Genomic DNA, 56883 nt, shown 5'->3' with positions numbered 1-56883 from the left:
CGGCCGGCGGGCAATATCGAGCCTACGCCGAAATTTCGCGCCTTCGAGATGTTCACCTACAGTGCCGCTGCGCTACGCAGCCCGTTCCAGCCGCCGATGAAGATCGATCTGGTCAATCGCCAGAAAGGTTCCCACGAGGTCAAGCCTGATCCGAATCGGACCAAGCAATTCCTCGAAGGCTTCAACATCGAGCAGTTCGAAATGGTCGGTACCCTCTCCAACGCCAGTGGCACCTTTGCCCTGGTGCGTGGGGCCGGCGGTGTCCATCGATTGAAAGTGGGCGACTACCTGGGCCGCAATGATGGCCGTATCGTGGCTATCACTGATTCCCAGGTCGAGGTGATCGAGATCGTTCCGGACGGCGAAGGCGCCTGGCTGGAACGACCGCGCTCCATCCCTTTGAAAGAGCACTCATAGTGGAATTCGATATGAACAGGATTATTTCATCCCTCGGCATTTCGCTATGGATAGCGCTGGTGTCGCCGATGGTGTTGGCGGCCAACCTGCAAAGCCTGGATGTGGCGGCGCTGCCCGGAGATCGGGTCGAGCTGAAGCTGGGCTTCGACAGCCCGCCCGCCGCGCCCCACGGCTACACCACCGACCAGCCGGCGCGTATCGCCCTGGACCTGACCGGTGTCACCAGCCAATTGGTCAAGAAGACCCGTGACCTGGGCGTGGGCAACGCGCGCAGCGTGACCGTGGTCGAGGCCAAGGATCGCACGCGGCTGATCATCAACCTGACCAAGCTGGCGCCTTACAGCACGCGTATCGAAGGCAGCAACCTGTTTGTGGTGGTAGGCCAGGGCGGCGGTTCGAGCGCTCCGGTCCAGGCCGGAGCGCCAAGGCCCGCCGCGGCGGTATCGGTTCCACCGCGAGCGGCGCCCAAGCCCTATGTAGCGGCAGGCCGGGCAATCCGCAATGTCGACTTCCAGCGCGGCGAGCAGGGTGAAGGCAATGTGGTCATCGAACTGTCCGATCCGACCATCAGCCCGGATATCCAGGAGCGTGGCGGCAAGATCAGCGTGGATTTCGCCAAGACCCAGTTGCCCGATCCCCTGCGGGTGCGCCTGGATGTGAAGGATTTCGCCACCCCGGTGCAGTTCGTCAACGCCAGCGTGGTCGCCGACAAGGCGAGCATTTCCATCGAGCCCAGCGGCGCCTTCGATTACTCGACCTACCAGACCGACAACAAGCTGACCATCAGCGTGCGCCCGCTCACCGTCGACGACCTGCAGCGGCGTAATGCCGAGCGTTTTGTCTACAGCGGCGAAAAGCTCTCGCTGAACTTCCAGGACATCGACGTGCGTTCGGTGCTGCAACTGATCGCCGATTTCACCAACCTCAACCTGGTGGCCAGTGACACAGTGCAGGGCGGTATCACCCTGCGCCTGCAGAATGTGCCCTGGGACCAGGCGCTGGACCTGGTGCTGAAAACCAAGGGACTGGACAAACGCAAGATCGGCAATGTGCTGCTGGTGGCTCCGGCGGACGAGATCGCCGCCCGCGAGCGCCAGGAGCTGGAGTCGCAGAAGCAGATCGCGGAACTGGCGCCCTTGCGCCGCGAGCTGTTGCAGGTCAACTACGCGAAAGCGGCGGATATCGCCAAATTGTTCCAGTCGGTGACCAGTGCCGAGTCCAAGGCCGACGAGCGCGGCTCGATCACCGTGGATGATCGCACCAACAACATCATCGCCTACCAGACCCAGGACCGCCTCGACGAACTGCGGCGCATCGTCGCCCAACTGGACATCCCGGTGCGCCAGGTGATGATCGAGGCACGGATCGTCGAAGCCAACGTCGGTTACGACAAACAGCTCGGCGCCCGTTGGGGTGGCAAGATCAGCGGCGGCAACTGGAACACCTCGGGCGGCTCGCCGACTCTTTCCAAGCTGACCGGCCAGAGCGCCAGCACCCCGTTCGTCGACCTTGGCGCCACCACCGCCACTTCCGGGATCGGCATCGGTTTCGTGACCAACAACACGACCCTGGACCTGGAACTCAGTGCCATGGAAAAAACCGGTAACGGCGAAGTGGTGTCCCAGCCCAAGGTGGTCACTTCCGACAAGGAAACCGCGAAGATCCTCAAGGGTACGGAGATTCCGTACCAGGAATCCAGCTCCAGCGGCGCGACCTCGGTGGCCTTCAAGGAGGCCTCGCTGTCCCTGGAAGTGACCCCGCAGATCACCCCGGACAACCGGATCATCATGGAAGTAAAGGTGACCAAGGATGAACCGGACTACCAGAACGTGCTGAACAACGTGCCGCCGATCAAGAAAAACCAGGTCAACGCCAAGGTCCTGGTCAATGACGGCGAGACCGTGGTGATCGGTGGCGTGTTCTCCAATACCCAGAGCAAAACCGAAGAGAAGGTGCCATTTCTCGGCGATGTGCCGTATGTTGGCCGCCTCTTCCGTCGAGACATCGTTTCGGAAGCAAAATCCGAGCTGCTGGTATTCCTGACTCCGCGTATCATGAATAACCAGGCGATTGCTGTGAGTCGTTGATTCTGTGCGAAATTTGATTCTTGTAGGGCCTATGGGGGCTGGAAAGAGCACCATAGGCCGATTGCTGGCCAAAGAGCTGCGCCTGCCTTTCAAAGATTCCGACAAGGAAATTGAACTGCGTACCGGTGCGAATATTCCGTGGATCTTCGACAAGGAAGGCGAACCCGGCTTTCGCGACCGCGAGCAGGCGATGATTGCCGAGCTGTGCGCGGCCGACGGCGTGGTCCTGGCCACCGGCGGCGGCGCGGTCATGCGCGGCGAAAACCGCCAGGCCTTGCACGCCGGCGGTCGGGTGGTCTACCTGCACGCTTCGGTGGAGCAGCAGGTCGGGCGCACGGCCCGTGACCGCAACCGGCCGTTGCTGCGCACCGCCGACCCGGCCAAGACCCTGCGCGACCTGTTGGCGATCCGTGATCCGCTGTACCGGGAAATCGCCGACCTGGTGGTGGAAACCGATGAGCGGCCGCCACGCATGGTGGTATTGGACATCCTTGAACGCTTGCAGCAGCTGCCTCCCCGTTAAAGCGCGGGAGGAAATGCGCTATCCTCGACCACCGACATGCTCGGTGTCGGTCATGGCTTGAAGCCATCGGGCCGCGTCGATACCAGACGCCGCCGACAATCGTTAATCCTGAGACTGGACGCACGCGTCCATCTTCACTGTGGGGACACATGCAGACACTTAAGGTCGATCTTGGCGAGCGTAGCTACCCGATTCACATTGGCGAAGGGCTGCTGGACCAGCCTGGGCTGCTGACGCCGCACATTGCCGGTCGGCAGGTTGCGATCATCTCCAATGAAACCGTCGCTCCGCTCTACCTCGAGCGTCTGACCCGCAGTCTGTCAGCCTATTCCGTGGTTTCGGTGGTGTTGCCCGATGGCGAGGCCTTCAAGACCTGGGAAACCCTGCAACTGATCTTCGACGGCCTGCTGACCGCCCGTCATGACCGCCGCACCACCGTGATCGCCCTCGGCGGCGGGGTGATCGGCGACATGGCCGGCTTTGCCGCGGCCTGCTACCAGCGCGGCGTGGATTTCATCCAGGTGCCGACCACCCTGTTGTCCCAGGTCGACTCGTCGGTGGGCGGCAAGACCGGGATCAACCATCCGCTGGGCAAGAACATGGTCGGTGCCTTCTATCAGCCCAATGTGGTGCTGATCGACACCACCACCCTCAACACCCTGCCGCCGCGCGAGCTGTCGGCGGGCCTGGCGGAAGTGATCAAGTACGGCCTGATCTGCGACGAGCCGTTCCTGACCTGGCTGGAAGAGCACGTCGACCAGTTGCGCGCCCTTGACCAGAGTGCCCTGACCGTCGCCATCGAGCGCTCCTGCGCGGCCAAGGCCGCGGTGGTCGGTGCCGATGAGCGCGAGTCCGGCGTACGCGCCACCCTCAATCTCGGGCACACCTTCGGCCATGCCATCGAAACCCACATGGGCTATGGTGTCTGGCTGCACGGTGAAGCCGTGGCGGCGGGTACCGTGATGGCGCTGGAAATGTCCATGCGGCTGGGCTGGATCAGTGCCCAGGAGCGTGATCGCGGTATTCGCCTGTTCCAGCGTGCCGGCTTGCCGGTGATTCCGCCGGAAGAAATGACCGAAGCCGATTTTCTCGAACACATGGCAATTGACAAGAAAGTGATCGACGGTCGCCTGCGCCTGGTGTTGTTGCGCCGAATGGGCGAAGCCGTGGTAACCGACGATTATCCGAAAGAAGTTCTACAGGCCACGCTGGGGGCGGACTACCGCACTCTGGCTCAGCTTAAAGGTTGATAGGATTCCGATGACCAGTTTGCATGCCGACGAGGCTTTCCTCGGCCATTACCAGTTAAGTCACGACCCTTTCGCTCCCCGGGTGCCTGGCTTCAAATTCTTCCCCGCCCAGCGCAAGCCGGTGCTCGGGCAATTGCACCACCTGGCCCGCTACAGCCAGTTGCTGCTGGTGGTCACCGGCCCCCAGGGCAGCGGCAAGACCCTGCTGCGCCAGGCGCTGGTGGCGAGTACCAACAAACAGTCGGTACAAAGCGTGGTGGTTTCCGCGCGCGGTGCCGGCGACGCAGGCGGTGTGCTGCGCCAGATCGCCCAGGCGCTGAGTGTCGCCCAGGCCGAGATCCAGGAGATCCTCAAGCAGGTGGTGCAACTGGCGCTGACCGGCCAGGAAGTCTACCTGCTGGTGGACGATGCCGAGTCGCTCGACGACTCCGCTGTCGAGGCCCTGCTGGCCCTGGCGGCCGGCGCGCCGGAAGGTCGCCCGCATGTCTTCCTGTTCGGTGAATCGTCGCTGATCGCGGCGCTGGAGCAGCACGGCGCGGAGGAAGAACGCTTCCACGTGATCGAATTGCAGCCCTACACCGAAGAAGAAACACGTGAATACCTGGCCCAGCGTCTTGATGGCGCGGGTCAGGGAATCGAACTTTTTTCCGCTGAGCAGATCACTGAGATTCACGAAAGCGCCGAAGGTTGGCCTGGCAACATCAACCAGGTCGCCCGTGACGCCATGATCGAAGCGATGATCGCCAGCCGCTCCGCGGTGAAGCGTCCAAGTATGGGGTTCAAGATGCCTAAGAAGCAGGTATTGGCGTTGTCCGCCGTGGTGGTGGTTGCCGTCGCGGCGGCCTGGATGATTCCGGGTCGCAACAAGGCGCCGGCCACCGCCGGCACAACCGCCAGCGAGCAGGCGCAGCTGCCATTGGGGCAGGCGCCGAAACCGAACGCCTCGGGTAATCCGACGGTGGAATTCGCCGGCAATTCGCAGCCGATGCCGCTACCGTTGGTCGGCCAGTCGCAGCCGGTGATGCGCGGTCCGCTGGCTGAAGCGGCGGGTGGCAGTATTGAAGGCGATGATGGCATCGCGCCTCCGGTTGACGGTGGTCCGGCCAAGCCGCCGACCGTCACCACCACCGCGCCGCCTGTCGGCGTGCCAGCAGGCCCGACACCGACTCCGGTAGCCAAACCGGTGCCGGCCCAGGCAGCGGCCGCCAAACCGGCCCAGACCCCGGTTCCGGTGCCCAAGCCGGTCGCCAAGGCGCCGGAGAAGGCCGTTGAGAAGCCAGCCGTGGTAGCCAAGGCCGCCGCGACCGGCCACAGCTGGTACACCGGCCAGGCGCCGGGCAACTATGTGGTGCAGATCCTCGGCACCAGTTCCGAGACCACCGCGCAGAATTTCGTCAAGGAACAGGGCGGCGAGTACCGTTATTTCAAGAAAGTGCTTAACGGCAAGCCGCTTTACGTGATCACCTACGGCAGCTTCGGCAGCCGCGATGCGGCCGTCAGCGCCATCAAGGCCTTGCCAGCGAAGGTTCAGGCTGGTAAACCTTGGCCTCGTACTGTCGCCAGCGTCCAACAGGACCTGGCCACAACTCGCTGAAGAATCGGCGGCCTTATCCAGGCCGCCTTCCCGGCACCTCAAAATTTCCGCAAGGGCATGCTGCTTCCAAAGCCGCGTGCCTTGTGGTGTCTGCGTCACAGTGGGTTTGAGTCGTCACGGTCAAAATTCAAAAATGTTTTGACTAGCACGAGATATCGCTTTAAACCTTTCATAAATGCGACATGAATTTTCGACATTTCGTCGCTAAATTTGTGAGCGTGAATGTCGGTGTGTACAATGACCTCCCTTTTGCCCCTGCAAAGCCGGCGTACGTTCGGCGTGGATGGTAAGCGGTTGAATTGAAAAGAAATTTGCCTCGATAAAGAGGCAGCCTGGTGAGAAAGTGTCTATGAAAGCAGGTCTGTACCAACCAGATGAATTCAAGGATAACTGTGGTTTCGGCCTGATTGCCCATATGCAGGGCGAACCCAGTCATCACCTGTTGCAGACGGCCATTGAGGCCCTGACCTGCATGACCCACCGCGGTGGGATCAACGCCGACGGCAAGACCGGTGACGGTTGCGGCCTTCTGATCCAGAAGCCGGACCAGTTCCTGCGCACTGTCGCCAAAGCGACATTCGGTAGCGATTTGCCCAAGCAATATGCGGTGGGCATGGTGTTCTTCAACCAGGACCCGGTCAAAGCCGAAGCCGCCCGCGAACACATGAATCGCGAAATCCTCGCGGCCGGCCTGCAACTGGTGGGCTGGCGCAAGGTGCCGATCGATACCAGCGTCCTCGGCCGCCTGGCCCTGGAGCGTCTGCCGCAGATCGAGCAGGTGTTCATCGGCGGCGAGGGCCTGAGTGACCAGGCCTTCGCCATCAAGCTGTTCAGTGCCCGTCGTCGCTCGTCGGTGGCCAATGCCGCCGACACCGATCACTACATCTGCAGCTTTTCCCACAAGACCATCATCTACAAAGGCCTGATGATGCCGGCGGACCTCACCGCCTTCTATCCGGACCTCAGCGACCCGAACCTGAAAACCGCGATCTGCGTGTTCCACCAGCGCTTTTCCACCAACACCCTGCCGAAATGGCCGTTGGCGCAACCGTTCCGCTTCCTGGCGCACAACGGCGAGATCAACACCATCACCGGCAACCGCAACTGGGCTCAGGCCCGGCGCACCAAGTTCGCCAACGACCTGATCCCCGATCTCGACGAGTTGGGCCCGCTGGTCAACCGTGTCGGTTCCGACTCCTCGAGCATGGACAACATGCTTGAGCTGATGGTGACCGGCGGTATCGACCTGTTCCGTGGCGTGCGGATGCTGATTCCGCCTGCGTGGCAGAACGTCGACACCATGGACGCCGACCTGCGCGCGTTCTATGAATTCAACTCCATGCACATGGAACCGTGGGACGGCCCGGCGGGCGTGGTGATGACCGAAGGTCGTCACGCGGTCTGCCTGCTCGACCGCAACGGCCTGCGTCCGGCCCGTTGGGTGACCACCAAGAACGGCTATATCACCCTGGCGTCGGAAATCGGCGTGTGGAACTACCAGCCGGAAGACGTGATTGCCAAGGGTCGTGTCGGTCCTGGGCAGATCTTTGCCGTGGACACCGAAACCGGCCAGATCCTCGATACCGATGCCATCGACAACCGCCTGAAGTCGCGCCACCCGTACAAGCAGTGGCTGCGTAAACACGCCCTGCGTATCCAGGCGACCATGGAAGACAACGACCATGGTTCGGCGTTCTACAACGTCGAGCAGCTCAAGCAGTACATGAAGATGTACCAGGTCACGTTCGAAGAGCGCGATCAGGTGCTGCGTCCGTTGGGCGAGCAGGGCTACGAGGCGGTCGGCTCCATGGGCGACGACACGCCGATGGCGGTGCTGTCCCAGCGCGTGCGCACGCCGTACGACTATTTCCGCCAGCAGTTCGCCCAGGTGACCAACCCGCCGATCGACCCGCTGCGTGAAGCCATCGTCATGTCGCTGGAGATCTGCCTCGGTGCCGAGCGCAACATCTTCGAAGAGTCGCCGGAACACGCCTCGCGGGTGATCCTCAGCTCGCCGGTGATCTCCCCGGCCAAGTGGCGCTCGCTGATGAACCTCGAGCGTCCGGGTTTCGCTCGCCAGGTCATCGACCTGAACTACGACGAGAGCGTCGGGCTGGAAGCGGCGGTGCGCAACATCGCCGACCAGGCTGAAGAAGCCGTGCGCGCCGGGCGGACCCAGATCGTCCTCAGCGACCGCCATATCGCCCCGGGCAAGTTGCCGGTGCACGCGTCCCTGGCGACCGGTGCCGTGCACCACCGCCTGACCGAGAAAGGCCTGCGCTGCGACAGCAACATCCTTGTGGAAACCGCCACCGCGCGCGACCCGCACCACTTTGCCGTGCTGATCGGCTTCGGTGCGTCGGCGGTCTATCCGTTCCTGGCCTATGAAGTGCTGGGCGACCTGATCCGTACCGGCGAAGTGCTGGGCGATCTCTACGAAGTGTTCAAGAACTACCGTAAGGGCATCACCAAGGGCCTGTTGAAGATCCTCTCGAAAATGGGGATTTCCACCATCGCGTCCTACCGTGGTGCGCAACTGTTCGAAGCCATCGGCCTGGCCGAGGAAGTGGTCAACCTGAGCTTCCGTGGTGTGCCGAGCCGGATCAAGGGCGCGCGTTTCGTCGACCTCGAAGCCGAACAGAAACTGCTGGCCGGCGAAGCCTGGAGCGCGCGCAAGCCGATCCAGCAAGGCGGCCTGCTGAAGTTCGTCTACGGTGGCGAATACCATGCCTACAACCCGGACGTGGTCAGCACCCTGCAAGCCGCCGTGCAGCAGGGCGACTATGCCAAGTTCAAGGAATACACCGCGTTGGTGGACAACCGTCCGGTGTCGATGATCCGCGACCTGTTCCAGGTGAAAACCCTGGAGACGCCGTTGGCGATCAGCGAAATCGAACCGCTGGAGTCGATCCTCAAGCGCTTCGACTCGGCGGGGATTTCCCTCGGCGCCCTGTCGCCGGAAGCCCACGAAGCCCTGGCCGAAGCCATGAACCGCCTCGGTGCGCGTTCCAACTCCGGCGAAGGGGGTGAAGACCCGGCACGTTACGGCACCATCAAGAGCTCGAAGATCAAGCAGGTGGCCACCGGCCGTTTCGGTGTGACCCCGGAATACCTGGTCAACGCCGAAGTGCTGCAGATCAAGGTGGCCCAGGGCGCCAAGCCCGGCGAAGGCGGGCAACTGCCCGGCGGCAAGGTCAACGGCCTGATCGCCAAGCTGCGTTATGCGGTACCCGGCGTGACCCTGATCTCGCCTCCGCCGCACCACGACATCTACTCCATCGAGGACTTGTCGCAGCTGATCTTCGACCTGAAACAGGTCAACCCGAAGGCGCTGGTCTCGGTGAAACTGGTGGCGGAAGCCGGCGTCGGCACCATCGCCGCCGGTGTGGCGAAAGCCTATGCCGACCTGATCACCATTTCCGGTTATGACGGCGGCACCGGTGCCTCACCGCTGACCTCGATCAAATACGCCGGTGCTCCGTGGGAACTCGGCCTGGCCGAAACCCACCAGACCCTGCGTGGCAACGACCTGCGCGGCAAGATCCGGGTGCAGACCGACGGCGGCCTGAAAACCGGCCTCGACGTGATCAAGGCGGCCATCCTTGGCGCCGAAAGCTTCGGCTTCGGCACCGCGCCGATGATCGCCCTGGGCTGCAAGTACCTGCGTATCTGCCACCTGAACAACTGCGCCACCGGCGTTGCGACCCAGAACGAGAAGCTGCGCAAGGACCACTACATCGGTACCGTCGACATGGTGGTGAACTTCTTCACCTACGTCGCCGAAGAAACCCGTGAGTGGCTGGCCAAGCTCGGCGTACGTACCCTTGAGGAACTGATCGGGCGTACCGATCTGCTGGAAATCCTCAAAGGCGAAACCGCCAAGCAGAACCACCTGGACCTGACGCCGCTGCTGGGCAGCGATCACATCCCGGCGGACAAGCCGCAGTTCTGCCAGGTCGAGCGCAACCCGCCCTTCGACAAGGGCCTGCTGGCCGAGAAGATGGTCGAGATGGCCCTGCCGGCGATCAACGACTTGAGCGGCGCGGACTTCTCCCTGGATATCTGCAACTGCGACCGTTCCATCGGCGCGCGGATTTCCGGTGAGGTCGCCCGTCGTCACGGCAACCAGGGCATGGCCAAGGCACCGATCACCTTCCGTTTCAAAGGGACGGCGGGTCAGAGCTTCGGCGTGTGGAACGCCGGTGGCCTGCACATGTACCTGGAAGGTGACGCCAACGACTACGTGGGCAAGGGCATGACCGGCGGCAAGCTGGTGATCGTTCCGCCTAAAGGCAGCATCTACAAGACTCAAGACAGTGCCATCATCGGCAACACCTGCCTGTACGGCGCAACCGGCGGCAAGCTGTTTGCGGCGGGTACGGCGGGTGAGCGTTTCGCGGTGCGTAACTCCGGTGCCCACACCGTGGTCGAAGGCACGGGCGACCACTGCTGCGAATACATGACCGGTGGCTTTGTCGCGGTTCTGGGCAAGACGGGCTACAACTTCGGTTCGGGCATGACCGGCGGTTTCGCCTACGTGCTCGACCAGGACAACACCTTCGTCGACAAGGTCAACCACGAGTTGGTCGAGATCCAGCGGATCAGCGGCGAAGCGATGGAATCCTATCGCAACCACTTGCAGCATGTGCTGGACGAATACGTCGAGGAAACCAACAGCGAATGGGGTCGCAACCTCGCTGAAAACCTTGATGATTACCTGCGTCGTTTCTGGCTGGTCAAGCCCAAGGCTGCCAACCTGAAATCGTTGCTTTCCAGCATCCGTGCGAACCCGCAGTGATATGCGCCTGAAGAGTTTGATGAGGTTTTTGTAATGGCTGAACGTCTGAGTAACGACTTCCAGTTCATCGATGTCGGGCGCAAGGATCCGAAGAAGAAACTGTTGCGTCAGCGCAAGAAAGAGTTCGTGGAGATCTACGAACCCTTCAAACCCCAGCAGTCGGCCGACCAGGCCCACCGCTGCCTGGGTTGCGGCAACCCGTATTGCGAATGGAAGTGCCCGGTGCACAACTTCATTCCCAACTGGCTGAAGCTGGTGGCCGAGGGCAATATCCTCGCCGCCGCCGAGCTGTCCCACCAGACCAACACCCTGCCGGAAGTCTGCGGCCGGGTGTGCCCGCAGGATCGTCTGTGCGAGGGTGCCTGCACCCTCAACGACGGTTTTGGCGCGGTGACCATCGGTTCGGTGGAGAAGTACATCACCGACACCGCGTTCGCCATGGGCTGGCGTCCAGACATGTCCAAGGTCAAGCCGACCGGCAAGCGGGTCGCGATCATCGGTGCGGGCCCGGCGGGCCTGGGCTGCGCCGACGTGCTGGTGCGCGGCGGGGTGACCCCGGTGGTGTTCGACAAGAACCCGGAAATCGGCGGTCTGCTGACCTTCGGCATCCCCGAGTTCAAGCTGGAAAAGACCGTGCTGAGCAATCGTCGCGAAGTCTTCAGCGGCATGGGCATCGAGTTTCGCCTCAACACCGAGGTGGGCAAGGATGTGACCATGGAGCAACTGCTCGCCGAATACGATGCCGTGTTCATGGGCATGGGCACCTACACCTACATGAAGGGCGGCTTTGCCGGTGAGGATCTGCCGGGCGTCTACGACGCCCTCGATTTCCTCATCGCCAACGTCAACCGCAACCTGGGCTTTGAAAAGTCGCCGGAAGATTTCGTCGACATGAAGGGCAAGAAGGTCGTGGTACTGGGTGGTGGCGATACGGCGATGGACTGCAACCGCACCTCGATCCGCCAGGGCGCCAAGTCGGTGACCTGTGCCTATCGTCGTGACGAGGCGAACATGCCCGGTTCGCGCAAAGAGGTGAAGAACGCCAAGGAAGAAGGCGTGAAGTTCCTCTACAACCGCCAGCCGATCGCGATTGTCGGTGAAGACAAGGTCGAAGGCGTGAAGGTGGTCGAGACCCGTCTCGGCGAACCGGACGCCCGTGGCCGTCGCAGCCCAGAGCCGATCCCGGGCTCCGAGGAGATCATCCCGGCCGACGCCGTGGTCATCGCCTTCGGTTTCCGTCCGAGCCCGGCGCCATGGTTCGAGCAGTTCAGCATCGAGACCGACAGCCAGGGCCGCGTGGTGGCTCCGGAGCAGGCCCAGTTCAAGCACCAGACCAGCAATCCGAAGATTTTTGCCGGTGGCGATATGGTGCGCGGTTCCGACCTGGTGGTGACGGCGATCTTCGAAGGGCGCAATGCCGCCGAAGGGATCCTCGACTACCTCGGTCTCTGATCGGTACCTGACCCACTGTAGGAGCGAGCTTGCTCGCGATGGACGTCAACGATGACGCGGGGCACCTGATGCCCCGCGGCGCCTGAGCCACCATCGCGAGCAAGCTCGCTCCTACAGGGGGGCGCATCGCCTGATGCCCGCGACAAATTGACCCGATAGACAAAAGGCACGGCTCTTGCCGTGCCTTTTGCGTCGCGCTCTGAGAAAATGCCCGCACTTTTTCTCCGGATGCCGACATGACTGCCCTGAAGAACGACCGTTTCCTGCGTGCCCTGCTCAAGCAACCCGTGGACGTCACTCCTGTGTGGATGATGCGCCAGGCCGGTCGCTACCTGCCGGAATACCGCGCCAGCCGCGCCAAGGCCGGCGACTTCATGAGCCTGTGCATGAACCCGTCGTTCGCCTGCGAAGTCACAATGCAGCCCCTGGACCGTTATCCGGGCCTGGACGCCGCGATCCTCTTCTCCGACATCCTGACCATTCCCGACGCCATGGGCCAGGGCCTGTACTTCGAAACCGGTGAAGGCCCGCGCTTCAGAAAAGTCGTCAGCACCCTGGCCGATATCGAGGCCCTGCCGATCCCCGATCCGCAGAAGGACCTGGGTTATGTCATGGACGCGGTCAGCACCATTCGCCGCGAACTCAATGGCCGCGTGCCGCTGATCGGTTTCTCCGGCAGCCCCTGGACCCTGGCCACCTACATGGTCGAAGGCGGTTCGTCGAAAGACTTCCGCAAGACCAAGGCCATGCTCTACGACAACCCACAGGCCATGCACCTGCTGCTGGACAAGCTGGCGCAGTCGGTCACTTCCTACCTCAACGGCCAGATCCTCGCCGGGGCCCAGGCCGTGCAGATTTTCGACACCTGGGGCGGCAACCTCTCGGCAGCGGCCTACCAGGAGTTCTCCCTGGCCTATATGCGCAAGATCGTCAGCGGCCTGATCCGCGAGCACGAAGGGCGCAAGGTGCCGGTGATCCTGTTCACCAAGAACGGCGGCCTGTGGCTGGAAAGCATCGCCGAGGCAGGGGCCGATGCCCTGGGCCTGGACTGGACCTGCGATTTGGGCGAAGCCCGTCGTCGCGTCGGTCACCAGGTCGCCCTGCAGGGCAATATGGACCCGACCGTGCTCTACGCCAAGCCCGAGGCCATCCGTACCGAAGTGGCGCGTATTCTCGCCAGCTACGGTGAAGGTTCCGGCCATGTGTTCAACCTCGGCCACGGCATCACGCCGGAAGTCGACCCGGAACATGCCGGTGCGTTTATCAACGCGGTGCACGAGTTCTCCGCGCAGTACCATCGCTGATCTTCCCCGCGTTTTCTCAATGACCCCGCCTCGGCGGGGTTTTTGCGTTTAGTCCTTCGCGTTTTTGCTTTTCCTGATGCTACCGGTTCATTCGGCGTCATATATTCGGATCGCCATCCGGACATCTGGTCGGATTGTCAAAATGCCATACCGTCTTCTTCCATGAGATGTCGGAGTATTCTTTTTCTGAACGTTAATACGGAGACATTTGTTCTATGTCTTCAAGGTTTGTCGCGTCTAGTTACAGAATCTTAGGCAAAATCGAGGCGCTCGTGTGAATAAGTGAAGTGCAGAGCTGTCGCGCGTCTTCATGGGATCTTTCCTACATATAAAAAAATGTAAGTTCGTACAATGCGTACTCCGACATTCAATGTGTGGAGCGGCACTCAAGACTCCAGATTTCTGATAGTCAATATTTTTGAATGTAATCGTTTATACGGCGCTGGCGTTTGTCCGGCGGACGAGGATGTCTTTGTAAGAATGGTTTTTGTAAGAAACCCAAGAAGTGACGCCGGTGGGGCGTGGAACTTTCGCGGTTGATCTTTGCAGTCAGGACGGCGGCTCGGATTGATTGAACACCGATGGAAGTAGAAAGGGAGTCGTTCATCTTGGAGGGATGTCCGGCAACCCGATAAACAGGATAAGTCTGGAGTTGAATCGCATGAAAAGAAAGATGTCGGCACTTGGCAAGGCGTCGGGGTGTGTCTCTTCCCTGGCGGTGATCGCGACCCTGGTCGCCTCACAGCATGTCGCCGCGCACGGTTATCTGAATGATCCGCCGTCCCGGGCGTTTGCCTGCCAGAAGGGCTTGAACAATGACTGCGGTCAAGCGCAGTACGAGCCGCAAAGCGTCGGTGAAACCACCAAGGGTTTCCCCAATGGCGGGGTGGCTGACGGCAAGATCGCCAGTGGTGGGATCGCGTTGTTCTCGCCCTTGGATATCCAGTCGGCGAGCCGCTGGTACAAGACCGAAATCACGGACCGTACGATCAACTTTGACTGGTACTACAGGGCCACTCACCCGGCGACCAAGTATGAGTACTTCATCACAAGGAACGGTTGGAACGCCAACCAGGCCCTGACACGCGCTTCGTTCGACCTGACTCCGTTCTGCTCCGTGGATGCGGGCGGGCGGTTGCCCACCGATCAGCCTCAGGGCAGTGACGGGCCAGCTCGCGAGAAGCACCCGTGCGAGATTCCTGCCGACAAGAGCGGGTATCACGTGATCCTCGGCATGTGGACCGTGGCTGACACCGGCGGCGCGTTCCACAACGTGGTCGACGTGAATATCGTGGCCGAGGAACAGGCGCCGGATGGTTGGAAAACCGTCGGTAATATCACACCGACCCAGGCCCTGTTGGCCGGCGACAAGGTCAAGGCCCGCGCCATGACCGGTGAGGGTGAAAGCGCGGCCTACAGCACTGAAATCACCATCGCCGATAACGAAGAAGGCAAACCGGAGAACTGGGCGTTCAAGCTGGCCGAGACGGTCAACCAGACCCAGACGCTGGTCCGTGCCGGTGTCCGTGGTGAAGAGGGCGCCATCACGCCGATCAAGGGTGTGAACAACCTGTTCGCCAAGGCCGAAAGCGGTGTGAATCGCTTCGAACTCGAAGTGCAGATGCAGGAAGACGCCGAGGCCAGCATGAGGATCTCCGCCGTCGCGACCAACCTTGAACTCAAGGAAGGACGGTTGGCGATGCCTTTCCCGGTACTCACGAACCGGAAAATGAACCTCGAGGCCACGGTCTTCGATGCGGCCAACAAGCCGGTAGGCGTTATGACGCAGTGGGTGGAGGCCGGTAGCACCTGGCTGAACGTGGACGTGAGCAGCGAGCCGGGTACCCATGAACTCAAGCTGGTCGGCGTGACTGAAGACGGTCGTACCACCCGCCAGGACCTGGTGTCCGTGGAGCTCGGCGGTGAGGGTGGCAGCCAGGATTACGACTTCAAATATCCGCAAGGTATTGCAAGTTATCAGCCCGGGACCAAGGTCTTGTCCAGGGACGGTAACGTCTACGAATGCAAGCCGCTCCCCGTAGGTGACTGGTGCAAGATCGACAGCCATCACTATGTACCCGGTGTCGGATCAAGCTGGACGGATGCCTGGATCGCTAAATAACCCCTGGCGTTCAGCGCCGGGCTGCTGGGCAGCCCGGCGTATTCGGTTTATGGGCGATATTGTTACCGGGTTTTGGGTGAGCGAAATTGTTTTACTCTAGAACGCAAATTTTTCTTCACTGGTTGTCAGCCGTCGTTATTTTATGGGCGCTGATCAGTGGCTTTTATATGGCCTTTTTGAGTACTTCGCCGGCGCTTAAAGCGGTCGTAGGTTCTTTTAATGTGTCTCTCACGGCGCTGTTTATTCCGTTTTTTATTATCAGGGTTTTTCTTTCTTTTTTTTCGAGAGGACAGACTGACCGAACACTTGCGCAGTGGACGGCTTTTTGGGTTCATAAAGTTATTTATCTGGTGACCGCCATCGTATTGGCAACCGGAGTCATGATGATGGACCGGGCCATCAATCTATTTGATCTTTTCTTGATACCCGCACCGGTTGAAAGTGTCGGGCTCATCGCTGTTTTCAAAAAAATCCACGATATTTCCTGCGTTGTTCTGGCGGTCTTGGTGGTTTTGCATATTGGCGCGGTTATCCGCCATGAAGTTTCCGGTCATCGAATACTCAGGCGGATGCTGTGGTGAGTGCGCGAACCTTCAAGGACCGAATGGGTGTCCTGAGCCTGGCGCTATGTGCGTTGCCGCTGGGTTATGCCGCGCTGTCGTTGTGGGGCGAGCGGGTCTTCCGTCAGACATTGCCGACGTTACCCACCGAGCAGGCCAACAACCGAGCCGCGCCTGCCGAACGTGCGCCGCTCAATCATGCCGCCGTTGCCACGGTGATGGGGCTGGCCGCCCAGGGGGCCTTGGCCCGCAGTGCCGAGCCCTTGAAGTTGCGGGCCAGCTTTGTCTCCAGCACGGGCGACTCCCGTGCGCTGTTGGCGGGGGCCGAGGGCCAGCGGATCTACCGGGTGGGTGAAAGCCTGCCGGGCGGCAGCGTCCTGCGCCGGATCGAGGGCGGCCGGGTGGTGCTCTGGCGCAATGGTCGCGAGGAGCTGTTGGCCCTGGATCCGCCGGGCCGTACCACCTTGCAGGTGCTCAAGGGGCCCGTTCCTGACGCCGTCGCCCCGACTTCTTCCCTTTATCTGCGACCGACGGCCACGCCGCGTCAGAGTGAGTAAATGAACAGATTTTTCGAGTCCGGCCGGTGCTGCCTGAAGCTCTTGAGCCTGATCGTCAGCCTGCTGCTGGCGTCGGGCGCACTGGCCGATGAGCCGCAATGGCAACTGGCGATGAACGATGCCGAGTTGCGCGACGTGGTGCGGGAAATGTCCTCGATTCTCGGCACCACGGTGGTCCTTGACCCCCGGGTGCAGGGGCGGATCACCGTCCTCTCCGAGCAGGCCCTGGACCGTGAAGGGGTACGCCGGTTGTTCTATTCGGTGCTCGACGCGCATAACTTCACGGTGATCGACGAAGGCGACCGCATTCTTATTGCCCCTGTGGCCGATGCCCGCACCCGCGCCAGCAGTGCCGACAGTGCCAGCGCCCAGGGCGGCCAGTTCGTCACCGAGGTGGTGGCGCTGGGCAGCAGCGTCGCGGCGGATATCGCCGGGCTGGTGCGGCCACTGGTCTCGGTCAACGGTTATGTCGGCCCGTCGGCGTCGGCCAATGCCCTGGTCATCACCGATAGCGCGGCCAACGTCCGCCGTATCGCGAAGATCGTCCGGCAGTTGGACCTGGGGCAGAAGAATGCCCATGAGGTCATCCAGTTGCGTCACGGGCTGGCGAATGAGCTGGCGCGGATGATGGAGCAATCCCTGGGGCGGCAAGGCGCTGAGTCGGGGAGCCAGGTCATCGCCGATTCGCGCAACAACCGTTTGGTGATCATCGGCACCCAGGACGTACGCAAGCGCCTGGCTGACCTGGCCCGCTCCCTCGATACCCCGTCGGCGGCCGTTACCGACAATGCACGGGTGATCCGTCTGCGTCACAGCGATGCCAAGCAACTGGCCGAGGTGCTCGAGGCCATGGGCCAGGGACTTGCTCAGGAAGCCGGCGCTGCCGCCAGCCGGGACGCGGCTGCCGCCAAGGCCCTGGTCAAGGCCGATGAAAGCCAGAACGCCCTGGTGCTGATCGCCGAGCCGAGCCAGATCCGCACCCTGGAAAACATTGTTCGCCAACTCGACCAGCCGCGTTCGCAGGTGTTGATCCATGCGGCCATTGTCGAGATTTCCGGCGATATCAACGAGGCCCTGGGTGTGCAGTGGGGCGCCAATACCGGGAGTGCCCAGGGCGGGGTCGTCTTTGCCGGAACCCATATTCCCGTATCGGATTTCAAGGGCACCGAAGCCAAGCTGCCCGATGGTGCCGTGTTGCGCATCGGCAACGACCGCTTCGGCATGCTGGTGTCCGCCCTGGCGAGCAATTCCCACAACAACGTGCTCTCCACCCCCAGTCTGTTGACCCTGGACAACCAGGAGGCGGAGATCCTGGTGGGTCAGAACGTGCCGTTCCAGAGCGGTTCCTACCAGACCGGTACGGATACCGAGCGGCCCTTCAATACGGTCACGCGCCATGATATCGGGATCAAGCTGAAGGTCCGCCCGCATATCAACGAAGGGGCGACCCTGCGTCTGCAGGTCGAACAGGAAAACTCCGAACTCGCCCCGAATACGGTGGTTCCCGGTGACCTGATCACCAACAAGCGCACCCTGAAAAGCACCATCCTCGCCGATGACGGCGAGATCATCGTGATCGGCGGGCTGATCAAGGACAGCGTCCGTGTCCAGGAAAGCGGTGTGCCGCTGCTGCGGGATATCCCCTACCTGGGGGCGTTGTTTCGCTGGAACAGCGAAAAGCATGAAAAAACCAACCTGATGGTATTCCTGCGGCCGACCATCGTCCGCTCCAAAGAGGATATCTCCGAAGTCAGCGAGCAGCGCTACAACAGCTTGCGCCAGCTCAGTCAACCCGCCGATGGGAAGAGCAACTCACTGCTGTTGCCGCGCGAGGCCCGGGAACTGTTCGATGGTTCTGGCAGCGAGCCGGCGATAGACCTGCGACGGCAGAAGGTCGGGGCACCATGAAGCCGCGCCTGCCGTTCGGCTTTGCCCGCCGCTACGGGGTCTTGCTGGAACCGCAAGGCGCGGGCGCGTGCCTGTCGATTCGTGCCGACACACCGTTGACCGCCGTGTCCGAAGCCCGCCGCCTGATCGCCGGCGTACTGCCGTTGCAAGTGCTCGACGAGCCGGTATTCGCCGCCCACCTTGCGGCGGCCTACAGCGATGGCCATAGCGCCGCGCAGCAGGTGGCCCAGGGCCTGGACGATGAACTCGACCTGATGAGCCTGGCCGAGCAACTGCCGCAGACCGCCGACCTGCTGGAACAGGAAGGCGACGCGCCGATCATCCGGCTGATCAACGCGCTGCTCGGCGAAGCGGTGCGCGAGAAAGCCTCGGATGTGCACCTGGAGACCTTCGAGCACAGCCTGTCGGTGCGCATGCGCATCGACGGGCAACTGCGTGAAGTGCTCAAGCCAAGGCGCGAGCTGGCCAACCTGCTGGTGTCGCGGATCAAGGTCATGGCCCGGCTGGACATCGCCGAGAAGCGCGTGCCCCAGGACGGACGGATTGCCCTGCGGCTGGCCGGGCACGAAGTCGATGTGCGGGTTTCCACCTTGCCCTCGGCCCATGGCGAACGGGTGGTCCTGCGCCTGCTGGACAAACAGGCCGGACGTCTCGACCTGCAACGCCTGGGCATGCCGCCGCAGACCCTGGAGCGCTTCCGGCATATTCTCGGCAAACCCCACGGCATTTTCCTGGTCACCGGCCCCACCGGCTCGGGCAAGACCACCAGCCTCTACGCGGCGCTGAGCAGCCTCAACGACCAGACCCGCAATATCCTCACCGTCGAAGACCCCATCGAGTATCACCTGCCGGGCATCGGCCAGACGCCGGTCAATCCCAAGGTCGAGATGACCTTTGCCCGGGGTTTGCGGGCGATCCTGCGCCAGGACCCGGACGTGGTCATGGTCGGTGAGATCCGCGACCGCGAAACCGCCGAGATCGCCGTGCAGGCTTCGCTGACCGGGCACCTGGTGCTGTCGACCCTGCACACCAACAGCGCGGTGGGCGCGGTCACGCGGTTGCTGGACATGGGCGTGGATGCCTATCTGCTGGCCTCGTCCCTGGTCGGGGTGCTGGCCCAGCGCCTGGTCCGTACCCTGTGCCGCGAGTGCCGGAGCGCCTATGTGGCGGATGCGGCCGCCTGCCGGCGCCTGGGTGTCGACTCGAACCATCCGCCGAGGCTGTTCCGGGCCACGGGCTGCGAGCACTGCCAGCAAGGCTATCGCGGTCGTATCGGGCTCTACGAACTGATCGGCATCACCCCGGCCCTGGCGGTACTTATCCACAACGGCGCCAGTGAGCCCGAGCTGGTCCGTGAAGCCCGGACGGCCTCGCGCAGCCTGTTCCAGGATGGCCAGCGGCTGGTTCTCGAAGGCAGCACCAGTCTCGATGAACTGCTGCGCGTGACCCAGGAGGACTGAGGATGCCGACGTTCGATTACCAGGCCCAGGATGCCAACGGTCGGCGCTGTCGCGGTCAGCAGGAAGCCGACAGCCCGCGCCATGCCCGCCAGTTGCTGCGTGAGCGCGGCCTGTTGCCCACGCAGCTGAAAAGTGCTCGCGGCCAGACGGGTGCGGGCAACGGCGCCCATCGTTCGGCCGGCTTGAAAGCCAGTGAACTGGCCTTGCTGACGTTGCAACTCTCGACCCTGATCCAGGCCGGCCTGCCCCTGGAAGAGGCGTTGCGGGCGGTGGCGGCGCAGAGCGAAAAACGTCGGGTCAGCAACCTGTTGGCGGCGCTGCGTAGCCGAGTCATGGAAGGTTATGACCTGGCTTCGGCGCTCGCCGGTTTCCCCAAGGCGTTCCCGGACATGTTCCGCGCGAGCATCGCCGCCGGCGAACGCTCCGGACACCTGGGCCCGGTGCTCGAACAACTGGCCGAGTACACCGAGGCCCGCCAGCAGGCCCGGCAGAAGATCCAGATGGCGCTGGTCTATCCGATGATCCTGCTGTTTGCCTCGCTGGCCATCGTCGCTGGATTGCTCGGCTATGTGGTACCGGATGTGGTGAAGGTTTTTATCAACAATGGCCAGGCCCTGCCCCTGCTGACCCAGGGCCTGATTGCCCTGAGCAGCGGCCTGCAGCGTTACGGCTGGCTGCTGCTGGTCGGGCTGGTGGCGTTGGCCTTGCTGGTGCGCTGGGTGCTGGCGCGGCCCGCCGTGCGCTGGCGCTGGCATGCCTGGTTGTTGCGGGCGCCGCTGATCGGCGGAGTCCTCAAGGCGATGGAAGCGTCCCGTTTCGCCAGCACCCTGGCGCTGCTCGGCAAGAGCGCCGTGCCCCTGGTGGACGCCCTGGAAATCGCCGCGGCGGTGATCGGCAACCTGCCGATTCGCGCGCGCATGGGCGAGGTCGCGCGCTCGGTGCGCGAGGGCGGCACCCTGACCCGTGGCCTGGAGCGCAGCGGCGATATCCCGCCGCTGATGCTGCACATGATCGCCAGCGGCGAGCGCGCGGGCGAGCTCGACCGCATGCTCGCCCGCGCCGCCGAACAGCAGGAGAAAACCCTCGCGGCGCGGATCGCCCTGGTGGTGAGCCTGTTCGAGCCGGCGATGCTGGTGCTGATGGGCGTCATCGTGCTGTTGATCGTCATGGCGATTCTGTTGCCGATTCTTAGCCTCAACCAACTGGTGAACTGATCTTATGAAAACCTCTGGAACACAGCGACAAGGTGGTTTCACCCTGATCGAAATCATGGTCGTGGTGGTGATTATCGGTGTACTCGGCGCGATGGTGCTGCCGCAGTTCATGAGTCGTCCGGACCAGGCCAAGGTCACCGCGGCCCGGGCCGATATCAAGGCTGTCGGCACCGCGCTGGAAATGTACCGCCTCGACAATTTCCAGTACCCCTCGACCCAGCAGGGCCTCGAGGCGCTGGTCAAACGGCCGCTGGGCGTGCCTGAACCGCGGAACTGGAACCCCCAGGGCTACTTGAAAAGCCTGCCGGTGGATCCCTGGGGCACGCCTTACCAGTACCTGAGCCCGGGCACCCGGACCAAGGGTTATGACCTGTATTCCTTTGGTGCCGACGGCGTGTCCGGCGGCGAAGAGTTTGCCGCCGATATCGGCAACTGGAGTGATTGATCCATGCCCACACGTTCCCGTGGTTTCACCCTGCTGGAGTTGCTGGTGTCCATGGTGGTGATCGGCGTGCTGGCCGGCATGATCGCCGTGAGCATGAACCCCAGCCCGGTGCGTCAGGCGCGCCAGGAGGCCGGTGCCCTGGTGCACCTGCTGCAACAGTTGCGTGAGTACGCGGTGGTCAACAGCCAGGAATATGGCTTGCGGATCGGTGCCGAGGGTTATCAGGTGATGGTCTTCGAGCGGCCCGACTGGCGCCCGGCGGGGGCGGCCTATCGCTTGCCCGACGGTCTGTATTTTCGCCTGGAGTTGGAAGGCCGCCCGCTGAAACTGGGCGACCGGGTGAACCAGCCGCAATTGCTGGTGCTGAGCAGCGACGAAATGAGTGCCTTCACCCTGCATTACGAATCCGCGCAGCGGCGCTGGTTGAGTGTGTCCGGTGACGGCCTCGGTGATCCGGCCATCGATGAAAGCTGAGTCGGGGTTTACCTTGCTGGAGGTGATGATCGCCCTGGCGATCTTTGCCGTGCTGGCGGCCAGCGTGCTGTCCGCCAGCCAGTTCGTGGTGCAGCAGAGCGGCACCTTGCAGGAGCGTTTGTTCGCCACCTGGCTGGCGGACAATCAGTTGAATGAACTGCGCCTGCAGGCGCCCCCGGCCAAGGGACGACAACAGCAAAGCCTGCGCTTCGACCAGCGCGAATGGCGCCTGGAGCAGATTGTCACGCCGACCTCGGACCCGCGCTTGCTCAAGGTCGAGATTATCGTGCGGCTGGGCAATGGTGGGCCGCCGTTGCACCACGCCAATGCCTGGCTGCGGGCCCGGAATGAATAGACAGGCCGGCTTTACCCTGGTCGAACTGGTGATTGCCCTGGCGATTTTCAGCCTGATCGGCCTGGCCAGTTATCGCCTGTACGAAGGCGTGCTGCTGACCCAGGCCCGGGTCAATGAGCACGAGCAGGGCTTGCGCAGCCTGCAGCGGGCGATGGCGGTGCTGGAGCGCGATGTCATGCAGGCGACTATCCCCAAAGAAGGCGTGGCCGTGACACTGGGCGGGGGACAGTTGAACCTGCAGCGCGGCAATGCGCGCAACCCGCTGGATGAGCCCCGCAGCGAGCGCCAGGAGATTGCCTATCGCCTGGAGGAGGGCACCTTGTGGCGTTATCGCCGTAGCCTTGATCTGCCCGAGACTCACAAGCTGCCGGTGCTCAAGGAGGTGCGTGCCTTGCAGTGGCGGCTGTATGTGGACAAGGCCGGTTGGCGCGCTGAGGGGGCGTCGACGCCGGGCCGTTCCCCGGTGCATCCGCGAGCGTTGGAAATCACCCTGTCCGTTGGTCGCTTCGAACAGATCCGTCGCGTCATCCTGTTGCCGGAGGGCTCATGAACCGCACCGGCCAGCGTGGCGTGGCGCTGATCAGTGTGCTGCTGATCATGACCCTGGCCCTGTTCGTGGTCGGTGGCCTCTTGCGCAGTCATACGCGGGCCCTGCAGAGCAGCGCGCAGCATATTCATCAGGTGCAACTGCGTCAGTGGGCGATTGCCGCGGAGAGTTGGGCGCGGGAGTTGTTGCAGGAGCCTGATCGGCTTGAGGAGAAGACCATCCATCTGGCCCAGCCCTGGGCGAGCCCATCGCTGCCGTCCGAGCTGCCGGGTGTCGAGGTGCGGATCGAGATCGAAGACCTGGCCGGGCGGTTCAACCTGACCCGCCTGCTCCTGCCCGGCAAGGCTGATGAAATCAGCCTGGAGCGCTGGGCCCGGTTGCTGGCGGCGCTGGAGATCCCGGCATTCGACCTGGCGTCGCTACGGGGTACCGAGGTCAGCGACACCAGCCAGCTGCGCCTGTTGCCCGGTGTCGACCAGGATCTTTTGCAGCGCCTGCAACCCTTCGTCGCGTTGCTGCCGCCCGAGGCCAGGCTGAACATCAATACCGCCTCGGCCACGCTGCTGGCGACGCTGGAAGGCATGACGGCGGCCAGTGCCCGGGACGCTGTCGCCCAGCGCCCGGCGCAAGGTTATGCCGATGCCCATGAATTTACCCGTGCGCCGGGGCTGGATGGGTTGGGTATTGCCAGCCATGGCCTGGGTGTCGACAGCCGCTGGTTCCGGGTCACGGTCGAGGTCGGCGCGGGCGCGGCGCGACTGCGGCTGGTCAGCGATCTGGAGCGGCCTCGCGACAGCCTTCGCCTGCGTGTCCTGCAACGCCGCTTCCTGGCCCCGACTCAAGGTGAAACCCTGTTATGAGCAATTGGCTTTATCTCACGGCCGAAGGCCTGGCTGGCTGTGACGCCGGCTGGCCGGTTGGCTATTGGCAGGCGGGCGGCGAGTACCGCGTGGTCACCCTGGCGGAGGCGGCGACGTTTCTGTCGGGGCAGTCGGTGCGGGTGATCCTGCCCATGGAAATCTGTAGCGGCTTGCGCAGCGAGCCCTGGCCCGGTCGACGCAAGCCCACGGTTCAGGCGTTGGCCTACGCCGTCGAGGAGCGCTTGGCCGAGGAGCTGGATGGATTGCACCTTGCGGTCGGTGCGGCGGACAAGGATTCACGCTACCCGCTGCTGGCGATCAACAAGGAGCGCTTCAAGGCGATCCTGGCGTTGTTGCGTGATTCGGGGCTGCAAGTGGAAAGCGTCAAGGTGGATGCGGACTTGCTGCCGGATGATCAGGCCTATGGCGTCTGGTGGGCTGGACGCTGGTTGGTGGGTGGGGCTATCGAGGCCCGACTTGCGCTGTCGCCTGAGGATCTGGAAGTACTGCGATCACGATTGCCGGATGGGTTGTGCTGGATGGGCGCTGATCGGCAGGCCGATATCGCGGCGTTGCTGGTGGCCGGTCATTCGCGCGGGCTGGACTTGCTGCAAGGTGAGTTTCGTCAGGTGCGGGCGCGTTGGCCATTGGGCACGCTGGTGCTGTCGGCGTTGGCGCTGTTCGCGGTGTCCTGGGGTTTTACCCTGGCCCGTGCCCATTATCTGGAAAGCGCTGCGGGGCAGTTGTACGAGCAGAGTGTGCAGCGCTTCCAGCGTTTGTATCCCGAGCAAACCCGGATTGTCGATCTGGCGGCCCAGCTCAAGGCCTTGCAGGGTCAGACCGATCAGCCCGGCAGCCAGATGGGCCGTCTGGTGCAACTGATCGAACAGGTGATCGGAGGCAGCAGCGTTGAGGTTCAGCGTATCGAATACCGGGCCAGCTCGGGCTGGACGTTGTTGCTGACGGCCGGCAGCTTCACCGATCTTGAGCGCTTGCGCGAGCGCGGCCAGGGCAGCGGTTTACCGATCAGGCTGGGCAGCGCCAGCAAGGACCGTGAGCGAGTGCAGGCGGTGCTGATGTTGGAGGAGAAGAACGGATGATCAGGTCATTGGCGGTACCGGCGGCGCTGATGCAACGGTGGCAGGGCCTCGGCCTTCGGGATCGACGGATGCTGATTGGATTGGGGGTTTTCCTGGCGGTGGTGAGTTTGTTCAGTGGGGGCTGGCAACCGGCGCAACAGCGTCTGGAAAGGGGTGAGCGCCTGTACCAGCAACGTCTGTTATTGGCCGCTGAAGTACAGCGTGCCCAGCCGACGGCTCAGCGCTCGAACCCATCGCGGTCCCTGTCGAACCGGCTAAGTGAAACGGTGGCGGCGGCAGGGCTGGAGTTGCAGCAACTGGACCAGGATGGCCAGTCACTGCGGGTCACCCTCAGTGGCAATGTATTGGCCTTGCTGCAGTGGCTGGACCAGACCGAGCAATCGGGCGCGGTGTTGCAGTCGTTGAGCCTGGAGAAGCGCGACAAGCTGCTGGTGGCGCAGGTTGCGTGGCGTGCTGATTAGGCTGTTGCATTACCCGGCAACGCCTGCAACCGTGCCAGCTTCAACGCCACCAGCAAGGCCACCACCAGCAGCGCACCGATAAACAGGCCGATGCCGTTCCAGCCGCCGTAGTGCCAGAACACCCCGCCCAGGGTCCCGGCCACGCTGGAGCCGACGTAGTAGCAGAACAGATAGAGCGACGAGGCTTGTCCCTTGGCCTTCAGCGCCCGACGGCCGATCCAGCTACTGGCCACCGAGTGAGCGCCGAAGAAACCGAAGGTGAACAGCAGGATGCCGAATACCACCACCGGCAGCGGGGTGACCAGGGTCAGGACGATGCCCACCAGCATCATCAGGATCATGCCCCAGAGCACCTTGCGCCGGCCGAGCTTGTCGGCCAGGGCGCCGATCTTCGCGGAGCTGTAGATGCCCGACAGGTAGACGATGGACAGCAAGCCGACGAATGCCTGGCTCATGTTGTAAGGATCGGCCAGCAGGCGGTAGCCGATGTAGTTGAACAGGGTGACGAAGCTGCCCATCAGCAGGAAGCCTTCGAGGAACAGCCACGGCAGGCCGGCGTCGCGAAAGTGCACGGTGAAGCCGTCGATCAGGCTGCGGGTATTGAACTGGCTGGCGCGGAAATTACGCGACGGCGGCAGGATCTTCCAGAACACCGTCGCCGCGATCAGCGCCAGGACACCGATCACCAGCATCGCCATATGCCAGCTGACAAAGTCGATCAGCACGCCGGTGATCAGTCGCCCGCTCATCCCGCCGATGGCGTTGCCGCCGATATACAAGCCCATCGCCAGACCGATGTGCTTGGGATGAATTTCCTCGCTCAGGTAGGTCATGCCCACCGCTGCCAGGCCGCTGAGGGAGAGTCCCACCAGGGCCCGCATCACCAGCACGCCCTGCCAGTTGGGCATCAACGCGCCGAGGATGGTGAACAGCGCGGCGCCGAACAACGCCACCACCATCACCGGCTTGCGCCCGAGGCTGTCGGAGATCGGTCCGGTGATCAGCAGGCCGATGGCGAGCAGGGCGGTGGCCACGGAGAGGATCAGGCTGCTCTGGGCGGCATTGATCCCGTACTCCTTGGACAGCACCGGCATCATCGGCTGTACGCAGTACAACAGGGCAAAGGTCGCGAAGCCGCCGGAGAACAGCGCCAGTACCGTGCGCATAAACGCCGGAGTGCCTTTTTCGATATAGGTGTCGTTGAGTTGGGCGACCACATCGTCCAGCGCAGTGGGGGGAATCTCGTGGGCGAAGGGAGCGACAGCAGTTTTCACGGGGGACCTCGGGGGGAGCAGCCGGTCAGGCAATGGAAAAAGCATATAGCTGGCTAACTATTCTTTCCAATATATTGTTCGACCTGTTTGATAGGTTTTACGACTTGATGAGGTATTCATGGAATTGCGGCATTTGCGCTACTTCATCGCGGTGGCCGAAGAACTGCATTTTGGCCGCGCCGCCGAGGTGCTGGGGATTTCCCAGCCGCCGTTGAGCCAGCAGATCCAGGCACTGGAGCAGGAGCTGGGGGCGCGGCTGTTCGACCGGACCAATCGTCGGGTCGAGTTGAGTGAGGCGGGTCGCCTGTTTCTGCAAGAGGCGCGGTTGGTGCTGGCGCAGGTGGACAAGGCGGCGGATGTGGCGCGGCGGGCGCAGTTGGGGGAATTGGGGGAACTGAAGATCGGGTTTACCTCATCGGCGCCGTTCAACTCGACAATTCCCCAGGCAATCTTTGCCTTTCGCCAGGCATTTCCGGCGGTGCATTTGAACCTGCGGGAGATGAGCAGCAAGACGGTGGCCGATGGTTTGATGGACGAGTCCATCGAGGTGGGCTTGATGCGGCCCTTGGCGTTGCCGGAGGCCTTGAGTGTCGTGGAGTTGATGCATGAGCCGCTGGTGGCAGTACTCAGTGCCAAGCATCCCTTGGCCGGCGGCAGCGAGGACGGGATGTATTTGTCCGAGCTGGCGCTGGAGCCCTTTGTGTTTTTCCCGCGCAGTTATGGCAGTGGTTTGTATGCGCAGTTGCTGACCTTGGCGCGACAGGCAGGATTCAGCCCGCACTTTGCCCAGGAGGCGGGGGAGGCGATGACCATTATCGGCTTGGTGGCGGCGGGGTTGGGGGTGTCGGTGTTGCCGGCGTCTTATCAGAGGATTCGGATTGATGGCGTGGTCTATCGACCGTTGCTTGATCCGGATGCGGTGTCGGCGGTGTGGCTGGTCCAGCGCAAGGACCAGAAGTCACCGATGGCCAAGGCGTTTATCGAGTTGCTGACGCGTCGAGCGGTGCCGCAGGCTTAAGGGGGTCTGAAGCCGAGCGCGGTCCTGTGGCGAGCGGGCAAGCCCGCTCGCCACAAGGGTGTAACCGTCTAGTGCAGCGGCAGATTATCCAATGACTGATCCAGCTCGGCTTTCGCCATTTCCACCAGATGCATGGCCGAGAACGCCAGCGCCCGCTTGGAGCCGCTGAGACCATCGCCGGATTCGTAGGCGGTGGCCGCTGCGCAGGTCAGCAACTCGGAGACGTGAACCAGGGATTCTTCCAAGCTTCGACCGGATTTGGTGTTAGGCAGCCGGATAGCGCCCGGCGATGCAGATGTTGGGCTGGGCAGATAGTGATCAAGAGCACGCTGGATGGCGGCCTGATCCTTGAACCGGTCGGCAGAAGGGAAGGCGTTGGGATCCTGGACAGGTGGTGCGGGAGTTGTTTTGCTCATGGTTGAGTCCCTATATCAATAATTGGAACTGCAACCCATCGCTTGCACGCAGAAGGGTGGCAGCTGTGCGCAGGTGTGCAAGACCGAGGATATAGGACTCGGCAGACCCGAAGGTCTCCCACGCACAGCCACCATAGCAATCGAGCGTCGAATACCAGTCTACTGAACGACGCGAATATTGTGGGAGCGGAGCTTGCCCGTGAAGCTTTTAGCGGCCTCAAGGGCCTCTTCGCGGGCAAGCTCCGCTCCCACAGACTCTTGCGATGCAGGGACTAAGCGCCGTTACTGGGACAGCGGCTGCGCCTCGCCTACACCGATCGCACGTGCCGACGGGTGGTCATGATGGGCCCGCAGTTCGGCGAGGATGTCCTGGTCCAGAAAGCTCACCCAGCGGATGTAGTTCCGGTGGATCTTGCCGTCCTGGTAACCCATGCCGCTGCTGTCGCGGTAGGCGATGGTGTAGCCGCTGGCGCTATAGTTGATGTCGATCTCGACGTGGAATTTCTCACGCACGGTGATCTCGGCCTGGACCTGGCCCGGGTTGACGCGCTGCACGGTCCACTCCCGTTTGGTCAGGGCGGTGACAATCGCTTGTTTCACCTCGTCCTGGCTGGCCTGGACCTGCGGGGTGAGGGTGCGGCTCGGGTTGACGATGGGTTTGCTGGTACAGCCGGCCATGGTCAGCAGGGCCAGGGTGACAAGTGCGGCACGAAGCAGGGAAGACATTCCGTTTTCTCCAGAGGTTTAAAAAAATCAACGCCAGCGGCGGAACACCAGGGACGTGTTCACGCCGCCAAAGGCAAAGTTGTTGTTCATCACATACTCGTTGCTCATCTGCCGGAATTCGCCGCGCAGGTAATCCAGCTCGCCGCATTGCGGGTCGATCTGGTCGAGGTTCAGGGTAGGGATGTAGCTGTCGCGGTTCATCATCTCGATGCTGAACCAGGATTCCAGCGCCCCGCAGGCGCCCAGGGTATGGCCGAGGAAACTCTTCTGCGAACTGATGGGCATGCGGCTGCCGAACAGGCTGCTGGTGGCCAGGGTCTCGGCGATATCGCCCTGCTCGGTGGCGGTGCCATGGCCGTTCACATAACCGATGGCGTCCGCCGTCAGGCCGGCATCTTCCAGGGCCAGTTCCATGGCCCGGCGCATGGTGCTCTGCTCCGGGCGGGTGGCGTGCTGGCCGTCGGCGTTGCTGCCGAAGCCGACGATTTCCGCATGAATATGCGCGCCACGGGCCAGGGCATGTTCCAGCTCTTCAAGCACCAGCATGCCGCCGCCTTCACCGATCACCAAACCGTCACGGCCGCTGTCGTAGGGACGCGGGCTGCTCTGCGGCGCATCGTTTTTCAGGCTGGTGGCGTAGAGCGCGTCGAACACCATGGCTTCGGTGGGGCACAGCTCCTCGGCACCGCCGGCGAGCATCAGCGGCAGGCGCCCGAACTTGATCGCCTCGTAGGCATAGCCGATGCCCTGGCTGCCGCTGGTGCAGGCGCTGGAGGTGGGGATCAGGCGCCCGGTCAGGCCGAAGAAGATGCTGATATTGGCCGCCGTGGTGTGCGGCATCATGCGCACGTAGGAGTTGGCGTTGAGCCCTTCGGCCACGGAGTTGATCAGCATCATGCCGAAGGCCTTGATCTCGTCGGTGCTGCCGGTGGACGAACCGCAGGCCACGCCCATGCGCCCGTCACGGATGATCTCGTTGCCCAGCAGGCCGGCATCGGCCAGGGCCATTTCCGCCGCGCCGACGGCGAAGCGCGAGACCCGGCCCATGCTGCGCAGTTGCTTGCGGGTCCAGTGCGACGGCACCGCGTAATCATCGATGGGCCCGGCCAGGCGTGTGTTCAGTTCGGTGAAGCGCTCCCACTCGGCCATGTAGCGGATGCCGCTGCGGTTGGCGCGGAAGTTGGCTTCGATGCTGGCCCAGTCGTTGCCCAGGGAGGTGATGCCGGCCATGCCGGTGACGACGACGCGCTTCATCAGCACAGGCCTCCGTTGACGGCCAGCACTTGCCGGGTGATGTAGGAGGCTTCCGCGGACATCAGGAAGTTCACCGCGCCGGCAACTTCTTCCGGGGTGCCCATGCGTTGCGCCGGGATCATTTTCAGCAGTTCTTCCACCGGCACATTGTCATCGAGCATGGCGGTGTCGATCAGGCCCGGAGCAACGCAGTTGACGGTGATCTTGCGTTTGCCCAGCTCGATGGCCAGGGCCTTGGCGGCGCCGATCAGGCCGGCCTTCGAGGCGCTGTAGTTGACCTGCCCGCGGTTGCCGATCAGCCCGGATACCGAGGTGATGCAGACGATTCGCCCCGGGGCGCGACGACGGATCATCGGCATCATTACCGGATGCAGCACGTTGTAGAAACCGTCGAGGTTGGTGCGCAGGACCAGGTCCCAGTCTTCTTCGGACAGGGCCGGGAAAGCGCCGTCACGGGTCAGGCCGGCGTTGAGTACCACGCCGTAGTAGGCGCCATGTTCTTCAACGTCGGCTTCCAGGCGGGTGCGACAGGCTTCCCGGTCGGACACATCGAATTGCAGCACGCGGGCCTGGCGCCCCAGCGCTTCGATTTCGGCCTGCACGGCTTCGGCATCGGCGCGGCCGCTGCGGCAATGCAGCACCAGGTCAAAACCGGCGCGGGCCAGGCGCAGGGCGATTGCACGGCCGATACCGCGGCTGGAGCCGGTGACCAGGATGGATTCAGTCATGACGCGACTCCTGTGATTCGGATAGATAAGCGGCGGCCTGGGGTGGACGGAACACGTTCAGGCGCGCGGTGGCATGGATGTCGGGACCGGTCAGGTGGCATTCGAACACGCCCATGCCGTTGTCGTCTTCCAGCGAGCGCAGGGCATGGATGCGCAGTTCGCTGCCGGCGGGAAAGTGTTCCACATTACAGTCGAATTTACGGGTGCCGAGCAGGAAACCCAGCTCCACCGGTTTGCCTTCGCCACGGGCGCGGCAACCGGCATAGGCGGCGACGCTCTGGGCCATCAGTTCGATCCCGACCCAGGCCGGCAGGCTGCCGTCCTCGCGGTTGAACAGGCCGTCCGGGCGCACGGTGAGGCGGGTGTGGATCTGTTCTTCGTCGCAGGACAGGACCTGGTCGATCAGGATCATGTCCCCGGCATGGGGCAGCAATTCGGCGAGCGGCCAATCGATCATGGGGCGTCTCCGATAATCAGGCTGACATTGTTGCCGCCGAAGGCAAAGGAGTTGCTCATCAGGCGGCGCAGTGGATGGGGTTTGAGGCGGTCGCCCGGCTTGACCCAGTTCAGGGGTGGCAGCGCCGGGTCGGCCTGGCCGTCCCAGAGGTGCGGCGGCAGGGCGGCGGACGGGTTGTCGGCACTCAGGCTCAACCAGCAGAACGCCGCTTCCAGCGCGCCGGCGGCGCCCAGGGTGTGGCCGGTCATGGGCTTGGTCGAGGAGCAAGGCGGGCTTGTCGGGAACAACGTGGACACGGCCAGGCTTTCCATGGCGTCGTTGTGCTGGGTGGCGGTGCCGTGCAGGTTCAGGTAGTCAATGTCTTGCGGTTGCAGGCCGGCCTGCTTCAGCGCTTTGCCCATGGCCTGCACGGCGCCCTGGCCGGTCGGGTCGGGGGCGGAAATATGGTGGGCGTCGCAACTGGCGCCAGCACCGAGCAGGGCAATGGCCGGGCCGTCGTCGGCGCGTTTGCTCATCAGGAACAGCACCGCCGCTTCGCCGATATTGATGCCGTTGCGGTTCAGCGAAAACGGATTGCAGCGCTGCGTCGACACGGCTTCGAGCGAGCTGAAGCCGCGGAGTGTCAGCTGGCACAGGCTGTCGACGCCGCCGCAGAGCACTGCGTCGCACAGGCCCAGGTCGAGCAGGCGCCGCGCACTCATCAAGGCCCGCGCGCTGGAGGTGCAGGCGGTGGAGATCACGTAGGCCGGGCCGCGCAGTTGCAGCCAGTCGGCGAGGAAGGCCGCCGGGGCGCTCAGTTCCTGTTGCTGGTAGTCGTAGCCGTCGGGGAAGTGCCCCTCTTTCAGATAGCTGGCGATGCCACGACTGGCCTCATCGATGCCCGAGGTGCTGGTGCCCAGGACGATGCCGATGCGTTCGCGGCCATAGGTGTCGATGGCACGCTGGATCGGCTCGGCGATTTGCAGGGTGGCTTCCATCAGCAGTTGATTGTTGCGGCTGGCCTGGGCGCTCAGTTCAGCGGGAATCGCTGCCAGTTCGCCTTGCACGGCGGCCACCGGCAGGATGCGTTCGGGCACCCAGCCGCTTTCCGGACGCATACCCGAGCAGTCGCCGGCAAACAGGTTGCGCGCCACGCTCTGCTTGTCGCGGCCCAGCGCGCAGATGACGCCGAGGGCGTTCAGGTAGGCGGTCATGGGGCAGCCTCGCTCAACGGACTGATTCGGTAGTGCAGACTCTCCGGCAGGCTCAGGGTGAAGTCCAGCGGCTGGCGATAGCTGACTCGCCAGCGGGCATCGAGGACGCGTTCCGCGCTTTGGCGTTGCGCGCTCGGGTAGTTGCCCGCGAGTTCGGTATCCGGGGTCAGGGCAAACAGCAAGGCGGCGAACAGTTCGCGAGCCTGGGGATTGGGCGGCAGCAGGCCGTCGGCCTGCCATTCACCGTCCTGCAGGCGCTGGCGGGCCAGGGGAATGCCCAGTGGGTCCATCAGTGACCAGCGCAGGCCGTGCGCCTCACGCTGGATCACCAGCAACCAGTCCTGGCGTTGCCCGGCCTGTTCACGCTCGATATGCAATTGCAGCGGTAACGCCAGCGTCGGCGCGTGCACGGGCAGCGGCGCGCGGCTGGCGCAGGCGCCCAGCAGCAGGAGGCAGCCGAGCAACAGGGCGCGGATCATTCGACGGTCTCGCCAAGGGGTTTGCGGGCGACCACATTGACCAGGGTTTCCTCACGCCGGCCCACGGGCGGCGGGCTCTTCAGGCGCAGGCGCTCCAGCAGCCCGAAGTCCTTGGACCGGCTCCACCACAGGTACGGGTAGGAGACGTTCCGCGGTGTGAATTCGAAACCCTGGTCGCTGATCATGTCCAGGTACTGCGCCGCGCTTTTCTGCACATGCATGGGGTGGCGGAACAGCCAGCGAATCACCCAGGTGTCGATATAGGCTTCGGTGGACTCGGCGAACAGCAGGTAGCCGCCCGGCTTGAGCACCCGATAGAACTCGGCCAGGGCGCGGTCCTGCTGCACCAGGTGGTGGAAGGTCTGGTGGCAGAAGAGGATATCGACGCTTTGCGAGGGCACGTCGAGGATCGCGCAGTCGCTGCCGATCAGCTCGACTTCCAGGCCACGGCGTTGCGCCTCTTCGCCGCTCAGCTTGAGGCTGTGGGGATCGGCGTCGAGGCCGATCAGTCGCGCCGGGGCGAAGGTTTGCTGCAAGTACTGGAAGGACTTGCCCTGGCCGCAACCGGCATCGAGTACCACCGGGTTGGCCGGCAGGGCCTCGCTGAACAGGCCACGCAGGTCGTTGATCGCCACCCGCAGCACGTGGTGCTGCCAGGTATGGCTGCGCAGGAACCAGAAGCCGAAGCGGGTTTCCGCGACGTAGGTGTCGCTCAGGTACGGATGGCTCATGTCGGGGTACTCGCACAGATTTCCGACAGCATCCGCAGGCGGCGTCGGGGTTCACTGACAAAAGGGTTGCGCTCGTCCCAGGCATAGCCGGCGAGGATCGCACTGATCATGGCGCGGATTTCCGGCGAGCTGCCGGGATGGAAGATCACATCCTGGAAGGTCCCGGCGTACCAGCCTTCGACGTAGCAGCGGAAGGTTTCGACACCGCGCTTGAGCGGCTCGGCGAACTGGGTCTGCCAGTCGACGCTTTCACCTTGCAGTTGGCGGTGCAGCAGGCCGGCGGCCATGCTCGCCGAACGCATGGCGATGGTCACGCCGGAGGAGAACACCGGGTCGAGGAATTCCGCCGCGTTGCCCAGCAAGGCGAAGCCCGGGCCGTGCAAGGTTTTCACGTTGGCCGAGTAGCCGCCGATGGTCCGCGCCGGGGTATCCCACACGGCGTTTTCCAGCACGGCTTGCAGGCTCGGGGTTTCTGCAACGAAGCCCTTGAGGCAGGCATCCAGGTCCTCGGTGCGTCCGGCAAAGTGCCCGGCGGCGGCGACCACGCCAAGGGAGCAGCGGCCGTTGCTGAACGGAATGGTCCAGAACCAGATATCGCGCTGTTGCGGGTGGGTGGTGATCAGGATCTTTTCCCGCTCGAAAGCGGGATGTTCGATACGGTCTTCGATATGGGTGAAGACCGCCTGGCGTACCGGGAAACTCGACGGTGCTTCGAGGTCGAGCAGACGCGGCAGCACCCGGCCGTAGCCGCTGGCATCGAGGACGAAACGTGCTTCGATCAAATACTCGCTGCCGTCTTCGCGACGGACCCGCAACTGCGGTTGTGGCCGGTCGAAATCAACGCTGACGACTTCCTCGCCGTAGCGGATTTCCACGCCTTGCAGGGCGGCCTGGTCCGCCAGCAGTTTGTCGAAGTCGGCGCGTTGGACCTGGAAGGTGGTCGGCTTGCCGTTGCTGAAGGTCTGGCCGAAATCGAAGGCGCTGTAGTGTTCGCCCCAGGCGAAGGCCGCGCCGTTCTTCAACTGGAACCCGGCGGCGTTGACGGCGTCGAGCATGCCGGCTTCTTCGACGAAGTCCAGGCAGTGCGACAGCAGGCTCTCACCGATGGAAAAGCGCGGGAAGTGCTGGCGTTCGACGATCAGCACGTCGTGGCCATTGCGTTTGAGCAAGGCGGCGGCGATGGCGCCGGAAGGGCCCGCGCCAATCACCACGACTTCTCGATGTTCCATTTCAATCGCTGGCACACAGGCTCCTTGCGGGGTTCGAAGGTTTCGAAGGGATAGGGCTCGGGTCGACAGTCGTGACCGAGTGATCAGCTTGCGGTGTCGCGGTCTTGTCAGTTGGGCGTGCGGCCCAGGGCGCGAGCAGGAAGCTGAAGGCCAGCCCCAGGCTTACGGCCAGGCCGAAGTTGCTCACCGCCGGGGTGCTGGAAATCGCCAGCAGGCCGAACGACAGCCAGGTGGTCAGGGCGGCCAGCAAGGTGCCCAGCAGGCTGACGGCGGCACCGCCGATCTGCTCGCGCATCAGGATGGCGTAGTCGACGCTGATGGCGGTCACCAGCAGCAGGCCGAACAGGCTGAACAGCGTCAGCGGCTGGCCGAGCCAACCGAGGCTGGCCAGGCTGCAAAGGGCGGCCAGCAATGGCAGGGCGATGATTCGCAGGGCGCCGCGCAGGCCGAACGGCAGGATCAGCAACAGCACGATCAGCACACAGGACGCCAGTTTCAGTTCGGCGGCGCTGACCTGGGTGGCAGCGAAGACCTTGTTCAACTCGCCCAGCCGGTCCACCAGCTTTACCCCCGGCAGGCCGTCGGTTTGCGCCCGCAGCAGGTCGGCGTTGTTCAGGCCGCGCAGGCTGACCATGCCGGCCACGCCGTCGGTTTGCACGCCGAGCCAGAGCAGGCGCCAAGGCTCGGACAGCGGGCCTTTGAGGGCGCTGTCGATATCCTGGATCGGCAGGGCTTGCAGCTGTGCCAGTTCGCTTTGCAAGGCAGCGGCCGGTACGCCGAGGTCGAGCAAGGGTTGCCAGAACCCCGGCAGTTGCTTGAGCGAGCCCTGCAACTGTTGTTGTTCCCGGGGCAGACTGACCACCTGGTCCAGTGACTGATAGCCCTGGAGCTTGCCTTGGCTCACCAGTTGATCGAGACGTTCGCCGAGTGCGGCCTGACGCTCCAGCAACTGCTGTTGATCGGCGCCGCGAACCAGGAAGAACTGGCTGGTGGGCTGGTAGCCGGTGATCCTTGCGACGGCCTGGGCCTCGGCCTGCAATTGCGGCGGCGCACCGACCCATTGGCGGATATCGTTCTTGCTGGTCAGGTGCCACAGGCCACCGGCGCAGAACAGCACCAGCAGCGCCAGCAACAACCGGCTGCCGACCTTGCGCAGCAATGCTTCACGCACCTTCAGCAAGACTTCGCAGACCCGCAACGGCCATTGCGCCGGACGCAGGTCGGTGCCCTTGAGCAGCGCCGGCAGCAGGCACACGGCGGTCAGGTAGGCGCCGAGCAAGCCGGCGGCGGAGAACACGGCAATCTGGGTCAGGGCCGGAAACGGCGTCCAGGCCAGGGCCAGGTAACCGATGCAACTGGTGGCCAGGCTCAGGCTCAGGCCGGGCAGGGTAATGCGCAGGGCCGGCCAGCTGTGCCAGGGTTTCAGGCTCCAGCTCTTGGACAGGTAATGCAGCGGGTAGTCCACGGCTACGCCGATCAGGCTGGCCCCCAGCACCAGGGTCATCACGTGCAGATGACCGAACAGCATCACGCAGGCCACCGTGCCGAACAGCATGCCCACCAGCACCGGGACGAAGGCCAGCAACACCCGCCAACGGCGGAAGGCCAGCAACAGCAGCAGGAGAATGCCGAAGGTGGCGCCACCGCCGACCCAGGTGATTTCCCGGGTGGCCTGTTGCTGGCCGGCGGCGGCATACAGCAGGCCGCTGGCGGCGAGCAGTTGGGCGTCGGCCTGGGCGGCTTCCTCGCGGCTGTGCTTGAGCAGTTCGGCGACCTGTATCGGCAGCTTCATGTCAAAAGCATTACCCCGGGTCCGGGCCCGCAACAGTACCCAGCTTTTACCGTCGGCCTCGGCGATCAACGTGCCGCTGCCGATATCGAATTGCACTGCGCCGGGTTTCGGCCGGCTGTCCTGGATACGTCCGGTCAGGCCGAGCCAGTCGTCCTGGCTCGGCACCAGGCTGATGCCGGCAAAGGGATCGAACAGCGACTGGACCCGTTGCTGGATAAACGCCGCCGGGTGGTCGATCAGTTGCTGTCGGTCAGCGCGGGTCAGCATCGCCAGGCGGCTGGCCAGCAGTTGTTGGCGCAAGGCCGGCAGGTCGGCCTGCAAGCTCCACTGCACGGTTTCGAACAGTCCGCTGGCCTGCCAGCGCTCGCCCAGCTGTTGCGCCAGGGCAATGGCTTTCTGGCGATCGGCCTGGCCCACCAGCACCAGCATTTCCCGGTTCAAGGGTTCCTGCATGCGCTGTTCGGCCTTGAGCTCCAGGGCATCGGGCGCCGAGCCCGGCACCAGTTCCATCAGATCGGCTGACACCGGCGCGCCATGCCGCCATTGCCAGCCGGCGAGCGCCAGCACTGCCAGCAGCAGGATCAGGAACAGGCGCGGGAGCAGGCGTTCACTCGGCAAAGTCATGCTGCTCCGCATCGCTCAGGGGCAGGGTGGCGCTGCTGTCCTGCATGCGCAGGACCGTACTGTCGCCCTGGGTTTCCAGCAGTTCGATGCGTTGCACCAGTTCGCCGCCGTCGATATTGATCCGGGTGAAGATCTGCTTGAGCAGCACCGAGCGCGGCACCAGGGTCAGTTGCCAGTGCTGGGCGTCGCCTTGCAGTTGCAGTTCGAAATCCCGTTGCAGTCCACTGCTGTCGCCTTGCAGCACGGCGATGAACAGGCGGTTCTGTTCGGCCCCGGCGCTTTTGTTCGGGACCATCTGCCAGCCGCTCGGGTCGCGTCGGGCGATGCCCTTGGCGCTGATGCGGTAGTCCTGCTGCAGCGGGGTCTTGAGCAGCCAGAGCAGGCCGTGGTCCTTGGCGAGAACGAAGGTGCCCTTGCTGGTCAGCGGTTGCGGCAGGGCGCGCAGGTGTTTTTCCTGGATAAAGCTGCCGTGGATCACCGAGGGCTTGGCCAGTTGCTCGCTCAGCTGTTGCAGGTCGAAGGCCGAGGCGTGGGCGGACAAAACCAGGCCGAACAAAAGGCTCAGCAGGCACGCGAACCTTGTAGGAGCCGGCTTGCCGGCGATGAGGCCCTTGAGCCTTGCGGTGATCTTGCGGACGCCATCGCCGGCAAGCCGGCTCCTACAGGTTTTGTGGCGTACCTGAATGTTCATGCGAGCACCTTTTCGACAGCGGCGACAAAGACCTTGGGCGAGGCCAGCTGCATTTCCCGGCTCTGGATATCCACCGCCACCTGCACGGTGCTGGCGCGGGTCAGGCGTTCGCCGCTGGCAAGATCAGTGATCAGGTAGTTGACCTTCAAACGGTTCTCCCACTCCACCAGGTTGGCCCGCACATTGATTTTCTGGCCGAACACCGCGCCGCGCACATAGCGCAGTTGCAGGTCGATCACCGGCCAGGCGTAGCCGGATTCGAGCATGTGCGTGTAGTTGTGGCCGATATGGTCCAGCAGCGCGCAGCGGGCGACTTCCAGGTACTTCACGTAATGGCCGTGCCAGACCACATGCATGGTGTCGACGTCGAAAAACGGCACCAGGATCTCGGTATCGACATGCAGTACGCCGCGGCTACGCATGCAGCCTCCAGTGTTGCTCGGCGATGCGTTTCAGGCACAGGCGCAGTTCGGCCTCCAGGGCGCGGTCTTCGATGACCGGGGGGAAGTCCTTTGCCAGGGCTTCGTGCATCGCCGCCAGGGCCGGCGGCAGCGGCCGCGCATCGCTGGCCTGGCTACGCAGCCAGACGCCCTGGTTGGCGGCGAGCAAGGTGGCGGCGGCGACCTGTTCGGTCAGTTCCAGCACGCGGATCGCATCGCGGGCGGCAATGGTGCCCATGCTCACCTTGTCCTGGTTGTGGCATTCGGTGGAGCGCGAGAACACGCTGGCCGGCATGGTGTTTTTCAAGGCCTCGGCGGTCCAGGCACTGGCGCCGATCTGCACGGCCTTGAAGCCATGGTTGAGCATCGCGCGTTCGGCGCTGGAACCGGACAGGTTGCTCGGCAGACCGTGGTTGTAGCGCACGTCCACCAGCAGCGCGAGCTGCCGATCGAGCAGGTCGGCGACGTTGGCCACCAGGGTCTTGAGGCTGTCCATGGCAAAGGCGATATGCCCGCCGTAGAAGTGCCCGCCGTGGAGCACGCGCTCTTCTTCGGCGTCGATGATCGGGTTGTCGTTGGCGCTGTTCAGTTCGGTCTCGATAAACGAACGCAACCAGCCCAGGCTGTCGGCCAGCACGCCGAGGACATGGGGTGCGCAGCGCAGCGAGTAGCGATCCTGCAAACGGTGCAGCGGCGCGGTCGGCGCATCGATGGCGAGGTCCTTGCGCAGCCAGGCGGCGACTTGCATCTGCCCCGGGTGCGGCTTGGCGGCGAACAGGCGCTCGTCGAAGTGTTCCGGGTTGCCTTGCAGCGCCACTACGTTGAGGGCGGTGATGCGGGTTGCCAGTTGCAGCAGGTAGTCGGCGCGGGCAAAGGCCAGGCAGGCCAGGCCGGTCATGACGGCGGTGCCGTTCATCAATGCCAGGGCTTCCTTGGGCCGCAGTACCAGCGGGTCCCAGCCGAGTTCGCGGTGCACGTCGCTGGCCTGGCGGCGCTCGCCGCGGAACAGCACTTCGCGTTCGCCGGAGAGGGTCGCGGCCACGTAGGACAGTGGCGTCAGGTCACCACTGGCACCGACCGAGCCCTCTTCGGGAATCAGTGGCAGGATGTCCAGGTCGAGGAACGCCTGCAGGCGTTCCAGCAGTTCCACACGCACGCCGGACACGCCGTGGCACAGCGACTGCAAACGCGCCGCCAGCACCGCGCGGGTGGCCTGGGGATCGAGCAACTCGCCGAGGCCGCAACCGTGGAAGGTGTAGAGGTGACGCGGCAGCGCTTCAACGTGTTGAAGCGGCACCGCCACCACGCAGGAATCGCCGTAGCCGGTGGTGACGCCGTAGATCACGCCTTCCTTGTCCAGCAACGAATCAAGGAACTGCGCGCCCTTGGCAATGCGCTGGCGGAACGCCGGGTCGCCTTGCAGTTGCGTCGGCACCTGACGGTTGGCCAGGGCCAGCACGTCTTCGATGCGCAGCGGGAGTTCGCCGAAGGTGACCGGCTCAAGCGGATGCGTTGTCATCGGATTTCCAGAAAGGGTAGAAGTTGAACCACTGGTACGGTGCCTGCAGGCAGTAATGGCCCAGGCGCTCGGCGTAACGGGCGGCCCACTGGGCGATCACCTGTTCGCGGTCGTTGCGTTTCCACTGCACGGCTTCGGTGAAGGGTTCGAGGGTGATGCGGTAGCGGCCTTGGAGTTTCACGCAGAACAGCAGGTTGACCGGGCATTTCAGCAGGCCGGCCAGGAGCCATGGACCTTGCGGGAACGCAGCGGGCTGGCCGAGGAAATCCACTCGTACATGGCGTCCGCCATGGAGTGGCACACGGTCGCCGGCAATCGCCAGCCACTCACCGCGATCCAGGCGCTGGCTCAGTTGCAGCATCACCGCCGGGTTCAGTTCGCTGACCTGGATCAGCCGCAGGTTGGTCGCCCCGGCTTCGCCCAGCAAGCGGTTGAAGCGCTCGGCGTGCTTGGTGTGCACCAGCACGTTCATGGTGACCTTTTCCCCCAGTTCGGCGAGGGCGCGGCAGACTTCCAGATTGCCCAAGTGCGCACCCACCAGCATCTGCCCGCGCTCGCCGCGCAGTTGATCGCGCAGCCGAGCCGGGTCGACGATCTCGAGCTGCTCAAGGCGCAGCTTGCCGTTCCACACATCGAGTTTGTCCAGCAACGAGTCGGCAAAGGCCATGAACTGCCGGAAGACATTCATGCGGGTCGGCCGCAGGGCGCTTTGAGCGCTCCAGTCGGCCAGGCGCTGCTGGTAGTGCCAGGCACTCTGCCGGGCGCTGCGGCCGAACAGGAAAAAGTACAGGACGATACCGTGCAGCACCGGGCTGAGCATCCGGCGGCCGAGGACCTTGACGCCGAAGGCGGTGAGTTTCATCAACCAGAAGCTGCCGCGTTCCTGGCGGTCGGCCCAATGCTTTTGTGCGTCGCTCATGCCCGCCACCGTCGCCAGAGGATGCTCGGCAGGCGCACCAGCATGCCGAAGAACAGCCGGGTGTGCATGCTGGAAATCAGCGCGTTGTCGTGGAACATCCGAAAGTGCGAGAGGCCGTCCAGGGGGTAGTGGACCTTGGTCGGCAACCAGCGCATGGGTTGGTTGCGCCAGGACAGGCGCACGAGAATGTCCGAGTCGAAGTCCATGCGTTTGCCCACCTTCACCGAATTGATCAGCGCCAGCACCGGTGGCAGCGGGTAGACCCGGAAGCCGCACATGGAGTCGCGGATCTGCAACGACAGGCTGTTTATCCAGACCCAGACATGGGTCAGGTAACGGGCATAGAGCCGGCCCTTGGGCACGCTGTCATCGTATTGCGGGTAGCCGCAGATCAGCGCTTCGGGGTGCTGGCGCGAGGCGTCGAGAAAGACCGCGATGTCCTGCAGGTCGTGCTGGCCGTCGGCGTCCACCTGCAGGACATGGCTGAAGCCCAGCCGGGCGGCCTCGCGCATTCCGCTCATGACCGCGCCGCCCTTCCCTTGGTTGACGGGTAGTTTCACCAGGGAAACGTGTTCGCGTTCGGCGAGTTGTTCCAGTACCGCCGCGCAGGTCGGGCTGCTGGCATCGTCCACCAGCACGCAGGGCAGGCCGGCGGCGAGCACCGCTTCGAGAACAGCGGGCACGGCGGCCTCATGGTTGTAGACCGGGATAACGGCGCAGGGCTTATGCATGGGCCGCCTCCAGCACGATGCGGCCGCTGGAGCAGGCGGCCTTGGTATTGCGAAAGGCGAAGTGCAGTTTGCTGCGTTCACGGTCGAAGCGCAGGCTCAGTTCGAGCTGGTCGCCCGGTCGCACCAGTTGCTGGAACTTCAGCACTTCCATGCCGGCGAATTTTTCCGGCAGTTCGAGTCGTTCGCGACCCAGCTCCAGCGCCCAATCCACTTGCACCACGCCGGGCAGCACCGGAGTGACCGGGAAGTGTCCGCTGAAGTAGGCCAGGTCCGGCGGCACGGCCAACTGCAACAGCCATTCGCCATCTGTTTCGTGTTGCGAAAGCACTTCCGGACCTTTGGGGCGCGGCGCCTGCAACAGGGCCTGGACTTCGGCTTGGGGCAATTTGCCCTGGGGGTTCAGCGGCAGCTGCCGCAGTAGCCGCCAGCGGCGCGGCAGCGCCAGGGTTTCGCAATGGCCGAGCAGATGTTTGCGCAGGGCCTCAGTCAGCGTACGCCGACCCTGGTTACGCAGGATATGCAGTCCCTGTTCGGAGAGCACCAGCAGCGCGCCGAGGTAGGCGCGGTTTTCCTGCACCACGCCCAGGCGCGCTTCGGCGACCCAGTCGTGCTCCACCAGGGCCTGTTCCAGCATCGGCAGGGAGATGCGTTTCTCTTCCAGTTTGACGATGCGGTCCAATCGGCCCAGCAGTTCAAAACGGCCATCGGCTTCGAAGCGTACGGCGTCCGCCGTTTGCTCGATATGACCGGCCGGCAGGTAAGGCGAAGCCACCTGCAAGGCACCGTCCGGGTCCTGGCTCAGTTGTACGTCGGCAAAAGGGCGCCACAGCGGATCGCCCTGGCGCCAGGCGATACCGCCGGTTTCCGAGCTGCCGAGAATTTCCGTCGGCCATTGTCGCAAGCGTTGTTGCAGACTGGACGCGGCCTCGGGCGGAAGTGCACCGCCGGAAGAAAACACCCGGCGCACCTGGCTCAGGGCCGGCCAGTCGAGGTTGTCGCCCATGCGCTTGAGCAGGGCCGGGCTCGCCACCCAGGTGAATTGCGGGTGTTCACGGCTGGCGCGTTGCAGGTCTTCCGGGAAGGCCAATTGCTTGCGCACAAAGGTCCGTCCGGCACACAGCGGCCAGAGCACACGGAACAGCAGGCCATAGATATGTTGAGTAGCGACACTGCCGATAATGCAGGCCTGCTCGAGGTCGGCGCCCCACAGCTGTTCCAGGGCCTGCACTTCATTGGCCAATTGGCGCAGGCTTTTGTCGATGCGCTTGGGTTCGCCACTGGAGCCGGAGGTGCACAGGCTCAGGTGGCAATCATCAAGATCGAGCACGGCCGGGCTCAAGGGTTCGCCGCAGAGCGCTTCGAGGGTGTGGCTATCCGTCAGCCACAGGTCGACATCCGCCGCCCAGCGTTGGTGGGTCTGCTCTTGCAGGTCGGCGGGCAACAGCACCCGAACGCCTGCGCGCCAGGCACCGAGCAGGGCGATGGCCAGTTCCCCGGCATCTTCCAGGTGCACGGCGATATGCTTGACGTCACGCGCCTGCAAGCCGGCCGCCAGGCTTAACGCCCGCACTGACAGCCCGGCATGATCCAGCGACGGGCCCAGGGTGACCGCTCGCGGTCCATGCGACTTGAGCAACAACTGCTCAAGGTTTATCCAGTTCATGCGCGGCCTCTTACCCGTTGTCGTACCAGCCACTCAATGGCGAACAGCAAACCCATCAGCCCATAGGAAATCAGGCCGGTGTACAACATCCACCAGTTCAGCGGCGCCCAGAGGGTCAGGGCGGCGGCGATCAGGCCGTTACAGAGAAAGAACAGGCTCCAGACGCGGGTCACCTGCCTCGTATAGTTAATGGCCACATCCGGCAACTGCGGCTCCCGCAGACGGGCCAGTCGCTCGACTATCGGTGGGCCGAATTTCAGGCTCAGGCCGAACAGCCCGAGCATGAAGGCGCTGATCAGCACCGGGTACCAGCGCAGCAGCAGCGGGCTGTTCAGCAACGCCAGCAAGCCGCAGAAGGCGATGGCACTGAGGGCCATCCACAGGCTGCCGGGGCGCCGCTCATCGGTCAGGACCCGGGCCAGCCACAGGCCGCCGAGCAACAGCCCGAACTGCCAGGGGGCAAAGTGCTCCATGCCGAAATACACCGCAAAGGGGTACAGCAGGCCCGCCAGGAGCAGGCCCAGGCCGATCAGGCGTTTCATGCGGCCGGTTGCACCAGGCGAAAGACCGCCTCGACCACATCGTTGACGGTGCGCACCGACTTGAACTCCTCGGCGGCGATTTTCTTGCCGGTCTGACGCTTGATATGGTCGATCAGGTCCACGGCATCGATGCTGTCGATTTCCAGGTCCTGGTACAGGTTGCTGTCCAGGGTGACGCGTTCGGGTTCGAGTTCGAAGAGTTCGACCAGGGCATCGCGCAGGGTGTTGAAGATGTCGTCACGGGTTTGCATGGTACGGCCTCACGCTGCCTGTTTTGCCGTGACGAAAGCCGCAAGGCTGGCCACGCTGGAGAAATGGTCGCGGGTGTCCTTGGCGTCCGCATCGATCTTGATGCCGTAGCGCTTCTGGATCGCCAGGCCGAGTTCGAGGGCATCCACCGAATCCAGGCCCAGGCCTTCGCCGAACAGGGTTTGCTCGTTGCCGATGTCTTGCGCGCTGATGTCTTCCAGGCCCAGGGCCTCGATGATCAGCTCTTTGATCTCAAGGTGCAGGGCGGGGGTTGGATCGCTCATCTGAGGCGAGCTCCTTAATGAAGTAATGGTGCAGATAATCGTTGAGTTTGCGCGAGGCCTGGGGCGCGGGGCCCTGCGCGGCAAAGCCTTGTGGGTCTATATCGGCGCCGACACTGAAACTGAAGTGCACCCGGCGTTGCGGAATGCGATACCAGGGTTCGGCCTTGGTCAGGGTGGTGGGGCTGACCTTGATCACGACCGGGGTGATGATTCTCGCACCCCGCAGGGCAATCGCGGCGGCGCCGCGATGAAAGGCGGGTGCCGTGCCCGGTGTGGTTCGGGTGCCTTCGGGAAAAACGATCAGGGTCTGGCCGTCTCGCAGGGCGCTGGCGGCGGCTTCGAGCATGTCCAGGCTGCCGTCGTTGCTGATGTATTCGGTGGAGCGTACCGGCCCGCGGGTGAAGGGGTTTTGCCAGAGGCTCTGCTTGACCACGCAGTTGGCATGGCGCACCAGGCCGATCAGGAACACCACATCGATCAGCGACGGGTGGTTGGCGATGATCATCTGGCCGGGGCGACCGAGTTTTTCCGCGCCTTCGACTTCATAGGTCAGTACGCCGGTGCGGGCCATGAAGCGGATGAACAGCCAGAACAGCCGGCTGACCGTTTGTCGCGCGCGCAGGCGCTGACGTTCGGCATCGCCCGGCAGGCAGCCGAGCAAGGGGAATATCACCAGTCGCAGGCACAGGCCGCCCAGCCCGAACAGGGCGAAGCTCAAGGCGGTGGCCAGCAGACGCCAGTAATAGGCGTCGCAAGGTTTGGTCATGGTCGGCGTTGCCAATTCCATACCCGGGACTTCCATTGGTGTTGGCAGGAGGCGTGTTGGCCGAGCAGGGTACGCAACAGATCGAGGGCATGGGGCCACTCGGTCGGCGGTTGTTCGTCCGTGGCGCTCGCGAGGGACAGTTGCCACTCGTCGCCCGGGGTCAGCAGCAGGCCGAGGGCGTAGGGAAACGGCACGTCGTCGATCCAGCGGCGGTAGGCTTCGGGCGGTTGTTCTTCGGTGATCACCAGCAGGACCGCCGGGGCGCCTTCATCGAGCAGCGCGGCGGCCTCAAGCATGCCGTGCTCCAGGCCATCGCCGTTGGCGGCCAGGGCGGTCATTTCGCAAGTCGAGCCACGCAGGATCGACCAAAGGCCAATCACCGCGTTGTGCACCGACAGGCTGAACTGGGTCGGCGACAATGGCTGATCGGCCGCCAGGTCGCTGAGGATCTCGAAGGTGCGCGGGGTTTCGCCGTGTCGGGAGATGAACACTAGGGGCAATTGCGCGTGCCCTTCGGCCAGCGGCCAGCCGACGCTGAACGCCATGCGCGCCATACGGCCGAGGCGGCGGCGCTGCATGGCCGGCAGGAAAGACACATCCGGAGCCGCATCGCTGGGCGCGGGCACGCAGGGCTGGCGGCTCCAGGCCTGCCAGTCGTCCACACTTTCCAGGCCCGGGGCCCAGGCGCGCCATTGGGCGATGTTGAAATTGATCACTGAATGTCTTCCCGCCCCTGCGGGCTTCCTTGAACGCTATGGTTGATCCCTGAACCCCTACCAACCCTGGCGTGGCGCGATGGCCAAGTGGCGCGCATTATCCCGGTGCACAAGGCCTGTAGCAAATTTTTGGTCACATTTTGCACGATTAAATTTGCAGTTATGCGAAGGGAGAGCTAGCAACTGGCTATTATTCGTATTTTTTCGGATACGTATGTCAGAGCTTTCCCGGCTTAAAGGGAAAATACCCTGGATTGGTGAAGTTATTGCGGTGTGAGAGGTAGTCCTCGTCCTGCCAAGGTGGCGCGGCAGCGGTCAAGCCCTCTACACTCGGTGATTCATTGATACACGGAGGTCTTGTCATGCGGCGTGTGGTGTTCAATCAGAAAGGCGGGGTCGGTAAGTCGAGCATTGCCTGCAACTTGGCGGCGGTCAGCGCCAGCGAGGGCTATCGGACCCTGTTGGTGGACCTCGATGCCCAGGCCAACTCCACGCAATACCTCACCGGGCTCACCGGCGAGGATATTCCCATGGGTATCGCGGACTTCTTCAAGCAGATCCTCTCGTCCGGGCCGTTCTCGAAGAAAAACCAGGTGGATATCTATGAGACGCCTTTCGACAACCTGCATGTGATCACCGCCACGGCCGAGCTGGCGGATCTGCAGCCCAAGCTTGAGGCGAAACACAAGATCAACAAGCTGCGCAAACTGCTGGACGAGTTGTCGGAAGATTACGACCGCATTTACCTGGATACGCCGCCGGCGCTGAACTTTTATGCGGTGTCTGCGCTGATTGCCGCCGATCGCGTGTTGATTCCCTTCGATTGCGACAGCTTCTCCCGCCAGGCGCTGTATGGCCTGCTGGCCGAGATCGAAGAGTTGAAGGAAGACCACAACGAAGGTCTGCAAGTGGAAGGGATCGTGGTCAACCAGTTCCAGGCCCGGGCGAGCCTGCCGCAGCAGATGCTCGACAGCCTGATCGCCGAGGGCTTGCCGGTGTTGCCGGTGTACCTCGCCAGTTCGGTGAAGATGCGCGAGTCCCATGAAGCCAACAAGCCACTGATCCACTTCGACCCGCGGCACAAGCTGACCCAGCAGTTCGTCGAGTTGCACACCCTGCTGGAGAAAAACGCTTAACGCCCCTTTGCGTTTTGCGCCTGCCGGCTGTGCGAGCCTCAGATACCTTGGCTGCGCAGCCAGGCCATCAACTGCGGCAGGGGAAAGGCGCCGCTCTGGCGCGCTACTTCCTGGCCATTTCTGAACAGGATCAGGCTGGGAATCGAACGAATCCCCAATTGTGCCGAGAGTTGCGGGTTGGCCTCGCTGTCGAGCTTGGCCAGGCGACATTTGTCGGCCAGTTGGGCGGCCGCCTGTTCGAACACCGGGGCAAAGGATTTGCACGGCCCGCACCAGTCCGCCCACACATCCACCAGCAACGGCAGGTCGCCCTTGATCTGGCTGGCGTAGTCGCCCTGTTTCAATTCGAACGGTTTATCCAGCAAGACCGCGGCTTTGCAGCGTCCGCATTTCGGCTGGTCGCCCAGGCGTTCGGCGGGGATGCGGTTGAGGCCGTTGCAATGGGGGCAGGGGATCAAGAGGGGGGCGGACATGGAGGGGTTCCCGGGTAGTGGCCAATGAACTTGAACTGGAGTCTGGGGCGCGCTTTATCAAGGGGGCCACGGGTGTGTTGCATGTCCTCACATATTCAAACGACGCGTTTTACCTTCAGGATCTAGCCTCAGGGAATGAGCCGTCGGTCAGATTTTGGCAATAGCAAATTGCGATAAACTGGTTTGACGGATAATCTTCATAGCAAGATGCGATAAGGATATTGCATGCGTGTGATTACCGAGAAGCGGATTCGGGAAGCCAAGGCAAGATGGCCTGACACTGCCAGTGCGTTGGATGCCTGGTGCCGAAGGATCAAGGGGAGCAGTCCTGAAAACTTTTCGGCGCTCAAGGCGTTGTTCCCCGCGACAGACAAGGTGGGTCGCTTGCATGTGTTTGATATTGGCGGGAACAAACTGCGCCTGATTGCGGGTGTGCATTACGGTGCCCAGCAGCTATATATCAAGCATGTGCTGGATCATCGCGAATATGACAAGGGTAAATGGAAGGAGACGTGTTGATGAATGCTGTCATCAAGCAGGCTTCCGAGCACTGGCCGTTCGTGGAGCCACTGCTGCGCAAACCAAAAAACGAGGCCGATTACGATGCCCTGGTGGGCATTCTCGACGAGTTGCTGGGCGTCATTGGCGAAGACGAATCGAACCCGCTCATGAGTCTGGTGAACATCATCAGTGATTACATAGAGGCCTATGACAAGGAGCACTGGCCGATGCCGGTGGCCAGTGGGGCCGATGTACTGCGGGAGATGATGCGTGAACATGGCTTGAACCAGAGCGACCTGCCCGGGGTCGGGCCGCAATCGGTGGTTTCCGAGATACTCAGCGGCAAGCGTCAGCTCAACCTGCGCCAGATCCGCTGGTTGGCCGAGCGTTTTGGGGTGCGGGAGCAGACCTTTATCTGAGCCGGCTCACGACGAACAACTGATCTCCAGATGCTTGCCCCACTCCGGTGGCCGCTCGGCGTAGCGCTCCATGCCCGCTTGTTCCTCGAACGGCTTGCTCAGTACTTCGTGGAGTTGCCGTACCTCTGAGTAGTCACCATTTTCCGCCGCATCGATGGCCTTCTGCGCCAGGTAGTTGCGCAGGATATACAGCGGGTTGGCCGCGTGCATCCGAGCCTTGCGCCGGGATTCATCCTGGTCCGGCTCGCGGGCGACCCGGGCCTTGTAGCGATCGGCCCAGGCGTCGAAACCCTTGAGATCGATAAAGTCATCCCGCAGTCGCGCCGTGGCCAGGGCGGCAGACTCATCCCCCAGGCGGCGGAAGAACAAGGTGTAGTCGACCCCGCCGGCCTGCATCAGTTGCAGCAGGTTTTCCACCAGCTTCAGGTCGTCGTCTTCGGCGCTGGTCAGGCCGAGGCGGCGGCGCATCAGGTCCAGGTAGTGGGCCTGGTACAGCGGCAGGAACAAGCCCAACGCCTCGCGCAACGCCTCGACACTGATGAAGGGCGTCAGGGCCTGGGCCAGTGCACTGAGGTTCCACTGGCCGATGGGCACCTGGTTGCTGAACGAGTAGCGGCCCTGGTCATCGGAGTGGTTGCAGATGAAGTGCGCATCGAAATCGTCGAGAAAGGCGAACGGACCGAAATCGAAGGTGATACCCAGGATCGACATATTGTCGGTGTTCATCACGCCGTGGCAGAAACCGTAGGCCTGCCACTTGGCGATCAGCTCGGCATTACGCTCGACGATCTCGCGGAACATCGCCAGGTACGGCTCCGGCTGTTCCAGGCATTCGGGAAAATGCATGGCCAGCACGTGCTCGCCGAGCTGCTTCTGCTGCTCCGGCTGCTTGGTGTAGTAGAAGTATTCGAAATGACCGAAGCGCACATGGCTGGGCGCCATGCGCAGGACCATGGCGCCGCGTTCCTGTTTCTCGCGCCACACTGGCGTGTCGGAGCCGATCACGCACAGCGCGCGGCTGCTGGGAATACCCAGGGCATGCAGGGCCTCGGAAGCGAGGAACTCGCGGATCGACGAGCGCAGCACCGCGCGGCCGTCACCCATGCGCGAATACGGCGTTTGCCCGGCGCCCTTGAGGTGCAGGTCCCAATGCTCGCCCGCGGTGTTGTAGACCTCGCCCAGCAACAGCCCGCGACCGTCACCCAGGCGCGGGTTGTAGGAGCCGAACTGATGCCCCGAATAGACCATGGCCCGCGGCTCGGCTTCGGCCCAGAGCTTGTGCCCGCCGAACAGCTCGGCGAACACCGGTTCCTCGGCAATGGCCGGGTCCAGGTCGAGCAGGGCCATGGCCGCCGGACTCACCGCCACCAGACGCGGATTGTCGAGGGGCTCGGGCAGGATATGGGTGGAAAACGCATCCCCCAGGCGGGCGAAGCGGTTATCGAAGGTCAGTTCGTCGAGGGCTTTCAAACGGCCGGCTCCAGCAGAATGTCCGAGTATTCTGCTGGGATTAGCCGGCAGACGCCAGCGGCCTCATACAAACGGCATGAACGCCGCGCTGGTCGAGTTTCAGTCGAGCTTGTCCGGCGGTGGCAACTGCTCCGGCTCGGCCGGCGTCTTTGACACGGGCCCAGGCGCTTCGCCTTCCACCGGCACCAGCTTGTATTCCTGGCCCTGCAGGTTCTTGAGGTAGACCTCCATCTGCCGGAACGAGATGTTGATGTGTTCTTTCTTGAACTCGCGGTTGATAAAGCGATTGACCTCGTCGACCACCGGGTTGCGGTCACCCAGGTCGCGCACGTGCATGCGCAGTTCGTGGTCCAGGGTACTTTCGCCGAAGTTCAGGAAGTACACGTGGGGCTCGGGTTCCTTCAACACTCGGGGGTTATCGCGGGCGGCCTTGAGCAGCAGCTCCTTGACCCGGTCCAGGTCCGAACCGTAGTCGACGCCGAGCTTGAGGGTCACGCGGGTGACGGTGTCGGTCAGCGACCAGTTGATCAGTTGTCCGGTGATAAAAGTCTTGTTCGGGACAATGATGTCCTTGCGGTCGAAGTCGGTGATGGTGGTGGCGCGGATACGGATCTTGCTGACCGTGCCCGACAGGGTGCCGATGGTGATGGTGTCGCCGATCCGCACCGGACGTTCGAACAGGATCATGATGCCGGAGATGAAGTTGGCGAAGATTTCCTGCATGCCGAAACCCAGGCCCACCGACAGCGCCGCCACCAGCCATTGCAACTTGTCCCAGCTCACGCCGAGGGTCGATAGGGTGGAGACGAAGCCGATGCCGGCGATCACGTAGGACAGCAGGGTGGTGGTGGCATAGGCGCTGCCTTGGGCCAGTTCGAGCTTGGACAGCACCAGCACTTCCAGCAGGCCCGGCAGGTTGCGCGCCAGGGCGAAGGTGATGCCGATGATCGCCAGGGCCCCGATGACGTTGCCGATGCTGATGGGCACCATGCTCATGGTCGCGCCGGTGCCGCTGGTGTATTCGTAGAGGGTGATGTTGTCCAGGTAGGAGAACACGCTGATCAGGTCCGCCCAGACCCAGTACAGCGCCGCCACGAAACCGCCGAGCAGGGCCAGGCGGATCAGGCGCATGGATTGTTCGTTGACCTGTTCGATGTCCAGGGTCGGCTCTTCGATCAGCGGTTCGCCATCGCCGGCCTCCTTGGCCGCCTGGCGTTTGCTCAGGGCGCGCTGGTAGGCCAGGCGCCGGGCCGCAACCCCGAGGCCGCGAGCGAAGGTCGCTTCGATCACCAGCCAGAGCATCAGCAGGTACAGGGTCTCGATCAGTCGGTCGCTGAGTTTCAGGGCGGTGTAGTAGTAGCCGAAGCACACGGCGATAAACAGCGCGATGGGCATGGCGGTGAAGATCACGCCGACCAGTTTGCGGAACAGCGAGGCACTGCCGCGGTTTGGAGTGCCCAGCAGCAGGCGACTGAGCAGCCAGGCCATCAGGCCGTAGCAGGTCAGGACCACGGCGATGCCCAGCACGTCACCGGCCAGCGAGGCCGGTTGCAGCTCGGCGACGGAGACGATGGCCACCAGGGCCAGGACCACGAAACCGAGTCGGCGCACCCAGCCCTGGAGAAATTCGACCTGGGGTTTTTCCCAGCGGAAATGCAGTTCGGCCACGCCACCCGGCGCCAGAATCCGGTAGGCGGTGTAGAACACCAGCCAGGCCAGGGCGATTTGCAGCAGCGCGGCGCCGAGGCTGGCGTTCTGGCCGCGGGCATCGATCTGCAGGGCATAGCCGCACAGGGCCAGCCCGAGGGCGACCGGCATCGCCAGGGCGACGTTGACCAGGATCGCCAGCGGCGTGTGCCATTGGCTGTCGCGTTTGAAGTGGCCGATATCCTTGTGCACCTTGCTCAGGCGCGCATACAGCGACTTGCGCCGCCACAGCAGGGCACCGATCAGCAGCAGCAAGGGCAGGAACAGCAGTGGATGCTGGGCCAGGCCGTCGGTCAGCTCACTGAAACTGGAGGCCCAGGGCAGGGTAGTGACCTGCTTTTGCAGGCGTGCCGGTACGCTTTCGATCCAGTCCAGGTCCAGGGGCTTGTTGCTCGGGATCCAGAACATCTGCTCGTCCAGGGTCGCGCGCAGGCTCTGGGCGGTGCTGAGCAGTTGTTTCTGGTTCAGTTGCAGGGTGATGGATTCGTTGAGCAGGGCGCTCAGTTCGCGGTTCAGGCGCTCGAGCAAGTCGCTACGGGTCACCGCCAGGTCCAGCAGGGTCCTGCGCAGTTGCGCATTGACCTGGTCCGGCGGCTGGGTCGCCAGCAGGTTGTCGACATAGGTGGCCGGGCTGCTGATCAGTTCGCGCTGCTGGTTGACCTCGAACTGGTAGAGGCGGATATCGGCGATTTCATCGGCCAGGTTCTTGTCCACTTGCAGTCGTGGCAGGGCCTGTTTCTGCTTGTAGAGAATCTTCGACAGCAACAGGCTGCCCTTGAGCACGCTGATCTGTTCGTCCAGGGCCTGGTCGCTCTGGGTCACGCTGTCGAGCTGCTGTTTGGTCTGCAGGTTCTGCTGGGTCAGTTCGTTGAGACGGTCGGTGCTTTTGAGCAGGTAGTCGGAGAGCTTGAGGTTGGTGGCGCTTTCGGTGGCCAGTACGCTGCTGTCGCCGGCCTTTTGCGCTTCGATGGATTGCTGGGTGACGGTCTGCTGGGACTGGGCCAGGCGCTTCTGGTTGATCAGCGACTGCATGTCCTGGATTTCCTGCTCCAGGCGCGCGGTTTTTTCCATCAGCAGGTCGTGCTGGCTGTTGCCCAGGTCCTGCAATTGGCTGTTGCCGGCCAGTTCCTGGCGGCGCAACAGGATCAGCGCGTTGATCGAGCCCAGCTCGGCGGTCAGCTGGTTGCGCTGGTCGCTGTTGAGGGTCTTGCCGTTGTCCTTGCCCTGCTTGAGGGTGTTGTTGATCTGCTGGATGCGTGTCTGGCTGGTGCTGATTTCCGACTGCGCGCGCTCGGGGCGGGTCTGGGCGGTGATGATCAGGCTGTTGGCATCGGCCAGGGCTTTTTGCAGATCGCCCTGTTGGGTGGTGCGCTCGGTCAGCAGCTGTTCCAGCTGCGACACCGACTGGTTGGCATAACGCTGGGCCACCGGGATCACCTTGGTGACTTTCAGGCGCGCCAGTTCACGCTGGTTTTCGACGGTCTGGCGCGGCGCGTCGGCGACTTGCTGCTTGGTCGCGGCCAGGCGCTTTTCGTAGTCGTCCTGATTCGACAGCCAGGTCAGCGTCTGCTGCAGCACCGCTTGCAGGGCCTTTTGATCGGCGTCGGCGAGCTTGCGGTCGGCGATCTTGTCCAGGCTTTGCTGGACCGATGCACTGGTGGGCGGTTCGGCTGCTTGCAACGCGCCGACGGAAAGACTCAGGCCCAGCAGGGCCATGGCAAGAAAAGTGCGCAAGGAAGACATAAGTACCGGTCGAGCAGCGTGAAGAAAGTGGGCAGTTTAGAGGAAGAGACCCGGACCCGGGCGACTTCCTTCGGGGAATCTGACGCCGACTTTGCCGATCTTGTTCCCGTCCATGACCGCGACAGTCCACAAGGTGTTGTTCCACTCCACCTGGTCGCCGACGATGGGCGCGCCGCCGACCTTGTGGGCGATGAAGCTGCCCAGGGGGGTATTCGGGTCGACGCCTTCGAGTTTCAGGCCATAGAGGGCCGAGACCGCGCCCAGCTGGGCGTCGCCTTCGAGCACGAAGTCGCCGAAGAAGCGCAGGTCGAGGCCGCGCTGCGGCGCCTGGCTGAACAGCTTGCCGAGGGCAGGGAGGTTGTGTTCATGGCCGATCACGCAGAGCAGGTCATCGACTTCCAGGGTGGTACTACCCGACGGATGGAGCAGTTGCTGGCCACGGAACAGTGCGGCGATACGCGTACCCTCGGGCATTTTCAACTCGCGCAGGGCGGCACCGATGCACCATTTTTCAGCGCCCAGGCGATAGACGAACAGCTCCCACTCGCTGGTGACATGCACTTCCAGGGCGGCCCGGGAGATCGGCGCCGGTTCTGGTGGCACCGTGACCTTCAGCAGCTTGGCTACCCACGGCAGGCTTGTGCCTTGCACCAGCAGCGACACCAGCACGATAAAGAACGCCAGGTTGAAGTAGAGCTGTGCGTGGGGCAGGCCGGCCATCAGCGGGAACACCGCAAGAATGATCGGGACCGCGCCGCGCAGGCCGACCCAGGAAATAAACGCCTTTTCCCGTCCATGGAAGGCCTTGAACGGCAGCAGGCCGACCAGCACCGACAGCGGCCGGGCGAACAGGATCATCCACAGGGCCAGGCCGAGGGCCGGCAGGGCGATGGGCAGCAGGTCATGGGGCGTGACCAGCAGGCCCAGCACCAGGAACATGCCGATCTGCGCCAGCCAGGCCATGCCGTCAAGCATATGCAGAATGCCGTGGCGACTGCGCACCGGGCGGTTGCCGATCACCAGGCCGCACAGGTACACGGCGAGGAAGCCGCTGCCGTGCAGGGCGTTGGTCAGGGCGAAGACCACCAGGCCGCCGCTGATCACCAGGATCGGGTAGAGGCCGTTGGCCAGGTTGATACGGTTGACCAGTTGCAGCATCAGCCAGCCGCCACCGAGGCCGATGATGCCGCCGATGCCGAATTCGCGAATCAGATGGCCGAGCAGGCTCCAGTGCAGGCCGGTCTGGCCGCTGGCGAGCATGTCGATCAGGGTCACGGTAAGGAACACCGCCATCGGGTCGTTACTGCCCGACTCGATTTCCAGGCTGGCGGTGACCCGTTCGTTGAGGCCCTTGCCGCCCAGCAGCGAGAATACCGCGGCGGCGTCCGTGGAGCCGACGATGGCGCCGATCAGCAGGCCCTGGATGATATTCAGGTTGAACAGCCAGGCGGCGGCCATGCCGGTCAGCCCGGTGGTGATCAGCACCCCGACCGTGGCCAGCGACAACGCCGGCCAGAGCGCCACGCGGAAACTCGCGACCCGCGTGCGCAGGCCGCCGTCGAGCAGGATCACGGCGAGGGCGAGGTTACCGACCAGGTAGGCGGTGGGGTAGTTGTCGAAGATGATGCCGCCGCCGTCGACGCCGGCGGTCATGCCCACGGCGAGGATGATCACCAGGATCGGGATGCCGAGGCGCGAGGACAGCGAGCTCACCAGAATGCTTGCGCCTACCAGCAACGCGCCGATCAAGAACAGGCTGTTGATGGTCGTCGCATTCAAAGGCAGTACTCCAGGAAAGCTTGCAAAGGCTGGGCGCAGACTGACCATGCAGTCTGCGTGCCAGCGATTCTAACCTGTTGAAATGTACCGCTGTCAAAAGCTTTAGAACCAGGCGTCCTGCATCGACAGGCAGGTATCGTCCCGCGCTTCGAGAATGGCCAGCTCATGATGGCAGCCCGGGACTTCCCAGGTGAGGAAGTAGCGCGCGGCTTGCAGCTTGCCTTTGTAGAAGGGCAGGTCCGTCGGATTGCCCTTGATCAGGCCTTCCTCGGCCCGCACGGCTTGCTCCAGCCAGCGCCAGCCAATCACCGTGTGGCCGAACGCCTTGAGGTACAGCGCCGAGTTGGCGAGGCTGCTGTTGACCTTGCCCTGGGCCAGGTCGGTCAGCAGGCCGAGGGTCACGCTTTGCAGGCGTGCGACCAGATCCTCCAGCGGCTGGCGCAGGGTATCCAGGGAGGAATAGGCGGCGGCGCGCTTGGCGGTGTCGGCGATCAGTCGGATCAGCTGCTTCAAGCCGGCCCCGCCGTTCTGCGCCAGCTTGCGCCCCAGCAGGTCGAGGGACTGGATGCCGTGGGTGCCTTCGTGAATCGGGTTCAGCCGGTTGTCGCGGTAGTACTGTTCCACCGGGTATTCGCGGGTGTAGCCGTGGCCGCCGAGAATCTGGATCGCCAGTTCATTGGCCTTGAGGCAGAACTCCGAGGGCCAGGATTTGACGATGGGAGTCAGCAGGTCGAGCAGTTCATGGGCCTGGCGGCGCTCTATCTCGGAGGTCAGTGTGGTGGTGTCATCGAACAGCCGCGCGGCGTACAGGCCGAGATCGAAGGCGCCTTCGACGTAGGCCTTCTGGGTCAGCAACATGCGCTTGACGTCGGCGTGCTGGACGATCGAAACCGGCGCGGTGCTCGGGTCCTTGCTGTCGGGCAGGCGGCCCTGGGGGCGTTCCCGGGCGTACTCCAGGGAATACAGGTAACCGGCATAGCCGAGCATCACCGCGCCCATGCCGACGCCGATCCGCGCTTCGTTCATCATCTGGAACATGTAGCTCAGGCCCTGGTGCGGCTTACCCACCAGATAGCCGACACAGTTGCCGTTATCTCCGAAGTTCAGCGCCGTGGAGGTGGTGCCGCGCCAGCCCATCTTGTGGAACAGCCCGGCCAGCAGCACATCGTTGCGCGGGCCGAGGCTGCCGTCGTCGTTGACTAGGAACTTGGGCACGATAAACAGCGAGATGCCCTTCACTCCGGGCGGGGCGTCCGGCAGTTTTGCCAGGACCATGTGCACGATATTTTCCGATAGCGGGTGGTCGCCGCCGGAAATGAAGATCTTGTTGCCCTTGAGCCGGTAGCTGCCGTTGGCGGCCGGTTCGGCGCGGGTGCGGATATCCGACAGCGAAGAGCCGGCGTGGGGCTCGGTCAGGGCCATGGTGCCAAAGAAGCGGCCGTCGATCATCGGTTGCAGGAAGTGGCGCTTTTGCTCGTCGCTGCCGAAGCTCTCGATCAGGTTCGCCGCGCCCATGGTCAGGAACGGGTAGGAGGTCGAGGCGGCGTTGGCCGACTGGAAGTGGGCGAAACAGGCCTGGGACAGCAGGGTCGGCAGTTGCATGCCGCCATCTTCGAAGCTGCGCGCGGCGTTGAGAAAGCCGGCCTCGAGGAAGGCGTCGACAGCGGGTTTCACTTCGGGGATCAGGATGGCTTCGCCGTTTTCGTAGCGCGGTTCGTTTTCGTCG

The 56883-nt window shown here is 63.4% G+C and carries 51 protein-coding genes and 1 pseudogene (2 of these 52 running past the window's edge); 25 read left to right on the top strand and 27 right to left on the bottom strand.

The features are described from left to right. The 21 genes from pilP to gspM form a co-directional block, all read left to right on the top strand. Positions 1-417, top strand: partial view of a type 4a pilus biogenesis lipoprotein PilP gene (gene pilP / locus M5C56_RS09710; protein ID WP_103495031.1) — the 3' portion only. The gene continues 111 nt to the left of window position 1, outside the view; the window shows 417 of its 528 coding nt (coding positions 112-528); its start codon lies off the left edge, out of view; it ends in the stop codon at positions 415-417. A gap of 11 nt (positions 418-428) precedes the next feature. Beyond that, a complete protein-coding gene (gene pilQ / locus M5C56_RS09705) occupies positions 429-2504 on the top strand; it encodes a type IV pilus secretin PilQ (protein WP_103495043.1) in 2076 nt (691 codons plus the stop codon). Positions 2505-2508: 4 nt separating this feature from the next. Next, positions 2509-3027, top strand: coding sequence for a shikimate kinase AroK (aroK, locus tag M5C56_RS09700; protein WP_103495030.1), 519 nt, complete (start codon positions 2509-2511; stop codon positions 3025-3027). Between the two features lie 149 nt (positions 3028-3176). Next, positions 3177-4277: a 3-dehydroquinate synthase gene (aroB, locus tag M5C56_RS09695; protein ID WP_103495029.1), complete on the top strand. Its 1101-nt coding sequence runs from the start codon at positions 3177-3179 to the stop codon at positions 4275-4277. 10 nt (positions 4278-4287) lie between these two features. Beyond that, positions 4288-5871 carry an AAA family ATPase gene (locus M5C56_RS09690; RefSeq protein WP_103495028.1) on the top strand — a complete coding sequence of 528 codons (1584 nt, stop codon included), beginning with the start codon at positions 4288-4290 and terminating at the stop codon, positions 5869-5871. A gap of 349 nt (positions 5872-6220) precedes the next feature. Then, on the top strand, positions 6221-10669 hold the full coding sequence (gltB, locus tag M5C56_RS09685; RefSeq protein ID WP_103495027.1) for a glutamate synthase large subunit: 4449 nt from the start codon (positions 6221-6223) through the stop codon (positions 10667-10669). 33 nt (positions 10670-10702) lie between these two features. After that, positions 10703-12121, top strand: coding sequence for an FAD-dependent oxidoreductase (locus tag M5C56_RS09680; protein WP_103495026.1), 1419 nt, complete (start codon positions 10703-10705; stop codon positions 12119-12121). 236 nt (positions 12122-12357) lie between these two features. After that, positions 12358-13425: a uroporphyrinogen decarboxylase gene (gene hemE / locus M5C56_RS09675; protein WP_121136088.1), complete on the top strand. Its 1068-nt coding sequence runs from the start codon at positions 12358-12360 to the stop codon at positions 13423-13425. Between the two features lie 661 nt (positions 13426-14086). Beyond that, complete coding sequence (gene gbpA, locus M5C56_RS09670; protein ID WP_103497982.1) at positions 14087-15547, top strand: N-acetylglucosamine-binding protein GbpA; 1461 nt, start codon at positions 14087-14089, stop codon at positions 15545-15547. Positions 15548-15633: 86 nt separating this feature from the next. Beyond that, a complete protein-coding gene (locus tag M5C56_RS09665; protein ID WP_103497983.1) occupies positions 15634-16128 on the top strand; it encodes a cytochrome b/b6 domain-containing protein in 495 nt (164 codons plus the stop codon). Next, a complete protein-coding gene (locus M5C56_RS09660; protein WP_247263111.1) occupies positions 16125-16664 on the top strand; it encodes a type II secretion system protein N in 540 nt (179 codons plus the stop codon). Before M5C56_RS09665 ends, M5C56_RS09660 begins: the two co-directional genes overlap by 4 nt. Next, positions 16665-18572 carry a type II secretion system secretin GspD gene (gspD, locus tag M5C56_RS09655; RefSeq protein ID WP_103497984.1) on the top strand — a complete coding sequence of 636 codons (1908 nt, stop codon included), beginning with the start codon at positions 16665-16667 and terminating at the stop codon, positions 18570-18572. Further along, positions 18569-20032 carry a type II secretion system ATPase GspE gene (gene gspE, locus M5C56_RS09650; RefSeq protein ID WP_103497985.1) on the top strand — a complete coding sequence of 488 codons (1464 nt, stop codon included), beginning with the start codon at positions 18569-18571 and terminating at the stop codon, positions 20030-20032. The genes gspD and gspE overlap by 4 nt, the downstream gene beginning before the upstream one ends. Positions 20033-20034: 2 nt before the next feature. Beyond that, positions 20035-21246, top strand: coding sequence for a type II secretion system inner membrane protein GspF (gene gspF, locus M5C56_RS09645; protein WP_103497986.1), 1212 nt, complete (start codon positions 20035-20037; stop codon positions 21244-21246). Between the two features lie 4 nt (positions 21247-21250). Beyond that, entirely contained in the window at positions 21251-21691 is a 441-nt protein-coding gene (gene gspG / locus M5C56_RS09640) for a type II secretion system major pseudopilin GspG (RefSeq protein WP_103497987.1), read from the top strand. Positions 21692-21694: 3 nt separating this feature from the next. Further along, a complete protein-coding gene (gene gspH / locus M5C56_RS09635) occupies positions 21695-22165 on the top strand; it encodes a type II secretion system minor pseudopilin GspH (protein ID WP_103497988.1) in 471 nt (156 codons plus the stop codon). Further along, on the top strand, positions 22155-22520 hold the full coding sequence (gspI, locus tag M5C56_RS09630) for a type II secretion system minor pseudopilin GspI (RefSeq protein ID WP_103497989.1): 366 nt from the start codon (positions 22155-22157) through the stop codon (positions 22518-22520). Before gspH ends, gspI begins: the two co-directional genes overlap by 11 nt. Beyond that, positions 22513-23070, top strand: a complete 558-nt coding sequence (gene gspJ / locus M5C56_RS09625; RefSeq protein WP_103497990.1) for a type II secretion system minor pseudopilin GspJ — start codon at positions 22513-22515, stop codon at positions 23068-23070. The genes gspI and gspJ overlap by 8 nt, the downstream gene beginning before the upstream one ends. Further along, positions 23067-23927 carry a type II secretion system protein GspK gene (locus tag M5C56_RS09620; protein ID WP_103497991.1) on the top strand — a complete coding sequence of 287 codons (861 nt, stop codon included), beginning with the start codon at positions 23067-23069 and terminating at the stop codon, positions 23925-23927. Before gspJ ends, M5C56_RS09620 begins: the two co-directional genes overlap by 4 nt. Next, positions 23924-25027: a type II secretion system protein GspL gene (gene gspL, locus M5C56_RS09615; RefSeq protein WP_103497992.1), complete on the top strand. Its 1104-nt coding sequence runs from the start codon at positions 23924-23926 to the stop codon at positions 25025-25027. The genes M5C56_RS09620 and gspL overlap by 4 nt, the downstream gene beginning before the upstream one ends. Next, positions 25024-25488, top strand: a complete 465-nt coding sequence (gene gspM, locus M5C56_RS09610; protein ID WP_103497993.1) for a type II secretion system protein GspM — start codon at positions 25024-25026, stop codon at positions 25486-25488. Before gspL ends, gspM begins: the two co-directional genes overlap by 4 nt. On the opposite strand, the gene M5C56_RS09605 is transcribed toward gspM, so the two are convergent. Further along, the gene (locus tag M5C56_RS09605) at positions 25485-26762 is read right to left on the bottom strand and encodes an MFS transporter (RefSeq protein WP_103497994.1); all 1278 of its coding nucleotides are present in this window, start codon (positions 26760-26762) and stop codon (positions 25485-25487) included. The two genes, gspM and M5C56_RS09605, sit on opposite strands and share 4 nt — an antisense overlap. 118 nt (positions 26763-26880) lie before the next feature. Here M5C56_RS09605 and M5C56_RS09600 point away from each other — a divergent pair, with 118 nt between their 5' ends. Then, complete coding sequence (locus tag M5C56_RS09600; RefSeq protein ID WP_103497995.1) at positions 26881-27780, top strand: LysR family transcriptional regulator; 900 nt, start codon at positions 26881-26883, stop codon at positions 27778-27780. Between the two features lie 68 nt (positions 27781-27848). On the opposite strand, the gene M5C56_RS09595 is transcribed toward M5C56_RS09600, so the two are convergent. The 21 genes and pseudogenes from M5C56_RS09595 to M5C56_RS09495 all read right to left on the bottom strand — a co-directional run bounded on the left by M5C56_RS09595 (position 27849) and on the right by M5C56_RS09495 (position 45929). After that, on the bottom strand, positions 27849-28196 hold the full coding sequence (locus tag M5C56_RS09595; protein WP_247263110.1) for a DUF3077 domain-containing protein: 348 nt from the start codon (positions 28194-28196) through the stop codon (positions 27849-27851). 282 nt (positions 28197-28478) lie between these two features. Continuing rightward, the gene (locus M5C56_RS09590) at positions 28479-28922 is read right to left on the bottom strand and encodes a hypothetical protein (protein ID WP_103497996.1); all 444 of its coding nucleotides are present in this window, start codon (positions 28920-28922) and stop codon (positions 28479-28481) included. Between the two features lie 27 nt (positions 28923-28949). Then, complete coding sequence (locus M5C56_RS09585) at positions 28950-30176, bottom strand: beta-ketoacyl-ACP synthase (RefSeq protein WP_100940433.1); 1227 nt, start codon at positions 30174-30176, stop codon at positions 28950-28952. Next, complete coding sequence (gene fabG / locus M5C56_RS09580; protein WP_103497997.1) at positions 30176-30904, bottom strand: 3-oxoacyl-ACP reductase FabG; 729 nt, start codon at positions 30902-30904, stop codon at positions 30176-30178. The genes M5C56_RS09585 and fabG overlap by 1 nt, the downstream gene beginning before the upstream one ends. Continuing rightward, positions 30897-31361: a hotdog family protein gene (locus tag M5C56_RS09575; RefSeq protein WP_103497998.1), complete on the bottom strand. Its 465-nt coding sequence runs from the start codon at positions 31359-31361 to the stop codon at positions 30897-30899. The genes fabG and M5C56_RS09575 overlap by 8 nt, the downstream gene beginning before the upstream one ends. Next, on the bottom strand, positions 31358-32554 hold the full coding sequence (locus tag M5C56_RS09570; protein ID WP_103497999.1) for a beta-ketoacyl-[acyl-carrier-protein] synthase family protein: 1197 nt from the start codon (positions 32552-32554) through the stop codon (positions 31358-31360). Before M5C56_RS09570 ends, M5C56_RS09575 begins: the two co-directional genes overlap by 4 nt. Further along, positions 32551-33033 (bottom strand): DUF3261 domain-containing protein, encoded by a 483-nt coding sequence (locus M5C56_RS09565; RefSeq protein WP_103498000.1) that lies wholly within the window; start codon positions 33031-33033, stop codon positions 32551-32553. Before M5C56_RS09565 ends, M5C56_RS09570 begins: the two co-directional genes overlap by 4 nt. Continuing rightward, a complete protein-coding gene (locus M5C56_RS09560; RefSeq protein WP_103498001.1) occupies positions 33030-33764 on the bottom strand; it encodes a class I SAM-dependent methyltransferase in 735 nt (244 codons plus the stop codon). Before M5C56_RS09560 ends, M5C56_RS09565 begins: the two co-directional genes overlap by 4 nt. Continuing rightward, positions 33761-35008, bottom strand: coding sequence for an NAD(P)/FAD-dependent oxidoreductase (locus M5C56_RS09555; RefSeq protein WP_247263109.1), 1248 nt, complete (start codon positions 35006-35008; stop codon positions 33761-33763). Before M5C56_RS09555 ends, M5C56_RS09560 begins: the two co-directional genes overlap by 4 nt. Before the next feature lie 106 nt (positions 35009-35114). Then, positions 35115-37409 (bottom strand): annotated as a pseudogene (locus M5C56_RS09550) (MMPL family transporter); the annotation flags it as partial. Continuing rightward, complete coding sequence (locus M5C56_RS09545; RefSeq protein WP_103498003.1) at positions 37393-38100, bottom strand: outer membrane lipoprotein carrier protein LolA; 708 nt, start codon at positions 38098-38100, stop codon at positions 37393-37395. The gene M5C56_RS09545 and the pseudogene M5C56_RS09550, both read right to left, overlap by 17 nt. Further along, entirely contained in the window at positions 38097-38522 is a 426-nt protein-coding gene (locus tag M5C56_RS09540) for an acyl-CoA thioesterase (protein ID WP_103498004.1), read from the bottom strand. Before M5C56_RS09540 ends, M5C56_RS09545 begins: the two co-directional genes overlap by 4 nt. Continuing rightward, a complete protein-coding gene (locus tag M5C56_RS09535) occupies positions 38515-40059 on the bottom strand; it encodes an aromatic amino acid ammonia-lyase (protein WP_103498005.1) in 1545 nt (514 codons plus the stop codon). The genes M5C56_RS09540 and M5C56_RS09535 overlap by 8 nt, the downstream gene beginning before the upstream one ends. Then, positions 40040-40978, bottom strand: coding sequence for a glycosyl transferase (locus M5C56_RS09530; protein WP_103498006.1), 939 nt, complete (start codon positions 40976-40978; stop codon positions 40040-40042). Before M5C56_RS09530 ends, M5C56_RS09535 begins: the two co-directional genes overlap by 20 nt. After that, a complete protein-coding gene (locus M5C56_RS09525) occupies positions 40975-41709 on the bottom strand; it encodes a glycosyltransferase family 2 protein (protein WP_103498007.1) in 735 nt (244 codons plus the stop codon). Before M5C56_RS09525 ends, M5C56_RS09530 begins: the two co-directional genes overlap by 4 nt. Then, positions 41702-43372: an AMP-binding protein gene (locus M5C56_RS09520; protein ID WP_103498008.1), complete on the bottom strand. Its 1671-nt coding sequence runs from the start codon at positions 43370-43372 to the stop codon at positions 41702-41704. Before M5C56_RS09520 ends, M5C56_RS09525 begins: the two co-directional genes overlap by 8 nt. Continuing rightward, a complete protein-coding gene (locus M5C56_RS09515; protein WP_103498009.1) occupies positions 43369-43914 on the bottom strand; it encodes a hypothetical protein in 546 nt (181 codons plus the stop codon). Before M5C56_RS09515 ends, M5C56_RS09520 begins: the two co-directional genes overlap by 4 nt. After that, entirely contained in the window at positions 43911-44165 is a 255-nt protein-coding gene (locus M5C56_RS09510; protein ID WP_100940447.1) for an acyl carrier protein, read from the bottom strand. Before M5C56_RS09510 ends, M5C56_RS09515 begins: the two co-directional genes overlap by 4 nt. 9 nt (positions 44166-44174) lie before the next feature. After that, positions 44175-44447 (bottom strand): phosphopantetheine-binding protein, encoded by a 273-nt coding sequence (locus M5C56_RS09505; protein ID WP_100940448.1) that lies wholly within the window; start codon positions 44445-44447, stop codon positions 44175-44177. Then, positions 44416-45234: a lysophospholipid acyltransferase family protein gene (locus M5C56_RS09500; protein WP_103498010.1), complete on the bottom strand. Its 819-nt coding sequence runs from the start codon at positions 45232-45234 to the stop codon at positions 44416-44418. The genes M5C56_RS09505 and M5C56_RS09500 overlap by 32 nt, the downstream gene beginning before the upstream one ends. Beyond that, on the bottom strand, positions 45210-45929 hold the full coding sequence (locus tag M5C56_RS09495) for a beta-ketoacyl synthase chain length factor (RefSeq protein WP_103498011.1): 720 nt from the start codon (positions 45927-45929) through the stop codon (positions 45210-45212). The genes M5C56_RS09500 and M5C56_RS09495 overlap by 25 nt, the downstream gene beginning before the upstream one ends. A gap of 362 nt (positions 45930-46291) precedes the next feature. On the opposite strand from M5C56_RS09495, the gene M5C56_RS09490 reads away from it, so the two are divergent. Beyond that, on the top strand, positions 46292-47065 hold the full coding sequence (locus tag M5C56_RS09490; RefSeq protein ID WP_103498012.1) for a ParA family protein: 774 nt from the start codon (positions 46292-46294) through the stop codon (positions 47063-47065). Positions 47066-47103: 38 nt separating this feature from the next. Here the strand turns inward: M5C56_RS09490 and trxC are convergent, their stop codons facing one another. Beyond that, the gene (gene trxC / locus M5C56_RS09485) at positions 47104-47538 is read right to left on the bottom strand and encodes a thioredoxin TrxC (protein ID WP_103498013.1); all 435 of its coding nucleotides are present in this window, start codon (positions 47536-47538) and stop codon (positions 47104-47106) included. A gap of 225 nt (positions 47539-47763) precedes the next feature. On the opposite strand from trxC, the gene M5C56_RS09480 reads away from it, so the two are divergent. Together M5C56_RS09480 and M5C56_RS09475 are read left to right on the top strand one after the other, a co-directional pair. Then, positions 47764-48057 (top strand): type II toxin-antitoxin system HigB family toxin, encoded by a 294-nt coding sequence (locus M5C56_RS09480; RefSeq protein WP_103498014.1) that lies wholly within the window; start codon positions 47764-47766, stop codon positions 48055-48057. Beyond that, on the top strand, positions 48057-48458 hold the full coding sequence (locus M5C56_RS09475; RefSeq protein ID WP_103498015.1) for a transcriptional regulator: 402 nt from the start codon (positions 48057-48059) through the stop codon (positions 48456-48458). The genes M5C56_RS09480 and M5C56_RS09475 overlap by 1 nt, the downstream gene beginning before the upstream one ends. Positions 48459-48464: 6 nt before the next feature. Here the strand turns inward: M5C56_RS09475 and selO are convergent, their stop codons facing one another. From selO to M5C56_RS09455, 4 genes are all read right to left on the bottom strand, one after another. Next, entirely contained in the window at positions 48465-49928 is a 1464-nt protein-coding gene (gene selO / locus M5C56_RS09470; RefSeq protein WP_103498016.1) for a protein adenylyltransferase SelO, read from the bottom strand. A gap of 99 nt (positions 49929-50027) precedes the next feature. Continuing rightward, positions 50028-53378: a mechanosensitive channel MscK gene (gene mscK, locus M5C56_RS09465; RefSeq protein WP_103498017.1), complete on the bottom strand. Its 3351-nt coding sequence runs from the start codon at positions 53376-53378 to the stop codon at positions 50028-50030. A gap of 36 nt (positions 53379-53414) precedes the next feature. Next, on the bottom strand, positions 53415-55157 hold the full coding sequence (locus M5C56_RS09460; protein ID WP_103498018.1) for a potassium/proton antiporter: 1743 nt from the start codon (positions 55155-55157) through the stop codon (positions 53415-53417). 102 nt (positions 55158-55259) lie between these two features. Beyond that, positions 55260-56883, bottom strand: the 3' portion of a protein-coding gene (locus tag M5C56_RS09455; protein ID WP_103498019.1) for an acyl-CoA dehydrogenase. Its footprint extends 179 nt past the window's final position; 1624 of the gene's 1803 nt are visible here — the last part of the coding sequence; its start codon lies beyond the right edge, outside the window; it ends in the stop codon at positions 55260-55262.

The organism is Pseudomonas sp. MWU13-2862, from assembly GCF_023242495.1.
GTDB lineage: Bacteria > Pseudomonadota > Gammaproteobacteria > Pseudomonadales > Pseudomonadaceae > Aquipseudomonas > Aquipseudomonas gingeri_D.
This window is presented reverse-complemented; position numbering and strand designations above follow the sequence as displayed.

Bases quoted from the DNA above. Each gene is read 5' to 3' on its own strand.
- pilQ (WP_103495043.1), top strand. From the start codon at position 429: ATGAACAGGATTATTTCATCCCTCGGCATTTCGCTATGGATAGCGCTG.
- aroB (WP_103495029.1), top strand. From the start codon at position 3,177: ATGCAGACACTTAAGGTCGATCTTGGCGAGCGTAGCTACCCGATTCAC.
- M5C56_RS09690 (WP_103495028.1), top strand. From the start codon at position 4,288: ATGACCAGTTTGCATGCCGACGAGGCTTTCCTCGGCCATTACCAGTTA.
- gltB (WP_103495027.1), top strand. From the start codon at position 6,221: ATGAAAGCAGGTCTGTACCAACCAGATGAATTCAAGGATAACTGTGGT.
- M5C56_RS09680 (WP_103495026.1), top strand. From the start codon at position 10,703: ATGGCTGAACGTCTGAGTAACGACTTCCAGTTCATCGATGTCGGGCGC.
- hemE (WP_121136088.1), top strand. From the start codon at position 12,358: ATGACTGCCCTGAAGAACGACCGTTTCCTGCGTGCCCTGCTCAAGCAA.
- gbpA (WP_103497982.1), top strand. From the start codon at position 14,087: ATGAAAAGAAAGATGTCGGCACTTGGCAAGGCGTCGGGGTGTGTCTCT.
- gspD (WP_103497984.1), top strand. From the start codon at position 16,665: ATGAACAGATTTTTCGAGTCCGGCCGGTGCTGCCTGAAGCTCTTGAGC.
- gspE (WP_103497985.1), top strand. From the start codon at position 18,569: ATGAAGCCGCGCCTGCCGTTCGGCTTTGCCCGCCGCTACGGGGTCTTG.
- gspF (WP_103497986.1), top strand. From the start codon at position 20,035: ATGCCGACGTTCGATTACCAGGCCCAGGATGCCAACGGTCGGCGCTGT.
- gspG (WP_103497987.1), top strand. From the start codon at position 21,251: ATGAAAACCTCTGGAACACAGCGACAAGGTGGTTTCACCCTGATCGAA.
- gspH (WP_103497988.1), top strand. From the start codon at position 21,695: ATGCCCACACGTTCCCGTGGTTTCACCCTGCTGGAGTTGCTGGTGTCC.
- gspI (WP_103497989.1), top strand. From the start codon at position 22,155: ATGAAAGCTGAGTCGGGGTTTACCTTGCTGGAGGTGATGATCGCCCTG.
- gspJ (WP_103497990.1), top strand. From the start codon at position 22,513: ATGAATAGACAGGCCGGCTTTACCCTGGTCGAACTGGTGATTGCCCTG.
- M5C56_RS09620 (WP_103497991.1), top strand. From the start codon at position 23,067: ATGAACCGCACCGGCCAGCGTGGCGTGGCGCTGATCAGTGTGCTGCTG.
- gspL (WP_103497992.1), top strand. From the start codon at position 23,924: ATGAGCAATTGGCTTTATCTCACGGCCGAAGGCCTGGCTGGCTGTGAC.
- gspM (WP_103497993.1), top strand. From the start codon at position 25,024: ATGATCAGGTCATTGGCGGTACCGGCGGCGCTGATGCAACGGTGGCAG.
- M5C56_RS09600 (WP_103497995.1), top strand. From the start codon at position 26,881: ATGGAATTGCGGCATTTGCGCTACTTCATCGCGGTGGCCGAAGAACTG.
- M5C56_RS09595 (WP_247263110.1), bottom strand. From the start codon at position 28,196: ATGAGCAAAACAACTCCCGCACCACCTGTCCAGGATCCCAACGCCTTC.
- M5C56_RS09590 (WP_103497996.1), bottom strand. From the start codon at position 28,922: ATGTCTTCCCTGCTTCGTGCCGCACTTGTCACCCTGGCCCTGCTGACC.
- M5C56_RS09585 (WP_100940433.1), bottom strand. From the start codon at position 30,176: ATGAAGCGCGTCGTCGTCACCGGCATGGCCGGCATCACCTCCCTGGGC.
- fabG (WP_103497997.1), bottom strand. From the start codon at position 30,904: ATGACTGAATCCATCCTGGTCACCGGCTCCAGCCGCGGTATCGGCCGT.
- M5C56_RS09575 (WP_103497998.1), bottom strand. From the start codon at position 31,361: ATGATCGATTGGCCGCTCGCCGAATTGCTGCCCCATGCCGGGGACATG.
- M5C56_RS09570 (WP_103497999.1), bottom strand. From the start codon at position 32,554: ATGACCGCCTACCTGAACGCCCTCGGCGTCATCTGCGCGCTGGGCCGC.
- M5C56_RS09565 (WP_103498000.1), bottom strand. From the start codon at position 33,033: ATGATCCGCGCCCTGTTGCTCGGCTGCCTCCTGCTGCTGGGCGCCTGC.
- M5C56_RS09560 (WP_103498001.1), bottom strand. From the start codon at position 33,764: ATGAGCCATCCGTACCTGAGCGACACCTACGTCGCGGAAACCCGCTTC.
- M5C56_RS09545 (WP_103498003.1), bottom strand. From the start codon at position 38,100: ATGAACATTCAGGTACGCCACAAAACCTGTAGGAGCCGGCTTGCCGGC.
- M5C56_RS09540 (WP_103498004.1), bottom strand. From the start codon at position 38,522: ATGCGTAGCCGCGGCGTACTGCATGTCGATACCGAGATCCTGGTGCCG.
- M5C56_RS09535 (WP_103498005.1), bottom strand. From the start codon at position 40,059: ATGACAACGCATCCGCTTGAGCCGGTCACCTTCGGCGAACTCCCGCTG.
- M5C56_RS09530 (WP_103498006.1), bottom strand. From the start codon at position 40,978: ATGAGCGACGCACAAAAGCATTGGGCCGACCGCCAGGAACGCGGCAGC.
- M5C56_RS09525 (WP_103498007.1), bottom strand. From the start codon at position 41,709: ATGCATAAGCCCTGCGCCGTTATCCCGGTCTACAACCATGAGGCCGCC.
- M5C56_RS09520 (WP_103498008.1), bottom strand. From the start codon at position 43,372: ATGAACTGGATAAACCTTGAGCAGTTGTTGCTCAAGTCGCATGGACCG.
- M5C56_RS09515 (WP_103498009.1), bottom strand. From the start codon at position 43,914: ATGAAACGCCTGATCGGCCTGGGCCTGCTCCTGGCGGGCCTGCTGTAC.
- M5C56_RS09510 (WP_100940447.1), bottom strand. From the start codon at position 44,165: ATGCAAACCCGTGACGACATCTTCAACACCCTGCGCGATGCCCTGGTC.
- M5C56_RS09505 (WP_100940448.1), bottom strand. From the start codon at position 44,447: ATGAGCGATCCAACCCCCGCCCTGCACCTTGAGATCAAAGAGCTGATC.
- M5C56_RS09500 (WP_103498010.1), bottom strand. From the start codon at position 45,234: ATGGAATTGGCAACGCCGACCATGACCAAACCTTGCGACGCCTATTAC.
- M5C56_RS09490 (WP_103498012.1), top strand. From the start codon at position 46,292: ATGCGGCGTGTGGTGTTCAATCAGAAAGGCGGGGTCGGTAAGTCGAGC.
- trxC (WP_103498013.1), bottom strand. From the start codon at position 47,538: ATGTCCGCCCCCCTCTTGATCCCCTGCCCCCATTGCAACGGCCTCAAC.
- M5C56_RS09480 (WP_103498014.1), top strand. From the start codon at position 47,764: ATGCGTGTGATTACCGAGAAGCGGATTCGGGAAGCCAAGGCAAGATGG.
- M5C56_RS09475 (WP_103498015.1), top strand. From the start codon at position 48,057: ATGAATGCTGTCATCAAGCAGGCTTCCGAGCACTGGCCGTTCGTGGAG.
- mscK (WP_103498017.1), bottom strand. From the start codon at position 53,378: ATGTCTTCCTTGCGCACTTTTCTTGCCATGGCCCTGCTGGGCCTGAGT.